Here is a 57,671-nt window from a genome sequence, read left to right as displayed (position 1 = left end):
ATGAATTCTTCCTTCAAAGTTACGATTGCCAGACAAAACTGCAGCAACAGTTAAGTTTTTGTTTTTTATATCATCCTCTATATCCTTATTAAGTGGACCAGAATTTCCAATGCAAGTTGTGCAGCCATATCCAACTAGATTAAAACCCAAAGCATTTAGATCTACCTGCAATCCAGACTTTTCTAAATATTCTGTCACAACTTGTGACCCTGGAGCAAGAGAAGTTTTAACCCAAGGCTTTGATTTTAATCCAAGTTTAATTGCATTACGAGCTACAAGACCTGCAGCAATCATCACACTTGGATTTGAGGTGTTAGTGCAGCTTGTTATTGCTGCAATCACTACGCTGCCACTCTGGAGCTGATCGCCATAGATAGGTTCCAACGGAGGTCTGTTTGTCTCATTAATAGGAAAAGATGTAGAAAAAGATTCCGCTACTTCTGAAAGGAAAATCTTATCCTGTGGTCTTTTAGGACCAGCCATCACTGGCTTTACGCTTGATAAATCAAGCTCTAGTGTGTCAAAAAATGCTAACTCATTACTGCTACGCCACAATCCCTGCTCTTTTGAATAGACTTCAACTAATTTGATCAGCTCTTCTGGTCGCCCTGTTAAATGTAAATAATCGAGTGTTTTCTGATCAATTGGAAAAAACCCACAAGTTGCACCATACTCTGGGGCCATGTTAGCTATAGTGGCCCTGTCTGCTAGAGATAAATAATCTAAACCATCACCATAAAATTCTACAAATTTACCAACAACACCTTTTGTTCTTAGGATACTGGTAACCGTCAGCACTAAATCAGTCGCAGTTACTCCTTCCGGTAGTCTGCCAATTAATTTAAATCCAACTACTTCTGGAATCACCATACTAATTGGTTGACCAAGCATCACAGACTCAGCTTCTATGCCTCCAACACCCCAACCAAGGACTGATAACCCGTTAATCATTGTAGTGTGACTGTCAGTACCAACTAAAGTGTCAGGATATATGACCCCATCATTATTACACACAACTTGCGCTAAATACTCAAGGTTTACTTGATGGCAAATTCCAGTACCTGGTGGTACTACTCTAAAATTTGTGAAGGACGACTCTCCCCACTTTAAAAATTGATATCTCTCCAAATTTCTTTTTACTTCTAGCTCAACATTTTTACTGAATGCGGAAGTGCTTCCATAACTATCTACTTGAACAGAGTGATCGATCACAAGATCAACAGTTACAGATGGATTTATTTTGCTTGGGTTACCTCCGTTTTTCTTCACATAATTACGCATTGAAGCTAAGTCAACGACAGCGGGAACTCCTGTGAAATCCTGCATCAAAACCCTTGCTGGTTTGTAGCTAATTTCGTGATTAATGTGTTTCTTGACGCAATTTGCTAATATCTTTATGTCATCTAATTTAACGCTTACTCCATCTTCGTTGCGCAATAAATTTTCAAGCACAACCTTCAGCGAGCAGGGCAATTTAGTTGTATCTATTCCTAAAAATTCACTAGCACTACTTAGGCTAAAATAGTTGTATGACTTCCCGTCAATGTTTAAAGTCTTCTTTGCATTTAAAGAATTGTTCATCCTGTATTAGTTAAAATTGGAATTACTAACGCTACTTTTTTGTTGTTGACTTTGCTGCTGATACATAGTTTCAAAATCTATAGGATCTAGCATAAGTGGAGGAAACCCACCACTACTTGTAGTTCTTGCAATTACTTCTCTTGCAAAAGGAAAAAGAAAAGTAGGCCCGCCAATAAACAAAGCTTGTCTTACTTCCTCTTTACTCAACTCTTTCAAATTTTCTATTGAAAAAATACCACAATACTTTATCTCACAAATGAAAGCTATACCATTTTTTATATCTTCATCTTTTACCGTCGCTTTGACTTCTATATGCAAAGTAATTTCATGAAAAGGTTTTTCTTCATTTATTCCTTCTTTGCTTTCCGTTCCTTCTAATTTTGCTGAATTAATATTAACCGTTACATTAATATCGGGAGCTTTACTAGAAGGAAGGAATGGCGAATTTGGATTCTCAAACGAAAGATCTTTGACATACTGACCATGAATTTTCATTTTGTGTTGTAACATTTCTTACTTCTCCTTTAATTAAGTTGAGATATTTAATACTTTCTTATATAATATATTCATTTATAAACGAATAGCAAACCTAACTATAGGCTAATATGCAAAACATATTTTTATCAATAATTAATAATATTTAGATACTTTATATACCAAGGGGTTAAGTTACCATGATAGAGCTTGTAATATATGCTTTACTAGCGGCGTTTATTTTTTCACGCTTATACAATTCTTTAGGAAGATCAGCCAGTCTCAACCTAAAAAAGCTAACAGTTGTATTGGATGCAAGTCAAAGTAAAGAGGATGTGGTAGAAAATATCGAAGATTATATTTATAGCAACGACAAAAGTTCAATAGAAGCTACTTATAAACAAATATTACAAAAAAACAGAGAGTTCTCTATTTCCAATTTTATAGAAGGTTCAAGCATAGCTTTTGAATTAATAATTAAATATTTTAACCAAGGGAATTTACCTCAATTAAAATCCCTTCTGGACAAAGATTTGTATAACAGCTTTGTGGATAAGATTAAGCATCGTAAAGAGATACACGAGTCTATAATTGTTTCTATCGTTTCACAAAAGATCTTAGAAATAAAGCTAGTAAAAAACGTAATATTTATTGCAGTATATTTCCTTTCAGAGCAAATTAACTTCGTTAAGAATAATGAAGGAGATATCATATCAGGTAGTATGTCTACTATTAACAAAGTTGAGGATGTATGGCAATTCAAAAAAAATATTAATTCATCAGATCCAACCTGGTTGCTTGTTTCCATTAACTACAAGAAGGCAAGTACCGATAAAAATTTAACAGCAAATGACAAGTAAGATTAGTTACACCGATGGAAAGTAGGCTACGAGAAATAGTACTTGATACTGAAACTACAGGTCTTGACACTGAGTCTGGCCATCGAATTATCGAGATAGGATGTGTAGAACTAATTAATCGTGTTCCAACAGGTAAAACATTTCATCGATATCTTAATCCAGAAAGAGATGTACCTTACCACTCATTTAAGATTCATGGTATTAGTGAGGAGTTTTTAGAGGATAAACCACTATTTTCAGATGTTGCATTTGAATTTCTCGACTTCATATCTAATGACATTTTGGTGATTCATAATGCTGAATTCGATGTTAAGTTCCTTAATATGGAGTTAGGCAAGTTAAATGCTAGGTTAATTTCCTCAGATAGAGTGCTAGATACATTGCCGCTTGCAAGAAAAAAGTTTGTAGGATCACCTGCTTCTTTAAATGCATTATGTAAACGTTTTGACATATCGCTGGAAGGTAGAGAGTTGCACGGAGCATTAGTTGATGCTCAATTGCTTGCAAAGGTCTACGTTGAGCTTACAGGAGGATTGCAAACCTTTTTGTTTAATAGTAAATGTGATCAGGACAATAGCTCTACGTTTATTCAGCATAAAGTGCGAAATTTAGCTCGCAGAGAACATTCACCAAGCAGCGAAGAAATTGATGAGCATAAGAAATTGTTAGATAAAATTAACAATCCACTTTGGAAGGAATATGTTGAATCAATCAGCTAATCAAGATATGATTTAATTTTATTGGAAACGCTTTAATGGTAAAATTCATAAGGTTATTGTCTGGTTTATTAATAATAGTAGCAGCTGTCTTCTTAGGTTATTGTTATTTTACCAAGCAAGGCATATTTGTTTCACAAAATACAGAAATTAAAATAGGTGGGGATTTTTCTTTGATTAATCAAGACGGACAAACAGTACGCAGTAGTGATTTTAAAAATAAGTATATGATGATTTTTTTCGGATTTTCCTCATGCAAAAGAATTTGCCCTATGAACCTCGGAATAATTTCAGAAACACTTGCAAAGTTAGATAAGAAAACTGACAATAAGATACAAACATTTTTTATCACAGTTGATCCTGAGCGCGATAATATAGAAAGGCTTAAAGAATTTCAGCAGCAATTTGACCATAGAATACAAATGCTAACTGGTGAAAGACAAAAAATAGATGAAGTAGTTGCAAAGTATAAAGTATATGCAAACAAAGTAGGTGGAGAAGAGGAAATTAACCATTCTTCAATAATATACCTTATCGGCCCTGAAGGAAAATATGTCACACACTTTGTAGCTGATTTAAATTCAGATGAAAGTCAATCTGATAAGATTCTGGCTGAGATAAAAAAATATGTAAGCTGAACTAAAGAGCTTAGCTTACTTTAAATTTATGCTAACGGCTGTTTTGATTAAACTAAGTCGTTTTTTTAATTTTTTCTAGGATCAACTCAGCAGCTTTTTGTTCAGCAATTTTCTTACTAGGAGCGCATGCAGAAACTTTGTCATAACTCTCTATGCAAACTGATATAGTAAATTCAGGATTGTGTGCTGGTCCAGTTTGTTTTACAAGCTCATACTTTGGTAAAGGTAATTTATTTCTCTGAGTCCATTCTTGCAGTGAAGTTTTAGGATCTTGAGGAGGATCGAGGATGTCTTTAGCTAGCTTTTCCCAATGTTGGATAATAAATTTTTCAACACTCTCAAGTCCACCGTCAATATAAATTGCACCTATTAGTGCCTCAAGCGAATTTTCTAAATTTTTTAAGTTACATTTCCCTCCGTTGCAACGTTCACTATTATTCATTATGATAAAGTTACCTAACTCTATTTCTTTAGCAACATTAGCAATGGTACTGCCACAAACTAGATCCGTTTTTCTTTTTGCCAATGCTCCTTCTTTTTCTTCAGGAAACATTTTAAACAGCATAGCAGATACAACCATGTTCAAAATACTATCGCCCAAAAACTCTAGCCTTTCGTAGCTTACGATCTGGTCTTCGCTATTCCTTTTATTTACGCTTGGATGGGTTAATGCCTCTTCTAATATTGCATGATCTGTAAATTTATAATTAATAACTTTAGATATTATATCGTTCAAAACTTTCATGTTCATCATTCAAAAGAAAAGCACTCCCTATCATACCTTTACACTAAAAAGTTAGCTCTACTTTACTAAAACAATATCAATAACTTCCAAAATTAATGTATACAACCCACTGCTTCAGTAATGTTACTAAATCCATCTCTTTTTACCAATTCTGCAAGCTCCAGATTGATTTTGTTCACAACTTGATGCCCCTGATATACGAGAGCAGTGTACAGTTGTACTAAAGAGGCTCCTGCCTTTATTTTTTCATATGCGTCAATACCACTTGAAACTCCCCCACATCCTATCAATAGAATCCTGCTCTTAGTAAGCTTGTACATATCACTCAATAACTCGGTTGAAAGTTGAAACAATGGTCTGCCGCTCAACCCACCACTCTCATTATAGTAAGAATCTCGACTTATCGTAGTGTTGCTTACTATTAAGCCGTCAATTTTATATTCTAGTGTAAGCTCAGCGATATTTTCTTTTGTTTGCTGATCTATATCTGGAGAAATTTTTAATATTATCGGTATGGATTCAGAGCTATCGATTGATTTCCGGGTTAGAGTGATAGATTTCAACAATTTGGATAATTCTTGTTTATTGTGCAAATCGCGCAAGTTAGGTGTGTTTGGGGATGAGATGTTCAGTACTATATAATTGCTCTTTCCATATACTATCTTTATTAAGTCAACATAATCGCTGATTTGGTCCTTTGATGTACTGTTTCTTCCTATATTTATACCAAAAATACAATCACCAAGTTTAGTTTTACTTATCTGTTTAAGAAAATAGTCTACTCCTTTATTATTAAATCCCAATCTATTAATTATTCCTTCATCTTTAATTAATCGAAAAATTCTCGGTTTTTTGTTTCCATATTGGGGATGTTTAGTTACAGTACCAGCCTCAATAAATCCAAAACCAAATGAGAGCATCGGCTTTACAACTTCCGCATTTTTATCAAAACCTGCAGCAAGACCTACAGGATTCCTAATTTTATTACCAAAAAAGTTTACATTTAAAGACTTAGGTAGTTCTATAGGTTTCCTACAGGGCATCTTTTTTAACGCCGTTATTACCAAGGAGTGAGCGATTTCAGGCGGCAGTAAAAACAATAAATTACGTAATATCATTTTGTAAAACACTTTGCTTATTTTTAGTTTATTTTTTACCATGCAACAAGAATAACTTAGAAAGCTTGAGGTTTATCAAAATAGTAAGTATATAGTTTCTATGAGTAGTAAAAACTAATTTTTCTGAAGGGAAACCAGAACTTGATCAGTATTTTTATCTACTAATTCGAGGTAGCCAAATTTGTTAATTTGAGATTTTATTAGTATAGGAATCTTATTTCGATTTAAATAAAATCCCTGTTTTGATTGTTTATTAATCCGCAACCTTACATCCCCATTTTTCCAAGCAAGCATCTTATTTATTCCAGATTTTTCTTTACAATTATCTTCATTTACAAATCCTAAGTATTCATCTTCTGAAGAAGATTATAATGCACCCATTTGTCTAGACCATTTTTTTCAAAGTGATCCGATTTTTAAAATGAATATGTTGATAAATACGTCGACACACATTTAAAGTATTTATCAATATATTCATTTACTGTTTATGATAATAAAGATCAGCAGGAACTTTATAATGTAGAGTCTGATGTCGCCTTCTATAGTTATACCAAGCAACAAAATCATTTATTATAAGATTTAAATCTCTGATACTATTTGGTCTATAATAATATATAGCTTCTTGCTTTAAAGTTCTCCATAAGCGCTCAACAAATATATTGTCGAAGCAACGTCCTTTATGGTCCATACTGATTTTAATATTAGCACGCTCTAATTCCATAATAAAGTTGTAGCTAGTAAACTGCACCCCCTGATCACTATTAAAAATCTCAGGTTTACCTTGTTTTAGAGCTTCTTTGAGAGTATAAAGGCAAAATCCAGCATCGAGATATGGTGATAATGAATGAGCAATAATATAGCGACTATACAAGTCCATTATTGCCACAAAATAGATAAACTTACCTTCTACCATAATATATGTTATATCAGTAGCCCATACCTGATTAACTCTACAAATAATCAAATCTTTGAGTAAATAAGGATATATTTTATGCTTTTTTTCTTTAATACTTGTATTACATCTTTTTCTACAATACAGCCCACTAATCTTCATTTTTTTCATAATTCTTAAGATTTTTTTGTGATTGACTACTACTCCACTCGCTATGATTTCAGCAGTAATTTTACGATATCCATAACGGCAATCAGAAGCCAAATATACTTCTTGAATCAAATTTGCTACTTCACTTTCGTTATTAATTATAGGCCTATAATATAGGCTAGATCTGCAAATCCCCAATAAATCAGCCTGTTTCCTAATTGACAGATCAGAATCTTTTTCTATAAACCTTACTCTATCTTTTTTGCTTATTTCAGTAATTTTTTTTTCAAATAGCTATTTTCCACTGTCAATTCTCCTATTACTTTATGTAAACTTTCTATTTCTTGCGCTAAGATTCTTTGTTTTCTCGCACTTTCACTTTCTTCAACAAATAGGTCTTTTAACCTTGCCAATACTCTATCACGCCAATCATATAGATTTGTTGATGGTATTTTATATTCACTACATATCTCAGCTGTGCTTTTTTGATTTTTTATTGCTTCCAAAGCTATCTTTGCTTTTAACTCTGGTTCATATTTTTTTGTTGCCATACTTTTACCCCTTTACCTTCCTACTCGGATCAACCATTTTTTTTTGGTCTAGTTTATGGGGTGCATTATAAGCTGTAGCATGTATGAAGGTTTTTCGCATATTATTTGAACAATTTTTGCATGATTGTAAAAAAGAATTACCTCCTGAAAAACACATGTTGCTTAGCATAACTGAAATAGAAAAACGCCTAAATCTTGATCCAAAAGCAGACCCAGAACATCACATCAGAAAACCACTAAACACAATCCAAAGAACAATAAAAACCACCTTAGCTAAAAAGTTAGGATTAAACATCGAACGTAATGATGTGATTCAAACAGTTGGTTGGCCTGGATCATCGCGTAAAGATTATGGCTACCGTATTAACCCTTTCACTGTGCTGATAAAAGTAGTTCGTTAACTGTGTTGAAGAGAAGTAAAAGATGTTACAATGGAAAAAGTAAAATTTGTGACAAGGCTTGTGATCAAGTTTTAAAGAAGCGTTCTTTGGTTGGTATTTTACCCTAAAGTCACATCTAGCTTTAAAATACAGTTTTTGCCTTATCTAAAAAAAATACAAATTCTCAATTACGTAAAAGCCTAAATTTCTTTTGCTTTCTTCAATCTTTTCTACTCTGTTCGTTTGCCGACTTTTGTGTTTGAAGCACATCTACATTCAATGCCCCTATACTAATATATACCGACCACTTTTTCCGGGAGTTTCTGAAAAAAAGTTAAAATAATTTTAAGACAGCTAAGAAATTAAAAAGAGCATTATGTCTTTTACAACAGAAATCTTCGCTATTTGAGTCCTTTCCATTTTGGAAACAACTTTTTACTTGAGCTGAAAAGAGATTACATGAGTTTTTGGTAAAAACATACAAAACCTATCTAAATCATCAATAACGCTATAATAGCCCTCTAAAGACGTTTTAAAGAATGGTATTGTAGTAGAGAGATTATTTTGGCTCCATTCCCTTCTTGTAAAGCTAAAGATACTAATGTTAGCAAACTCTATAAACTTAAGAATAACTGTAGAAACTATTATTTTTTAAAGTCAGAAAAAACATCACTTACAATTCAACAATTCTCCAAAATCAATTATGTTTGAAAAGTAATCACTATCTATAACATCATCACTTACATCATTGACGTGGATAAGGACTGGACGACATGAAAAGCCTTTTGGACGATTTAGTGTATCTATTTTCTTTTGTACCTCTTGTATTATTGAATGACCAATTTTATCTTTTGAAAATTTGATCTCGCAAATGTAGAGAGTGTTAAACTTCGTTTGAATCATATAATCAATTTGACAACCTGCACTATTACGCGTTCTTTTCTGAAAAAATGGATTCTCGCTTATTATTCCATCAATTCCTAAGATATTATGTATACTCTTTCTATTGTTCAGCACCAAATTTTCAAATTGAAGCCCAATAATTGTATACCACTCTGGTAAGAACCCTATAGAATAGGTGTCACGACTAATTTTTCCTAGATCTTTTTCGATATATTTTAGATAAAACCTTAAATAATTATCTTGAAGTCTGTATCTCCTGAGTCGTGAATCAGTACCAGTTTTTATACTCCAAGTATGATCCTTTGCTATAAAACCAGCAAGCTCAAGTTCATATAGATACTCAGAAATGCGTCCATGTCTTACGATATTTAAAGTAGCACAAATTTCTTCTTGTTCTTTAGCTCCAGTAGAAAGAGCTCTGACTATTTGCTTATAAAAAGCAGTTTTTCGCATGAATAAATCTGAGAATATTTGATTAAATTCTTCAACTAAAAACCCACCTTTTGTAAAACAAAGCCTTTTAATATTTTCTTCAGCGCTATGTTTAAAATTTACCTCCTCTAAATACTTTGGAATTCCGCCAGTTACTGCAAGCACCTTAAACTTTTCATATGCTGAAATATTTTTTGGCCAAAATTCGTTGCAATCAGAAAGTGATAATTCTCCGAGTGTTAAAGTTAACGATATTCTTCCTACGAAGCCAGTACTACTAAGTATATTTTTCTCGATCCATGATGAAGCTGATCCACAAACAACAAAAATTAGCTTGTTATTATTTTTTAGCTGCGTATCCCAAAAATTTTTTATTTTGCCTAAAAAGGTTGGATCTTTTGAGCCCATCCAAGAAATTTCATCAAACAGCAATAATGTTTTTCCTGATAGTAGACGTTCACCAACTGCCCATAGTAAATCGCTCCAGTCATCATACCTAGCAAAAGATGTATTAAATTGTCTAGCAACTTGTCTAGAAAATTCATTAAGTTGGTAGGACATTGTAGTATGCTTTTCTGGTGGCAAACCTATAAAGGAGTAATATTGTTCAAAATACTTACCAAACTCTTGAATTAAACGACTTTTTCCTATACGACGCCTTCCTTTGACTACTACAAAAGATGCAGTATTTTTTTCTGTAAGCTCCAGTAGTTGTTTTAACTCAGTTTGCCTACCAATAAATGATGGAGACATAAAATACGAAATATAAATCCTTGTCTCCGTTATACTAGATAAAATTGGAGACGTAAATAAATAAATTTAGATCTTTGTCTCCATTTTAAGGGGCAATCAAGTTTTACGAGCTTCTGTTTCTTCTTCTATGGCAGTAACTTCAAACTTTTTTCCTTGAGCTACCTCTACAATTTGCTAATTTCATTCTGAGAGTTTTGCAATTAATTGCTCAGAGGTTTGCGATAAAAATTGTTGTATTCCCATAATAGTTTCCATAACCCCTTATACTCACCATAAGTTGTTCAATCTTTTTTGAAAAATTTTCTTTGCAAAGTGTAAAAAATGTGTTAAACTTACTAGTTAGTTTACTAAAGATGCCTTTTATTTGCGTTTTAGAGGGCATTATAAGCGTTCTTTAGTGTGGCTAGTAAGTGTTTACACCCTAAAGTTACAGATAGCTTTAAAATGCAGCTTTTGCGTATCCGTTCAGAGGTGTGGCTTAAGAGACAATAGATAGAAGGTTTTAAAATGGATTTAACTTTTTTTGTCTCCAAGTGAGATACAGCGAAATTATCCGCTCAAGGAATCTATTCCCTCGCTCTGACTGTGCAAAATATGAATTCTTACGATAGTATAATGCACCCCATAAACTAGACCAAAAAAAAATGGTTGATCCGAGTAGGAAGGTAAAGGGGTAAAAGTATGGCAACAAAAAAATATGAACCAGAGTTAAAAGCAAAGATAGCTTTGGAAGCAATAAAAAATCAAAAAAGCACAGCTGAGATATGTAGTGAATATAAAATACCATCAACAAATCTATATGATTGGCGTGATAGAGTATTGGCAAGGTTAAAAGACCTATTTGTTGAAGAAAGTGAAAGTGCGAGAAAACAAAGAATCTTAGCGCAAGAAATAGAAAGTTTACATAAAGTAATAGGAGAATTGACAGTGGAAAATAGCTATTTGAAAAAAAAATTACTGAAATAAGCAAAAAAGATAGAGTAAGGTTTATAGAAAAAGATTCTGATCTGTCAATTAGGAAACAGGCTGATTTATTGGGGATTTGCAGATCTAGCCTATATTATAGGCCTATAATTAATAACGAAAGTGAAGTAGCAAATTTGATTCAAGAAGTATATTTGGCTTCTGATTGCCGTTATGGATATCGTAAAATTACTGCTGAAATCATAGCGAGTGGAGTAGTAGTCAATCACAAAAAAATCTTAAGAATTATGAAAAAAATGAAGATTAGTGGGCTGTATTGTAGAAAAAGATGTAATACAAGTATTAAAGAAAAAAAGCATAAAATATATCCTTATTTACTCAAAGATTTGATTATTTGTAGAGTTAATCAGGTATGGGCTACTGATATAACATATATTATGGTAGAAGGTAAGTTTATCTATTTTGTGGCAATAATGGACTTGTATAGTCGCTATATTATTGCTCATTCATTATCACCATATCTCGATGCTGGATTTTGCCTTTATACTCTCAAAGAAGCTCTAAAACAAGGTAAACCTGAGATTTTTAATAGTGATCAGGGGGTGCAGTTTACTAGCTACAACTTTATTATGGAATTAGAGCGTGCTAATATTAAAATCAGTATGGACCATAAAGGACGTTGCTTCGACAATATATTTGTTGAGCGCTTATGGAGAACTTTAAAGCAAGAAGCTATATATTATTATAGACCAAATATAGTGTTTTCTAAAATAAATGATAGTGCACTAACATACAAACTCGCAGCTTTTAGGGGGTAATCTCGTAATGAAAATTTATCATTCATTTTCGAAACTACTATAGTATCAGAGATTTAAATCTTATAATAAATGATTTTGTTGCTTGGTATAACTATAGAAGGCGACATCAGACTCTACATTATAAAGTTCCTGCTGATCTTTATTATCATAAACAGTAAATGAATATATTGATAAATACTTTAAATGTGTGTCGACGTATTTATCAACATATTCATTTTAAAAATCGGATCACTTTGAAAAAAATGGTCTAGACAAATGGGTGCATTATAGGATCATGTTCAAACACTATATTTCTTATTAGCCTTTTTTTGGTGGATTGATCTTCAAGTTTACCAACAAGCTGTATTTCCTGTGGAATCACCGTATCGCCTTTTCTGCCAGCAATTAAGACAGGGCATTTTGTATTCTCTACAACTTTTTGTGGATTAAAATCTAATCCACAGCGCCCGAACCAACGATTCAAGAGCATTAATGGAAGCCATTTAACTAAACTATGAGGAGAATCTCTGACTGCATCCTTAAGTGAACTATAAGAATTGCTGTGAATTAGTGTTAAATGAATACCCTGATCTTCAAATCTTTTTAAAACTTCTGCTGCAACTCCTCCTCCAAGAGAATTAGTATCCAAAATTATATCGTTTGGATGCACACCTTTTACAAGTAACATGTTTACCATTGCCATTCCAGCTTGAACCAACTTTTCACCGTTTGTTAGAAAATTATATAGTGCTATAATCTTCTTTTTCTCAAAAAGAAACTCTATAATATCCTCCATATCTTTTTCCAACTTTTGATCACAAGCTTCTACATCTATTTCCTGATCTTCACCTATAAGTTCTTTTTTATAACACTTGATCCACTCAGGACTGACTTCATTTTCCAAAAAGCTTTTAATTCTATGTATAACAAACCTTTTCTTAACAAAATCAAAAAATACCGATAAGCAAAGTATAATAACACATATGGTAGCCAAAATTGGTAGCACTACTGATGCAAAAGCTAACTCTATAAGCACCTTTTTTGATTTTTGATTCTGGTATGCCAAGTATAACGATATAATAGAAGCAGTGGATAATATAGCAGAACATAACCATAATGATAATATTATCCTATTGAATTTTCTTTCTTCATCATTCAATTCTTTTTGAAAGAATTCTGGATTAATAATTCTAGAAAAATAAGGATAGTCAAAATAATGCTTAACTAACTTACTTTCTTGCTCCTTAGGTGCATCTTTACCAAGAGCATTAACCTTGATACACTGAAGTACTCCAAAAAAGTTTATCACGTGTTTTGCAGTTTCTTCTGGCTTGATATTACCAATGGTATGATAAATAACTTTCATTTTTTTGTTAATAAATATTAACTTATTTTAACATAAAGATCAAAAAAACAAGAGAATGTAAATATGAATAACCAGTATGATGGAAAGCTTATAAGAAGTTTCTTATGATTCCTTTTAAGCGAGTTTTGAATTTTTGAAACGTCATGACATTGTTGATACGCCTGTCAAGAAATGAGAGAGTATCCACAAAATCTTCTGAGTAATCATTGATAAAAAAAAGTATCGTACTTAAGTACACTCCAGCTAATATTGCCCTTTTTGTATAATAATTAAAATCTGTTGATTGATCGTAAATACCGTACCAAATTGTGCTCACAGTTTTGTACAAGAGTTTACTAGAAAAGTATGTATTTTGGGGTAATATGGAGAATGATAAAACATTTTTTAAACACTCTCTGTAATTTGGTAACTTAGCGTAGTTTGAAAGGCGTATTTGAATAGCTAACTTTACCCGCTCTCGCACTTTCATATCTTCTAAATTGGAATTTCTTAGTTCAGCTTCCATTGAGCTATTTAAGTTTTCTGCTATGTACTCCAAAGCACTATATATTCCATTTTGAAATTTACAAAAACTATTGGCTAAGTTAAGGTTCGTGCATACTTTTAATAAGGTTGCATCACTTATTCCTTCAAATGGGATAACCTTAATCAGTTCATCTACTATTAACTTTTGCTCCATACAACATTATACTAAACACTACATGTAATTGTACCTGAGATTTTCAAACATTCTGCAAAATGCTTCACCGCGTTCTTCAAAATTTTTCCACTGATCAAAAGAAGAACATGCAGGAGAAAGTAATATCGCTACTTCTTCTTTGCTATTTATGGCCTCTTCAAAAGCCAGTTTAAATGCGTTTTCTAGATTATAGCACTTCATATAATCTATTTTGTTCTCCATAATGTTTGCAAAAACTTCAGTTGATTCTCCAATAAGAAAAGCTTTTCTAATCTTGGTGAAATGCTTGCTTAATGATTCTATTCCGCCTTTTTTGCTTTTTCCGCCAACAATCCAATATATGTTTTTATAAGATAAAATTGCCTTTTCGGTCGATTCTGCATTGGTTGCTTTGCTATCGTTGATAAAAAGTACATTATGTATTTTGCCAAGGAATTCATTTCTGTGTCTTAGCCCTGGAAAGGATTTGATTTCATTGACAATAGTGTTGCTATCTACTCCAAGTAACTTACACACGGTGTGCGCAGCTACTATATTTTCTACATTGGATACTAGGTTTACTTTCATATCACTCATTGATAAGTTGTGATTCTCTAGTTTTAGCGAGATCTCCTGAATCTCAGCACTCCTTTTGTCATCCAAGTAGCTGACACTGGGATCCAGATAATTTCGATCTATACCAGTAATCTGTTCACTATAATCAAGCAAATTGTTATCTGCCAATGATATTAGATCTCTTGCACTACCCTCTATCATCTGAGTAGTTGGCAATGGTTTTTCTTTTCTGGTCATGCGCTGGAATGACACCAGGGAATATGTTACTGAAATTGGAATTTTGTTCCCAGTGAATTTATTGAATACATCAGCGGTAATTTTGTTATCACATCCTATCACGGCAATCTTGCTACCATTTATCAATTTTAATTTAGTTGCTATGTAGTTATTCATACTTCTATGTCTATCTATGTGGTCTGGTGTGATGTTGAGCAATACAGAAATGTCTACATTAATTTTATTTATTAGCTCCAATTGAAAAGAGGAGAATTCAATTACATAAATTTCTGCGTCTCTTTCTAGATCCAAAATAGGCACACCTAAATTCCCGCCAATAGCTACTTTTTTGCCTGTGGATTTTAATATGTGCCCTATTAATGACGTGGTGGTTGATTTGCCATTTGTTCCAGTGATGCCTACAACCTTCTGGCTTGTAGTTTTAGTTTCAAGAAATAGCTCAATGTCTGATTTTATTTTGCAGTTAAAGTTTCTTGCAAGTTTTACTATCCAATGTGGCTCTGTTGGCACTCCAGGGCTCAAAATTAGTGTGCTTATCTCATGCCAATTATACTCATTGGGATGAGTAAAGTTACACTCTTTATATATCTTTTTTGCATTTGCTATTTGCTCTTTATTATCATCCCATGCATATATTTTTGCACTGCTTTTTGTTAGGGCATTAATGACAGACAAACCAGTTTTACCAAGGCCGAAAACCGCAACACTTTGATTTTTGTATTTGTTTAGTTGCACTTCTAGATAACTTATGCGAACCATTTTATAAAGATATAATACAAATTATAATGACTTCTTCCATAGTTTTTGGCAGCGCTTAACTTTATTGTCACAACCTTAGCCAACAGAAAATTCCTTGACAGATTTTGCCAACTCCCTTACTCTTACAATAAGAGTATTTATTCTTGTTTTTGATCTGCGCAGATTCAATGACAAAATTCAGTAAAAAACTCAGATATTTATTGGCAAATTACATAAAATTATAGCGGCTGCATGTCTTTTTATTTTTTCTACATTCAGCCAAATCGCGCTTGTTAGCACATTATCAATTTACATTATTAAAACTCGCTATACGGGGATTCTTTTGTCTTTTTTAAATTAGTTAATGTCTTAATATTTGTAACTAAAAGAGCAGCGCGTGGCTCACAGCTGTACGAACATTGTGATTTGGGCTAAAAAGAGGGTGTCATGCGAGTAGCCCCTTAGGCGTCATCCCAATGCGTGACACTGGAATTCAGAAATTTTTGAGCACAAAAGAGGCCATCTTATGGTAAGTTTTTGTTGGTAAGAAAGGCTGGATCCCAGTGTCAAGCACTGGGATGACAAGAAGGAGAGTACCCTGATGATATTCCATCATGTCACTCAAGTAGCTGACACTGGAATCTAGAAAAAAAAGAACCAATATCTGGGAACTGTCATCATAAAGGAACCAACTTGAATGATAAAAGGAAGGAATATCGGAGTAGTGTGCTAGACTTTATACCTCTTGCATTCAAACTCACATAAATCATGAATTGTGCACGCTTCACACAAAGGTTTTTGTGCCTTGCAAATGTATCTACCGTGTAAAACTAGCCAATGATGAGCATAAAGTAGGTATTTTTTTGGCACTACATTTAAAAGAGACTGCTCTGTTTTAAGTACATCTTTTTCTTTCACAAGCCCAACTCTATTGCTCACTCTAAAAACGTGAGTATCAACTGCCAATGTTGGAATACCAAGCCCTGAATTTAAGAATACATTAGCGCTCTTTCTCCCAACCCCTGGTAAAGATACCAAATCATCGAAATTAGTAGGCACTTTGCTATTGTACCTCTCAATCAATATTTTACTGAGCCCGATTATATTTTTTGCTTTAGAATTATATAAACCAATACTGCTTATGCATTTTCTCAGCTCACTTTGCCCAAGATTCAACATTTTTTCTGGCGTATCAGCGATACTAAATAGCTCCTTTGTAATTTTATTAACACTTATATCGGTCGTCCGCGCTGACAGAACTATTGCAACTAATAACGTAAAATGATTGGTATAATTTAGCTCTATTTTTGGCGTAGGATTTGATTGCTTGAATTTTTCAAATATCAGTTCTACTTTTTTTGAGTCCATGCATAGAGCTAAAAGCTTATACTATACTGTTTGCTGTGCAAATTCAATTGCTCGAGGATGAGGTAGTCCTTCAGTATTAACATCAGACATATCAGTTTTTACCTCATCAAAATTCCTTTCAGCAAACTCGCTTGCCACTTCTGCAAAACATTTTCTAACAAGAGGCATGATAATTGGCATTAACAGTTTTTGTGGATCATACCGTCCTAACAGATCAGTCTCCTTTTGCACTCTATAATGCACCCCATAAACTAGACCAAAAAAAAATGGTTGATCCGAGTAGGAAGGTAAAGGGGTAAAAGTATGGCAACAAAAAAATATGAACCAGAGTTAAAAGCAAAGATAGCTTTGGAAGCAATAAAAAATCAAAAAAGCACAGCTGAGATATGTAGTGAATATAAAATACCATCAACAAATCTATATGATTGGCGTGATAGAGTATTGGCAAGGTTAAAAGACCTATTTGTTGAAGAAAGTGAAAGTGCGAGAAAACAAAGAATCTTAGCGCAAGAAATAGAAAGTTTACATAAAGTAATAGGAGAATTGACAGTGGAAAATAGCTATTTGAAAAAAAAATTACTGAAATAAGCAAAAAAGATAGAGTAAGGTTTATAGAAAAAGATTCTGATCTGTCAATTAGGAAACAGGCTGATTTATTGGGGATTTGCAGATCTAGCCTATATTATAGGCCTATAATTAATAACGAAAGTGAAGTAGCAAATTTGATTCAAGAAGTATATTTGGCTTCTGATTGCCGTTATGGATATCGTAAAATTACTGCTGAAATCATAGCGAGTGGAGTAGTAGTCAATCACAAAAAAATCTTAAGAATTATGAAAAAAATGAAGATTAGTGGGCTGTATTGTAGAAAAAGATGTAATACAAGTATTAAAGAAAAAAAGCATAAAATATATCCTTATTTACTCAAAGATTTGATTATTTGTAGAGTTAATCAGGTATGGGCTACTGATATAACATATATTATGGTAGAAGGTAAGTTTATCTATTTTGTGGCAATAATGGACTTGTATAGTCGCTATATTATTGCTCATTCATTATCACCATATCTCGATGCTGGATTTTGCCTTTATACTCTCAAAGAAGCTCTAAAACAAGGTAAACCTGAGATTTTTAATAGTGATCAGGGGGTGCAGTTTACTAGCTACAACTTTATTATGGAATTAGAGCGTGCTAATATTAAAATCAGTATGGACCATAAAGGACGTTGCTTCGACAATATATTTGTTGAGCGCTTATGGAGAACTTTAAAGCAAGAAGCTATATATTATTATAGACCAAATAGTATCAGAGATTTAAATCTTATAATAAATGATTTTGTTGCTTGGTATAACTATAGAAGGCGACATCAGACTCTACATTATAAAGTTCCTGCTGATCTTTATTATCATAAACAGTAAATGAATATATTGATAAATACTTTAAATGTGTGTCGACGTATTTATCAACATATTCATTTTAAAAATCGGATCACTTTGAAAAAAATGGTCTAGACAAATGGGTGCATTATACTCTATCTCTTGGATCCTCTTCTAGTAAATCTTTTGTGTGCTTGTCAGCATATATTTCACAGCCTTTTGAGAAAATAGGAGCTAATGCTTCAATTAATACTGCCAATAACAATAGTGGACCAAGTACAGCTCCACCAACAGTTAATCCATTAGCAATGAAATTTATTGTAACTAAATAAACAGAAAAAGCAGCTAAAGGATAGTTGATAAGAAGTTTACTGCTTAGCTCGATATAGCTCATCTTACTTATGAATTCATCAGTAGAAATTTCTGAATTGGCATACTTTTTCATATAATGACCTACTAATAAACGAGAGGCGTTATTAATAATGATATTAAGTGCTATGATCCACCATGAAAAATAGCAACCTATAGTAATTGTAGTTAATATAGCTAAAGGCAGAAAACTTATTTTTGGTACTAACATTAGAGCATTTTTGCGCTCTATAAATTTCAATGCTAATGTCTTTTTATCTTCTTCAATTAGGCTTCTCTTTTCTTTTAGAGGAGTAATATAATTGAATAATTGTATGCTTGGCTTTGCTATATATTGATATAACTCTTGCATTAACTTTGCACTTTGTACACTCTTCTGAAAATTATCTAAATTTGGATTTAGCAAAATCCTCTCTATTTGAGCCTGAAGTTCATTATAGCTTTTTAGGTCTTCTCCAAACGAACAATCATTTCTTTTTAGTATAGCAATCAACCCATCAAAATCTTTACCTACAGCTTCTTCCTCACTGATTTTTAGCTCGTTAAACAACTTTCTCCTATAGTGAAACTCTCTTGCCGTTAAACGTCCATTACTTTCAGCACCAACACTGACTTTAACACAAGGATTTCCTGACTCCAAAGGTTCAATGTACTTTTTTAGCTCTTGATAAGCTTTATAAATCTGATCAAATCTATTTTTGTCTCCACCTTTGTCAGGATGGTTTACAAGAATTAACTTCTTATGCTGCTTCTTCAAAATTGCGCTAAGCTCTTCATAATTCTTGTCTACAACTTGCTTAGCTTCTATTTCTAATATGTCGAACAGATTAGCATTATCACGAAACTCCTGATTAGTTAACTTAAAATGTTGACTCATTACTATTCCTCACATAAATATATCATATTTAGTGTTTTACGCAAACACAAAAACATTAAACAATAATCAGGAGAAAAAACCCTCTTTTCCATCATATAAATACAATTTATCCATTCTCACCACGTCAAAGCTATTTTCTTCAAGTTTGATTAGCAAGTTATTCACATCAATATTTGTAATAGCTTGCTTTTCATTATTTGCGATAAACCTGCAGGTTATTTGGTCACTTGAAGATTTTGAGCCTCCTGGCCAAATTGCAAGTCCTTTTGAGTATATTGCTATCATTTTCAGATTACTCGATTCAAATAATCTTACTATTTGATCAAAATTGTTGGATTTGTCCCAAGCAAGCGCTATATCACTACCCACTAGCTTTTTAACTTTGTAATCTTGTTCGTAATGGTCTTGTACTTTATTTATTTTACTATCCAAATCACTGCTAATTATAAGCTCAGTTAATGTTGCAGGTTTCTTTCCTAGATTATCTATAACAGCTTGTGCAAATTCTTTTGTCCCAACTTTCTGCTTGCTCTTTTTCTCCTTATATAAATCAGCAGTGTGTATTCCATCTTCTAAGGTTTTTAACCATGCATTGTAAATTAGCTTTGCAGTACTCACTTGACCGATATAGACCAACATATGCACTGCAGCATTTAAAAGACCAGAAGGATTAGCTATGTTTTTTCCTGCAATATCAGGAGCAGAGCCGTGAACCGCTTCAAACATTGCATATTCATTACCTATATTGCTACTTCCTGCAAGCCCTACAGAACCTGAGGTTTGTGCCACTATATCTGATAATATGTCGCCATATAGATTTTCAGTTACTATAACATCGAAATTCTCGGGTTCTGTGGCAACACGTGCCATTCCAATATCAACTATATAATGTTCCGCCTTTATATCCGGATATTCTTTTGCAATACGATCAAACGCTGCATGAAAAGCGCCGTCAGTCATTTTCATTATGTTGTCTTTAGTCAGGCAAGTTACTTTCTTTCTGTTATGTTTTTTCGCATATTCAAAAGCGTACCTGCATATTTTTTCTGAGCCAGATCTAGTAATAATTTTAGTGCATTGGTAAGAATCACCAGTGAGCCTATGCTCTATTCCCGTATAAACGTCTTCTTCATTTTCACGTATTACAACAACATCAAATTTATCGAATTTATTTTCTATAACAGGGTGATACGAAATGCATGGTCTAATATTTGCATACAGCCCTAAGTTCTTTCTGAGCGCAACGTTTAAGCTTTTGTGCCCTTTACCTTGAGGGGTTGTTGTTGGAGATTTGAGTAATATCTTTGTCCTTTCGATAGATTCCCAACCACTCGGAGAAATTCCATGAGACCATTCCTTACTATAAACACGCTCTCCTATTTCAATAATATCTATTGAGATCTCTGCTTTCGCTTCACGCAATATCGACAGCACCGCTTCCATAATTTCTGGTCCGATACCGTCACCATACGCAACTGTGATTGGTGTTGACATAACTTTCCTAATTACACATGACTTAATGTTAATTCAAATGATAGAGTGACACAAGTAGCTAATATTACCCAAATTAGTATAGTTACGGTTATTTAATAATGAACTTTTATACTGGTTATAGCATTGCAAAATATGGAAAGTGTATGGATACTAAAATAAGTTATGCAGGGATTACAAGACGTATCTTTGCATTTGCAATCGATTATATTTTAGTACAGGGAATGGGGTGTGTTATCGGATTTATCATTGGATTTACTTTAGCATATTCTCTATCACTCAATGTAACTGAAATGATTTTAGATAAAGCAGTAGCTATACAAGTAATAGGGTTGATATTGGAATTAATATTTTATGTATTTACGATAATAGAATTTGGTGGTACTCCAGGAAAATTATTGCTAAAAATATATATATAAAAGGTGCAAATACATTTACAAATGTTACTCTAAAACAGGTAATAATAAGAGGCTTTTTTAGAAACTATTCTTGGATTATTTTTCTTCCATTTTGGCTGCTGTCTTATTATTACCTTGAACATTCTCAATTTGACTATATTGCCTTATGTTGTCTCTTGTGTCCTGTTGTAATATTAATTTTACTTTTTGTATTAGCAATATTTGATAAACGCAAACAAACGTTTTATGATAAGATTGCAAAAACAGTAGTAATAGAATATAAACCTAGTTGATGTTTTTCTTTAGTTGTTACCACCAAGGGTGTTATTCCAGCGCGTGACCCACATCTGTACGAACATTGCAATTAGCAGGTAATTTGCATAATAGAGGGTGTCATTCCAGTGCTTGACACTGGAATCCAGTTTTCCATATAATCTTCATCGAAAACATTGTAACCACTTTCTATGCTAGTGTGCTTTCATCAACCTGGATCCCAGTGTCAGCTACTTTCATGACAAGAAAAGAAGCACTGGTTTCACATGAATCTGAACAGATATCATGTTTTTCTTTAGTTTACTGCTTGCAAAGTGACTTTTTTCGTTTCTGCATGAGCTAAATTAACTACCAATATCATACCTGAAGAACCCACCTGACCATTCTAGAAAATTTAATGCTGAGTACACTTTACTTTTAGCTTCTTCCACAGTGTTTCCTTCTCCTACTATATTTAGTACCCTTCCGCCATCGGAAATCCAATTACCATTTTCATCTAGCTTAGTACCAGCATGAAATACTAGCACTCCAGGAATGTTTTCAATTTTATCCAATCCTTTAATTACCTCTCCTTTTTGATAATCACCAGGATAGCCTTTACTTGCAACGACTACACAAACTGTAGTTTTGTGATTAAACTCCACCATTTTTGTATTTAACTTGCCTTCTGCAACTGACAACATCAACTTTAGCAAATCACAATTTGGATCAAGTCTAGGTAACATAGATTGTATTTCCGGATCCCCAAACCTAACATTATACTCAAGAAGCTTTGGACTATCTTTGCAAATCATTAAACCAGCAAAGAGTACTCCTTTATAGGATGTTCCCATGTTAGTCAGTGCTTGAATTGTAGGATATATTATTTTTTGGATAATTTTTTGCTCCATCTCCTTACTTATAATCGAAGGTGATGAGTATGACCCCATGCCTCCAGTATTTTGTCCCTCATTATTTTCACCAACTCTCTTGTAATCTTTTGCACACCCAAGGGTTACTACCTTCAACCCATCAATAAGAGCAAAAAAACTTACTTCCTCTCCAATTAAAAACTCTTCTATGATTATTTCTTCACCTGACTCACCAAGATTTTTCTCCACTAGCATTGAATCTATTGCTGAAAAAGCCTCATTTTCTGTGTGGCATATTATGACACCTTTCCCTGCTGCAATTCCATTTGCTTTAATTACAAGCGGCAATTTTATTTTATTACTACGGACAAAATTTTTAGCTAACCTTTCATCAATAAAACGTTCATACTTGGCGGTCGGTATACCATATTGTTTACATAGTTCCTTCGTAAAAGACTTTGATGCCTCAAGTTTTGCAGCTGCTTGACTTGGAGCAAAAACGTTTATCCCCTCCGCAGTTAAATCATCAGCAAGTCCATTAATTATCGGTTGCTCTGGACCAATAATTACTAGCTCTATATTTTCTTTCTTGCAAAATTGTGTAACATCCACTGAATCTTGAATATTTATATTCACAAGAACTCCAAAATTCTCCATGGCCGGGCGACCAGGAGTAACATATAACTTAGTCAAGATAGGAGACTTCTTTAGAGCCCAAAGTAAAGCATGCTCACGCCCACCAGAACCTATAACCAAAACCTTCATCTTTATTTCCTCGCTTTTCTATATATGTCAAAATTATTGTTTGCTTATAACAGTATCATTACTCATGTATCTTTGCAACACGTTTGGTATTGTAACTGACCCATCGGAATTTTGATAATTCTCCATTATGGCAACAATTGTTCTTCCTATGGCTAAAGCTGAGCCGTTTAAAGTGTGAACGTATTTTTTTGTTTTTCTGTCATTTTCTAAGAAGTATTTAGTGTTCATTCTTCTTGCCTGGAACGTACCGCAATTTGAGCAGCTTGATATTTCTCTATATTTATTTTGCTCAGGTAACCATACCTCTATGTCATAAGTCTTTTGTGCAGCAAAACCCATATCGCCACTGCAAAGTAGCATTACTCTGTACGGTAATTCTAGTTTTTTTAATATCTCTTCGGCAACACTAGTCATACGTTCAAGCTCGTCTTTTGACTGGTCTTCAGTTGTGATGCTTACCAACTCCACTTTACCAAATTGGTGTTGCCTTATCATACCTCTTGTATCTCGTCCTGCACTGCCAGCTTCTTTACGAAAACATTCTGAATATGCAGTAAAACGAATAGGCAGTTCTTTTTCTTCTATTATTTTGTCAGCAACTAAATTTGTTAAAACTACTTCACTTGTGGGAATTAATCTTAATTTATCGGTAGTTAAATATGAGTCATCAGAAAATTTTGGTAGCTGACCAACGTTATACATCGCCTCGTTTTTCACCAGGGCTGGGTGATACACCTCAGTATAGGCAAATTCATTAACATGTGTTTCCAGCATAAAATTTATTAATGCTCGTCCAAGCTTAGCTAACTGTCCTTTTAATATTGTAAACCTTGATCCAGAAATTTTTGCTGCTTGTTCAAAATCCATCAAGCCTAACCTTTCTCCGAGTTCATAATGAAATTTTGGTGTAAAATCAAATTTTCTTCTCTCTCCATATTTTCTGATTTCTACGTTAGAGCTCTCATCTTCACCTATTGACACGTTTTGTGCAGAGATATTTGGTAAGTTAGATAAGATATTCATTAAGTTATCTTTCTCCGTTTGCTCTTTTAAGCTGATTGCTTCTATCTCATTTGTTATGTTTCTTGACACTTCTACCTCATTTTCACAGGAGCTTTTGTTCATTTTAAGCCTCTTTATTTCTTCCGTGATCTCATTGCGTTGCTTATTTAAAGCTTGCAATTTAGTAGTCAGTGATCTTTTTTTATGGTCAATCTCTAATATTTCTTCTGTAGTAAATTCTTTCACCCCTCTGCTTTTTATTGCTTTTTCAAATCCTTCAGGGTTTTTGCGTATATGTTCTATATCATGCATATGTTGTGCTATTACTAACATCATTACTGTACTTCAAAAGCTTTTAATGCTCAATATTTTTACATATAAATGCTAATATTGATTTTACCTTCATAATTTGCTAGAATTAGTTAACGTAGTATTCATAAAATATAACATGTTGGGCATCCGAGAAAAGTACAATACATTTAAAGAGAGTACTCACTTCACTAAACTTAAGGCTAGTGGAAGATTTGCTGTCTACGCTTTTTGTATATATTTGGCGACTACATTTACCATTGGCTGTTTGGGATTGATAATGGGATCTTTCCTCTTAACCTTACCACTTGCTATGCTCATCTCCAACCCTATAGTTTGGATTTTAATGGGAATAGTGCTTACAGCAACATACAAGATGGTTATTGAACCTTTATTTTACTTGGTAAAAGATTATGTTGATGAAAAAGGAACTGTAAAGGAAGAAAAGAGTCCAAAAGAGCAAAAATTCACAAGAAGTAAATCACTGGATAGTGGACTAGATACTATATCAAGACAAACAAATGATTCGGATAAGAGGGTACGTAGAAATTCCTATTCTCCATCTACAGATAGTGGTATTGTACCAGGAAGTGAACCTGCCTCAAGTAAAAATAGTCGTAGAAATTCTAATGCTTCAGGAGATAGTGGTTTGGGTGGCAAGGAGTTTCATGAAGATTTACAAACTCTTATGCATCAGACAAATAGAGAAAATTACTATTACTGGCTACAAGAACATGATATTTCTCATATTGCAAGAGCTGTATATAACTATTCAGAAAATTCAAGTGGCAATGTACTTTTTTGTATTCCTGGTGATGTGAGTACTTTAAACTCAAAACTGAAAGAGTATAAAATAGAACAAGGGAACACAAAAAAAATCTTTGCCTCGATTATTAATTTAGGAGGAAATCATTGGGTAACACTGATAGTCACATGTAATGGTAACAGACAATTTAGAGCTTATTATTGTGACTCATTTGGTAATAAATTACCAAATGAGGTTGAAGGAAAGGTAAAAGACGATATAAGTCTTGCTAATGAGATTGCTGAGAAGTGTCTAGTACCCTTAAGTAATGAGGTGGGAAGTTTAATACGGGAAAGAGAAAATAATCCAGATAATGCTAGCCTTAAAGAGAAAAAAGATGATGTTGAAAAAACATTAGGTCATGCAAGAGAAGATAGAAATAAGTTAGTTAGTAAGCCAATTGATACTAGTTATATAGTGGGCATATTGCAGGAAACCTTAGAGATAGGAAATGATAGCATAAAGAGTTCTGCGGTTGATCAGCAAAAAGATGGCTGTAATTGTGGAGTATTTGCTTTAGAAAATGCTCATAGGATTACGGAAATGCTCAACGAGGATAAATCATTTGATGAAATTGACAGAGAGTTATCAAAGTACAAGCCTAAGCCAGAAGAATTGCAAGAAAAAAGAAGAGAGTTCGCAAAAGCACTTATGGAGGATGAAGAGTGGAAAGAATCCATTGCTGAAGGTGGAATTTTACATGATGCTCTACAGCAGCTTAGTCTTGAAGATAGTAAGAAAGAGGAAACACAACCTGCCACAAGTTCATCTCTGCAAGATGCTATAATAATGCCTTATAACAGTGTCAAAAATACATTTTTTAGCAACTAGAAAGCCTGTGTCTCTCCAAGTAGGAAATCTAACTATTGATTCTCCAGTTATTTTAGCGCCAATGTCTGGAGTGACTGACTATCCATTTAGGAGTATTGTAAAGAAACTTGGTGCAAGTTTGCTAGTCTCAGAAATGATTGCAAGCAGAGCTATGATCATGCAAACTCGCCAGAGCATGCAAAAAGCAAAAGTCGATGAACTAACCGCTGTACAACTTGCTGGTTGTGAGCCTGATGTTATGGCGGAAGCTGCAAAGTTAAATGAGGGCATGGGTGCAAAAATCATAGATATAAATTTTGGTTGTCCAGTTAAAAAAGTTGTAAACGGTTACGCAGGGTCAGCACTTATGCGTGATGAAAAAAAGGCTGCTGAGATAATAGAAGCTGTAGTCAAGGCAGTGAGTGTGCCAGTTACAGTAAAAATGCGTACTGGATGGAATGACGAAAATCGTAATGCTCCGCGCTTGGCAAAAATTGCAGAAGATTTGGGAGCAAAGATGATTACTGTACATGGAAGGACAAGGGCACAGCTTTATAATGGTCAAGCAGATTGGAAATTCGTTAGAAATGTTAAAGAGCAGGTAAAAATTCCAGTTATAGTAAATGGAGATATTAAGAGTTTGAATGATGTTCAAAGTGCACTTAAAGAATCTGGGGCAGATGGAGTAATGATAGGTCGTGGTGCTTACGGCAAACCTTGGCTGATTAATCAAGCAATAAACTTTTTGAGTGGAAATAAAGTTTCTGAGCCAACAGCCTCAGAGAGATTAAGCATAATACTCAAGCATTATGACAGTATTCTTGAGTACTATGGAAGCGACATAGGAATAAAGATGGCCCGCAAACACATAGGTTGGTACAGTAGCGGGCTTCAAAACTCATCTGAATTTCGTGTAAGAGTAAATAACATAATAGACAGCACAGAGGTGAAAGAAAATATAGTTGATTTTTTTAGTTAAAAACAGATTAAACATACTACCTCATTAGCTATATTCAACTTGACTGATCATAGTGCGATGCCACCACACTCTCTTCTTCATCAGAATGTAATTGATAACTATTATCACTCAGCAATTTTTCGTCATAAGTCTCAATATCAAAATATTTTTCATATTTATCTATATTTTCACAAAGCGAAAATGCTTTCACCTTATTCATAATCAGACCCGTACCAGCAGGAATTAACCTTCCTACTATAACATTTTCTTTTAACCCACTCAAAGGATCACTCTTTCCGCAAAATGCTGCTTCCGTAAGTACTTTTGTTGTTTCTTGGAAAGAGGCAGCAGAAATAAAGGAATTAGTTTCAAGGCTTGCTCTAGTAATTCCCTGCAGAATAGGAAGATAATGAGCAGGTCGTTTTCCAGAGTTATTCATAGCATCATTTTCTCTATCAATTTCCAGCCTGTCGATATTTTCTCCAATTAAGTACATAGTATCACCAGGATCGGTAATTTCTACTTTTTGTAGCATTTGCTTTAAGATCACTTCTAAATGCTTGTTATCTATGCGCACACCTTGCAATCTATAAACTTGCTGTATTTCAGAAATCACATAGTGTGCTAACGCTTCTAACCCAAGCACACGTAAAATATCATGAAGATCAGGATCGCCATCCATCAATAAACCACCTTTACGCACAAAATCACCTTCATTGACTATTACATGCTTACTTCTTGATACTAAATACTCAACTGGAGAAGCTTGCTCATCTACAGGTTTAATTACTATACTACGTTTTCCTCTACGATCTTTTTCAGAGAACGTTACATAACCGTCTATTTCACTAACGATAGCATGCTCTTTAGGACGACGTGCTTCAAATAACTCTATCACCCTTGGTAAACCACCAGTAATATCACGAGTTTTAACTGACTCTCTTGGCGTTCTTGTGATAACATCACCTGCATGAACCTTTTGGCCATCCTGTACATTAAGCACTGCACCAACTGGTATAAAGTAACATGCTTCCACACCACTTGAAAGTGTTATTACTTTTTCATTATCATCAAGCAGTGCAATACGAGGACGTAAATTAGCTACACCAGAGTGCAATTTCCAATCTTTTACTACTCTATTTGATATTCCTGTAGATTCATCCATCACTTCAGTGATCGAAATTCCATCTTTTAAATCCTGGTAAGATATTGTACCACTCTTTTCCGTAATAATAGGTAGTGTATACGGATCCCATTCCGCAACTTTATCACCAATTTTTACTAACTCACCTTCATTTACATAAAGTTTAGCACCATAAGGCACACTGTGCTTCAATTTTTCACTACCAAGGCTATCAATTAAGATGACTTCACAGGAACGGCTTATAACAACTTTATTTCCGTTTTTATCTATAATTATATTACTGTTGTTTAATTTTATTCTAGCGTTAATAGAAGCTATAATATTTGAGGATTCAATACCTCTAGTCATTACTCCACCTATATGGAAAGTACGCATCGTTAACTGAGTACCTGGCTCTCCAACAGATTGAGCAGCGATAACACCAACTGCTTCACCTATTGAAACAATTTTACCAGTTGCAAGGTCTCTTCCATAACACAAAGAACACACACCAGGACTTATTTCACAAGTTAAAGGCGATCTAATTTTTATAGCATCAAGACCTGCAATGTTGATTTGCTTTACTTTATCTTCATCAATTAATTCCCCTGCTTTTAATAATAACTCTTTGGTTACTGGGTTATATATATCATTTGCAGCTGTTCTACCCAGTACAACACTCTCTAGAGATGCAACTATAGTACTCCCTTCAACTATAGCTCTTACAATAAGGCCATTTTTCGTTTTACAGTCATGTTTTATAACTATGCAATTTTGAGATACATCAACCAAGCGACGAGTTAAGTATCCAGAGTTTGCAGTTTTAAGTGCAGTATCAGCTAAACCTTTACGCGCTCCGTGAGTAGAATTAAAGTATTCAAATACATTCAATCCTTCGCGAAAATTAGAAATTATAGGTGTTTCTATAATTTCACCAGAAGGTTTGGTCATTAACCCTCGCATTCCTGCTAACTGCTTCATCTGGGAAGTAGAACCTCTTGCACCGGAGCTAACCATCATATATATTGAATTGTACTTACTATTTTCATCATACACAGATATCGCTTTTAACATATCATTCGCTATTATATCTGTGCACTTAGACCACTCATCTATAACTTTATTATACCTTTCACTTTTAGTGATTAGCCCGTCTTGATACTGTGCAGAGAATTTCTTAATTTCACCCCTTGTATAGTTAACGTGTGTAGCTTTAGTTTCAGGTATGACCATATCGCAACGACTAAAAGAAGTACCAGAAAATGTAGCATACTCAAAGCCAAGTGTCATCAATTTATCAGAAAATATCACTGTAGCACTTTGACCGCAGCTACGATATACTAAATCAACTATACTAGTTATTTCCTTAACTGTTAATACCTGATTTATTAAATCGAAGCTTAGATTCTCATGTTTAGGAAAAATCTGCCATAATATTAAACGTCCAGGAGTTGTACAAATAGTTTTATACTGAATGTTTCCATCGCTATTGATGTATTCCATTTTGTACTTTATACGAGAATGAATATGTAGAGTACCGTTGTTTAAGGAATGCTCAACTTCACAAAAAGCACAAAAAAGTAGTAAATCATCCTCCTTAAGTTGCTGTAAAGTTAGGTAGTATATACCAAGCACTATATCTTTACTAGGAACTATAATCGGTCTTCCATTAGAAGGACTTAAAACGTTATTAATTGACATCATCAACACTCTAGCTTCAAGTTGAGCTTCCAATGAAATTGGCACATGTACTGCCATTTGATCACCATCAAAGTCAGCGTTAAATGCTGTACAAACAAGTGGATGAAGCTGTATTGCTTTACCTTCAATAAGGACTGGCTCAAAAGCCTGAATACCAAGCCTGTGTAGCGTAGGCGCTCTATTTAGCAAAACAGGATGCTCTTTTATTACTGCTTCAAGCATATCCCAGACTTCTGGCTTTTCTGCTCTTATTAACTTGCTAGCATATTTTATAGTTGGAGCCATTCCATATATTTTAAGTCTTGAGTAAACAAAAGGTTTGAATAACTCAAGAGCCATTCTTTTCGGTAATCCACACTGATTTAGTTTCAAAGTTGGACCAACAACTATTACAGAACGTCCAGAGTAGTCTACCCTTTTTCCTAAAAGATTCTGACGGAAACGACCTTGCTTTCCTTTCAGCATATCGCTAATAGATTTTTTATATCCAGTAGCGCCAGCTTTATTTACCAGAGCATTACGACGACTATTATCAAAAAGAGAATCAACTGCCTCTTGTAACATTCTTTTCTCATTACGAATCATAATCTCAGGAGGATTTAAACTTAATAATTTTCTCAATCTATTATTCCTATTAATAATAGTTCTATAATGATGATTTAAATCAGAAACTGCAGGTCGACCACTTTCAAGCGATACCAAGGGACGCAAATCAGGTGGTAAAATAGGTATAGCTGTAAGTATCATCCACTCAGGTCTGTTTCCAGACTTGATAAAATTTTCAACAATACGTAATCTCTTTATAATTTTCTTTCTTCTTATTTCAGAAGCAACAGATTCTAACTCCTGTCTTAAATTCTTCCTAATTTCATGTAAATCAAGGCGTGTTAGCAATTCTCTTATAGCTTCAACACCTTGCATAGCTATAAAGCTATCGACCCCATAGCTATCTTTAGCTTCATTATAAGCTTTCTCACTAATAATTTCACCTTTTTCAAAAGAGGAAACAAGAGGATCTATTACAACATAATTATCACTATATAAAATACTTTCGATATCTCTAAGAGACATATCTAATAATGCTCCAATTCTTGAAGGAAGTGACTTCAAAAACCATATATGAGCAACAGGAGATGCAAGCTCTATATGACCCATTCTTTCTCTTCTTACTTTAGAAGATGTAACTTCTACTCCACATTTTTCGCATATACGGCCCCTATGTCTTCTTTTTTTGTACTTTCCACATAAACATTCATCATCATTGACAGGACCAAAAATTTTAGGACAAAATAATCCACCTTTCTCAACTTTGAATGTACGGTAGTTTGCAGTTGAAACATCTGTTATCTCTCCATAAGACATACGTTTAATACTTTCAGGGCTAGCAATGGAAATGCTAACCTCATTAAAAGATTGTGCGATATTAGTGTGAGATATATCTTCAATTACTATGTCATTTTGCTTCAAATCCACATTAAAACACAAGGAACGCAACTCTTTTATCATGACATTAAAGGATTCAGGAATTCCACATTCAAAGTTACTGTCACCTTTTATTACCGATTCATAAATCTTAACCCTGCCATTAATGTCATCAGACTTCACAGTTAACATTTCCTGCAAAGTGTAAGCAGCACCGTAGGCTTGCAATGCCCAACATTCCATTTCACCAAAACGCTGACCACCAAAATGAGACTTTCCTCCAAGAGGTTGTTGAGTAACCAAACTATAAGGTCCTACTGAACGCGCATGAATTTTACCATCTACTAAGTGATGCAACTTAAGCATGTACATGTAACCAACTGTAACTTTGCGATCAAACTTCTCACCCGAACAACCATCATATAATACAACTTGCCCAGAGTTATCCAATCCAGCAAGTTCAAATAGCTTTACTATTTGTTCATCTTTTGGACCTTCAAATACAGGTGCAGTAACAGGAATGCCATCACGCAACTTATACGCAAATTCAATGAGGTGATTATCATTAATATCGCGAATGTTATTACAAATAGATAAATTACTGCCACAACTATAAACCTCAATCAGGAAGTGACGTAAACTACTGTGTGCATCTTTACAAGAGTTGAAATAATTCTCTACTAATGTAGTCAATTCATTATTTAATTCATCCTTATTAGGCGTATCTAAAATAGAAGCCGTTATTTCATCATCATTAATATCCTCAAATTTTTTATTATCAAGATATAATGCTGCAAATTTTTCAAAATCATCATCACTGAGAGATCTAATTGCCTCACAAAAAGCACGTTTGATTTTATTGATCTCATCAAGAATATTGCCTACTTTTTCTCCTAATTTTTTACAAGCCCAACCTACATGCGTTTCCAATATTTGACCTACATTCATTCGCGAAGGAACGCCAAGAGGGTTAAGAATAATATCAATAGGAGTACCATCTTCTAAATAAGGCATATCTTCTACTGGAACAACTCGAGAAATCACACCTTTATTTCCATGTCTACCAGCCATTTTATCCCCTGGCTGCAAACTATGTTTTACAGCAATAAAAACTTTTACTGACATCGACACACCTTGAGGCAGATCATAACCTTCATGCAATTTTTCTACTTTTCGCTTAAAGTTTGTTATTGCATGTGATACTTTTTCATCAAAATCTTTTTTTAAGCTCTCAACTTGCTTAGAAATAGATTGGTTTTTCAATCCTATATCCCACCATCCCTCACGTTCAATAAAATTAATACTTTCTCGATCTTGAGAGCCAGAATTAATAAGAATTTTTCTTAATTCATCATAGAAATATTGATTAATAACATTGATTATATGGTCTCGTTCTTTCTCAAAGTCGTTTGCCTCTTTTTGCTTAATAAGAAACGCCCTTTCGTTTTCTTCTTCCCCTCTGCGTGTAAAGACCTGCACATCAATCACTATCCCTTCAATATCTGGAGATGTATATAAAGAGGAATCCACACAATCGAATGACTTTTCACCAAAAATTGTCATTAACAATTTTGTCTCAGGAGGCAATGAAAGAGAATGCTTAGGTGTAACTTTCCCCACCAAAATATAACCTGGACCAACTCTTGTACCAACCTTTACTATACCACTATCATCCAAGTGATAAAGATTTTCTTCATTAACACCGGGTATGGCACGAGTTATTTTTTCCGACCCTAAAGGAGTGTCATGTACAACACATTCAAATTCTTCTATATGAATAGAAGTAAATAGATCTTTTTTAACAACTTCACTAGAAATAATGATTGAGTCTTCAAAATTATAACCTTGCCAAGACATAAAAGCGACTAGCAAGTTTTGGCCAAGTGCCAATTCACCGTTATTAATAGCAGGACCATCAGCTATCACATCACCTTCCTTAACACAATCACCTACATGCACCAGTGGTTTCTGGTTAATACAAGTATTATGGTTAGAACGCTGAAATTTTCTTAGATGATAAATATCTACATCCAAGTAGTTAATTCCTCCTTTGTCAAAAGCACGTATAACTATAGAGTTACTATCTGAGCTGTCAACTATGCCACCACGTTTTGCTAAAACTACAGCACCAGAGCCAGAAGCTACGAAAGACTCCATGCCAGTAGCAACCAAAGGAGCAGTAGGCTTCAATAAAGGTACAGCTTGACGCTGCATATTTGAACCCATTAACGCTCTATTAGCATCATCATTTTCTAAAAATGGAATTAAAGAAGCAGCAACCGATATTACCTGCTTAGGAGATAAATCAATGTAACTTACTTGATTACTATTTACCATTACAAAGGTACCAGCATACCTACAGTATAACATATCATCAACAAAGCAGTTGTTCTCATCAAGCTTTGCGCTGGTATCGGCTATATAATATAAACCTTCATCTATAGCAGACAGATACTCAATTTGATCAGTAACAACCTTATTAACTACTTTCCTATAAGGACTTTCAATGAACCCATATTTATTAATACGAGCGTATATAGCTAAGCTGTTAATTAAGCCTATATTCTGCCCCTCAGGAGTTTCAATAGGGCAAATTCTTCCGTAATGAGTTGGATGAACATCACGCACTTCAAATCCCGCCCTCTCTCTTGTTAAACCACCAGGACCTAAAGCTGACAACCTTCTTTTATGTGTTATTTCAGATAATGGATTAGTCTGATCCATAAATTGAGATAATTGGGAAGAGTTGAAAAAATCTCTTAAGACATTGGTTAACACTTTTGGATTTATAAAATCAGATGGAGAGACTTTATCTAAACTAGAAGTAGACATAGAATCAACTACTGCCCGTCCCAATTTTAATAATCCAGTTCTAAATTGATTTTCTATAAACTCTCCAACTGAACGGACTCTTCTATTTGCTAAATGATCAATATCATCTACAGATCCTTGACCATCACGTAACAATACTATTTTTCTTATAATTTCAATAATGTCTTCATGTGTTAAAGTAGTTAAATTTTCCTCATAATTTAACCCAAGGCAAGAGTTAAGTTTCAATCTACCAATGTTAGACAAATCATAATATTCCGGACTGAAGAAAAGATTACGAAAAAACTCCTCTACTATCTTTAAAACAGGAACTTCACCTGGACGCAAAACCTTATATATTTCATATAGAGCGTTCTCATAAGACATGTTTTCATCTAAGAAAAGTGTGTTTAATATGTAAGGTCCAACAGAAACATTATCTATGTTCAACACTGATATTTTATCTATAGATAATAATTCAAGCTTTTTTATATCCTCTAATTTTATAGATTCACCAGCAGATAAGATTTTTGTAGAACTAGCACTATCTATTAAATCTTCTGCAAGAAATAAACCACATATAGAATCATAAGGAATTAGATACTCTTTCAACCCGTTATCATATAGATTTTTAGCTAATTTTGAAGTAATACGAACATTAGCTTTAAGTAACACATTACCTTCAACATTCTTTAAATCAAAAGGAAGCCTCACTCCCTTGAATTTATCAGGGAAAAAAGGTACTTTCCAGCCACTTTTATGTTTTATATACTCTATTTTTTCATAAAATTTATTAAGTATGTCATTATTTGATAAGCCTAAAGCCTTTAATAAAACTGATATTGGCAACTTTCTCTTTCTATCAATACGAAAATACAAATGATCTTTAACATCAAACTCAATATCAAGCCAAGAACCTCTATAAGGAATAACTCTAGCAGAATAGATCAATTTGCCAGAATTGTAAGTTTTTCCCTTATCACTATCAAAAAACACTCCAGGAGATCTATGCATTTGTGAAACGATAACTTTCTCTACGCCATTGATGATGAAAGTACCTTTATCAGTCATCATAGGCAGTTCACAAAAGCGAACCTCCTGCTCTTCAGCAGATTTTATAACAGTTGCAAGCTTAGAATGATCATCATATTCTTTAATCTCTTGATATTTTTCAAGAGAAACACCATCCTGCATAATAACAAGACGTATAGAAGCAATAACCTGAGCAGAAAAAGTTATACCACGTTTTATACATTCAGATTCACTATACTTAAGATCATCTACCCTACAATTCAAAAATTCGATAGTAGCCCTATGCAAAGGATCAGATATTGGAAAAATTGTATGAAAGATAGCTTCAAGTCTTTCATTACTCTCATTATTAGGAGTAAAGGAATTATATGACCCCTTTTGGACTTTAACCAAATCCAACAAAGAATCTTTTAAATCAATCGACCTGGAATAAGAAACTCTAGGAACAAAAGGACTAGAAGCACACATATAAGAAGAATCAACCATTAAAATACCTTCACTAATTAAAAGAGCTATATCAACATAAAATTAATATACTAACATTTTATTCAAGCTCAACTTTAGTTGCTCCTGCTTCAATAAGTTTTTGCTTTATTTTTTCTGCTTCGTCTTTAGAAACATTAGCAGTCAAATCTTTGGGTAAAGACTCAACTAATTCTTTCGCTTCTTTTAAATTCAATGTAGAATTAACTTCTCTAATAGCTTTAATCACTCCTATTTTTTTGCTTGCATCAATCTCTTTGATTACAACTTTATATTCAGCTTTTTCTTGAGCAACAGGAGCAGTAGCATTATCACTAATAGGCACCCCAGCACCAACAGCTCCACCAAGAAAAGAACCACTAGGCAACCCTATTTTTTCTTCTAGAACCTTTACAAGTTCAGAAGCCTCTAATAGATTTAAAGATAATATTTTATCAACCAAATCACTTGTTACATTATTCATACTTACCACCTTATTTAACAACAAATTTATTTTTTAGAACTACAGTAATCCAAAACTCTCATAAGCCTCATAGAAGATGAATTAATAGACAATGCTAACCTAGCAGGAATATCATAAGATATTAAACGCATAATTTTAACACGCAATTCATCCAAAGAGGGAAGCTTAGCCAATTTGTTAACATCTTCCACTGTTAACAATTCATTTATATGAGCCGCACAAATCACAGACATTTTTTCTTTGTTAGCATTAATAAAATCAACTATTAACTTTGCAGCTTCTACTATAGCGCTAGAGTATATAATAGCAACAGAACCAGAAAATTTATCTGATAAATAAGAAAATTTACCAGTCCTTTCCAAAGCCAAGCAAGCTAGAGTATTTTTAACTACTAACATCCCACCCATTACAGATTTTAGACTATTCCTAAGAATTAATGAATTGCTAACATTCATAGACTTGAAATTTACCAATATTAAGAAATCATTATTTACAAACACATTCATTATGTTTTGTATAAATTCATCCTTATCTTTACGCTTCACAACTTCGCTCCCTTAAATTATATCTTCTACTTTGTTTATTTTATGAGCTTTACCCATAGTTGAATTTAAAAAAACGCTTTTAAAGTAAACTCCTTTCACAGAAGCAGGTTTATTGTCTCTAATTACTTTAAGAAAGGCTTTTAAATTTTCCAGCAAATCATCAATATCAAATTTAATACTTCCTAATTTACCATGAATAACCCCATTTTTATCCGTCCTGAATTTTATTTGACCAGACTTAATGGTTTTAGTAGCTTCCGCAATGTTAGAAGTCACAGTACCAAATTTAGGGTTAGGCATCAGCCCTTTAGCACCCAATACTTTTGCAATAGGAGTGATTTTTGCCATGAAATCAGGAGTAGTGATGCACCAATCAACATTCAACTTTCTACCTTTTTTTATCTCTTCAACTAAATCTTCTCCTCCTGTAATATCAGCACCAGCTTTTTCAGCTTCTAATAAATGTTTATCTTGAGCAAAAACAGCTACTTTAATATTCTTCCCGATACCTTTAGGCAAAACTACTGTACCACGCACCTGCTCTTCAGATTTACGTGAATCTACACCTAAATTGACTGCGATATCAACTGATTCATTAAATTTTGCTGAAGCAGACTCAACAATCTTCTCCAAACACTGCTTAGAATTATCATTATATGTACTCATTTACCTAACCTTCCACAACTTCTATACCCATAGATTTTGCAGTGCCTATAACCATCTTCACTGCTGAATCTTCATTATCCACTTTCATATCAACCATCTTACACTTTGCCACTTTAATGATAGCAGACATAGATAATTTAGCCACTAATTCTTTACCAGAATTACCAGAACCTTTACTTAATTTAGCTTCCTGCTTAAGCAAATAAGCCACAGGCGGACCGCTGACAGTAAAATCATGAGAGCGATCATCCTTTATGGAAATTCTCACTGTTACTAAATCACCTACTTTATAACTAGCGTTAGCAGCGCTAGTAGCTTTATTAAAAGCTTCACAAAATTTAGGAACAGGTATACCACGCGGGCCAAGTACTGAAGCAATTTTCGGTCCTGGAACTGCTTTCCCAGCTTCCATAAGTAAGTTAATCTTAGCAACTATATTACTCATAATTAATCCTCTATTTTCTCTACTTGAGCCAAATCAAGCTCTATTATTGTTGGCTTACCTAAGATTGATACTTCAACATTAATAATTTTTTTCTCGTCATTTACCATATCTACCTTACCAGTAAAATTTTGAAAAAGACCATCATTAATTTTTACTTTTTCACCTTTCTCATAACCATAACTCAACTTTTTCGTTTCTTGAGCATTGTAAAGCGCACTACACATTGAGCGAATCTCATTATCCTCAATCACCTTTGGAACATTACCATTTTTCAAAAATCCATAAACCTTAAGAGATTTTGGTATATTATTAATAAAATTTAATACCTCATCGCATAAATTCATGTATAAAAAGACATAACCAGGAAAGGACTTCCTTCGTTTAGCATTTTTTTTAGATTTTAAATCCATCTCACTTAATTCTTCACAAGGAATAAAAACCCTATTAAAATAATTATTAATATTCAATCTCATAGAATTTTCTAATATATATTGGCGCACTTTCTCTTCATAATTAGAGGCAACTCTTAAAATGTACCACTTATATCTATTAAATTCCTTACGTTTTAAAATTACCTCATCATCTGAAATCATCTCAAAATTACCAGACTCATCACCACAAAACCCAGTCATTTGATTCAAAATATTTTTGCTTTCATCACACAGATGCATACATATATATACTTCACATAACTCTTTTATATCAGATTTTACATCACATACTGTCTGATAAGGAACAAACACCTCCTTAAAGTAAACAGTATTGGTTGCCAACTCGCATATATCCTTCTCATACCCGTAATCGACTTTAATGATATACCATTTATACTTATATTCCATAAATAATTCCAAATAAAGTCTTAATTACGTAAAGAGACATAAAATCTACGAAGCAAAAGAAAATCGAAAAGCATAATATAACAATTATTACAGTAAACAAAGATGACAATACCTGCTGTTTCTTTATCCAAGCAATTCTCCTTATTTCTTGCTTTATATCGCAAAAAAAAACATACAGGTTTTTTAACATTTCTACCATAACATTAATGCAGGAGCGATAGGAATTGAACCTACAACCTCTGGTTTTGGAGACCAGCGCTCTACCAATTGAGCTACACTCCTATAATTCAAATTTACTCTAAAATCTCCGAAACAACGCCAGAACCAACAGTTCTACCACCTTCCCTTATCGCAAAACGCAATCCTTTATCCATTGCTATTGGTACTTGCAATTCCACTTCTATACTTACATTATCCCCTGGCATTACCATCTCCTTTCCATCTAGCAATTTTATGCTCCCAGTTACATCCGTTGTCCTTAAATAAAACTGTGGCTGATAATTTCCAAAAAATGGTGTATGCCTTCCTCCTTCTTCTTTCTTCAATATATACACCTCCGCATTAAATTTCTTATGCGGGGTTATTGTCCCTGGTTTTGCCAATACTTGCCCTCTCTCCACTTCTTCTCTCTTTGTTCCTCTTAGTAGTATTCCTACATTGAGTCCTGCACTTCCCTTATCTAGCAACTTCTTAAACATCTCAACACCAGTACATATCGTCTTTTGCGTCGCTTTCAGACCTATTATCTCTATCTCATCCCCTGCCTTTATCTCCCCCTTCTCTATTCTTCCTGTTACTACCGTTCCTCGGCCCGATATTGAAAATACATCTTCTATTGGCAACAAAAACGGCAAATCTACAGGCCTTGGAGGTACTGCCACATACTCATCTAACTTCTCCATCAATTTATCTATTGATTTCTTTCCATACTCACTACCATCATCCTCTAATGCTTTTAACGCAGACCCAACTATCACAGGCACTTCATCACCTGGAAATCCATACTTACTCAGCAACTCTCTCACTTCCATTTCCACCAAATCTATCATATCAGCATCAGCAACATCAGCTTTGTTTATATATACCACGATATATCCAACACCCACTTGTTTTGCCAGCAATATATGCTCTCTCGTTTGTGGCATCGGCCCATCAACCCCTGACACTACCAATATTGCTGCATCCATCTGTGCTGCACCTACTATCATATTCTTTACATAATCAGCATGTCCAGGGCAATCAACGTGTGCATAGTGTCTCTTTTCTGTTTGATATTCAACATGCGCTGTTGCTATTGTTATCCCTCTCTTTCTTTCTTCTGGCGCTTTATCTATCTGATCATATGCTACAAAATTACCATAATGCTTTGTTATCGCCGCTGTTAACGTTGTCTTCCCATGATCCACATGTCCTATCGTTCCCACGTTTACATGCGGCTTTCCAAATGCTTCTACTATCGCTGTCATAATTACTAACCTTTAATTATACTTTAACTTTAACTCATCAACCACATATTGTGGCACTTGTTCATAACAAGAAAAATGCATACTATACTGAGCTCTTCCCTGAGATATAGAACGCAAAACATTTATATAACCAAACATATTTGCAAGAGGAACCGAAGCAGTAATTATTTTGCTATTATTACCTAAATCCAGCATATCAACAACACTGCCTCTTCTACTATTTATATCACCCATAACATCACCCATATATTCTTCAGGAGTAATGATTTCCACTTTCATTATAGGTTCTAGCATTTTTGGACCAGCTTTATTTGCCATTTCCTTAAAAGCACCTTTAGCAGCAAGTTCAAAAGCCAAAGGACTAGAATCAACATCATGAAAAGCACCATCAAGAAGAGTAGCCTTAAAATCAATCAATGGAAAGCCAGAAATTATACCACCTTCTTTTATCAACTCTAAGCCATTTTGCACTCCAGGTATATACTCTTTTGGAATAGCACCGCCTACAATTTTACTTTCAAACTGAAAGCCAGAACCAGGCTCAAGAGGTTCGAATTTTATTTTAACTTTAGCAAACTGACCAGCACCACCTGATTGTTTTTTATGAGTGTAATCAATTTCAACAGATTTAGTGATAGTTTCACGATATGCAACTTGAGGCGCACCAACGTTAGCTTCAACATTAAACTCGCGCTTCATTCTATCAATAATAATCTCAAGATGCAGCTCACCCATACCTTTCAATATAGTCTGCCCACTCTCCGCATTTACTGACATCCTCAAAGAAGGATCTTCTGCAACTAATCTATTCAAAGCAACACCTAATTTTTCCTGATCTGAGGTAGTTTTCGGTTCTATAGCAGTTTCAATAACAGGATCAGGAAATTCCATACGCTCTAATAGTATAGGAAAATCAGATGAACATAAAGTATCACCAGTAATTGTTTTCTTTAATCCAACTAAGGCAACTATATCACCAACTTTAGCTTCGTTTATATCTTCTCTGTTATTTGCATGCATAAGTAACATTCTACCAATTCCTTCAGTCTCATTCTTTCCAGCATTTAACACAGCAGATTTAGATTTTAACTTACCGGAATAAATACGAATAAACGTCAAGCTACCTACAAATTTATCCGTCATCACTTTAAACGCAAGAGCAACGAATTTCTCTTTTTCTGAAGGTTTGATCTCAATTTTCTTTTCTGAATCTTTAGGATCAGTTCCAATAATTACATCAACATCAATAGGAGAGGGTAAAAAATCAACCACACCATCTAAAAGTGATTGCACGCCTTTGTTTTTAAAAGCTGACCCACATAATACAGGGACAAATTTTCCTTTAATGGTCCCTCTTCTCACACACTTTTTCAATAAATCAGTTGGCAGATCGTTAGATTCAAAGTAAATATTTATCGCCTCATCATCCATTTCAGCTGCAGCATCTAATAAAAGATTTCGATACTCTTGAGCCTTATCAAGCAAATCAGAAGGAATATCTTCATAAGAAAATTTAGCGCCTAATGTTTCTTCTTGCCATATAATAGCTTTCATAGAAATAAGATCGATTATGCCTTTAAAATCTTTCTCACTTCCTATTGGCAACTGAATAACTAAAGGTGATGCGCCAAGCTTCGTTTTTATCATATCGACACATCGATAAAAATTTGCCCCTATTCTATCCATTTTATTAACAAAGCAGATACGAGGAACGGTATATTTATCAGCTTGACGCCAAACCGTCTCAGACTGAGGCTCAACTCCAGCAACTCCATCAAATACAGCAACTGCACCATCCAAAACCCTCAAAGATCTCTCAACCTCAATAGTGAAATCAACATGACCAGGAGTATCTATTATATTAATCCTATGATCATTCCAAAAACATGTTGTTGCAGCAGAGGTAATTGTAATGCCACGCTCCTTCTCTTGCTCCATCCAATCCATAGAAGCCGCACCATCGTGCACTTCACCAATCCTATTTTGTTTACCAGTATAAAATAAAATACGCTCTGTTGTGGTGGTCTTGCCAGCATCTATATGAGCCATTATTCCTATATTTCTATACCTAGATATTAAAACTTCCATACCACAATCAATCAGCTAATATTAAAAACGAAGATGAGAAAATGCCTTATTAGCTTCAGCCATTTTATACTTTTCTTCACACATCTTAAATGCACCACCACATTTATTATAAGCATCTAATATTTCAGACTGCAAACAATAAACAGTAGTTCTACCACTCTTTTTTCGAGCAGCAGAAGTTGCTCTAGCAATCCACCTTAATGCCAAAGAAATTGCTCTATCTTGACGAATTTCAACAGGTACTTGATAAGTTGTACCACCAATACGTCGAGAACGCACTTCTATAGAAGGAGTAACATTTTCTACTGCTGTTTCAAAAATTGATAAGGCATCTTTGCCTATTTTCTTTTCAGCTAAGGACAAAGCACTATAAGCAATCTTTTCTGCAATAGATTTTTTACCACATTTCATAATTATATTAATAAAACGCATAACCAAGACACTACCATAACGAGAGTCAGGGCTTGTTCTTTTTTTTGCTTTATTACGACGTGCCATAAATTTTAACCAGATTTCTTTACACCATATTTTGAACGAGCTTTCTTTCGATTTTGCACACCACGTAGATCAAGAGCACCTCTTATTATGTGATAACGTACACCCGGCAAATCCTTAACTCGCCCGCCACGTATTAAAACAACGGAATGCTCTTGTAAATTATGACCTTCGCCAGGTATATAAGCCGTCACTTCACCGTATCCACTAATCTTTACTCTAGCTACCTTACGTAGTGCTGAATTAGGCTTTCTAGGAGTTGTAGTATATACCTTAGTGCAAACACCCCTTCTTTGAGGATTGCATTTTCCCAAAGCTGGCACCTTCTTCTTGCGAGTTAACCCTGATCTACCCTTACATATTAATTGACTTATCGTAGGCATATACTGTAAATTTAAAACTCTGAAAATAACTAAGTCTTAGTTATAAAATAATAAACCTCAATAGTCAATATAAAAATAAACATTACTACTCTAAATAATCTCAGCCTAATTGCTTTGAAAGCTACTGATAATTATATGCTAAAGCGCATATTGGTTTTAATATTAAGAAATTATCACTTGCTGTAGTCGAATTAATATAGATATGGAACAAGTAATATACTGTGATGGCTATCAAAGAATATGCAGAAAATAATCCTTATAATAGAGCCAAGAGTTTCTAACATTAATGCAAAAATACTAACCGAATTACCAGTAAAGCCAGATGATTTTTACAATCCTACTCTTGACACTTAGATTTAATGCAGCTACCCTAAGTTCAAAATTCTATACTCAATTTTGCTGTTCTTGCATACAAGGAACACGTTTTTAGAATAATGAAAACAATCAGCGCTTTAATTAAAGAAGGGTCAAAGCTACTATCATCACATAGAATTGAATCACCACATTTGGATTGTGAAATCATCATGCAATACGTACTTGGAGTAGAAAGATCATTCACAATCATGAATCACACCAATCAGGTACCAAGAAACAAAGAGCTTCTATTCTGGAAATTAACAAAAAAAAGAGCAGAAAGATATCCAATATCGCAAATAATAGGTAATCGTGAATTCTGGAGTAAAAATTTTATAGTTAACCAACATGTTCTAGATCCAAGACCAGATAGTGAGACAGTAATTTCAACAGTGTTAAAATATTACCAAAATAAGAAGCAAAAAATAAAAATTGCAGATTTTGGCACAGGCACAGGCTGTTTGTTGATCTCCATACTTAGTGAGTATGAATATGCTATTGGAGTTGGTTTTGAAAAAAGTCTGGAAGCATACAAAATTACCTGCCAGAACACAAAGAAACATAATCTTCTCAACAGAGCTAAAATATTTCCAAATTCGTGGACAGAATGTAGAGATTTATTTGATCTCATAATAAGCAATCCTCCATATATTAAAAGAAGTAAGTTAAAAAATCTGCAAGCTGAAGTGCAAAAAGAGCCAAGAATTGCTCTTGATGGTGGTATCGATGGATTGAGCTGTTACCTGAGTATTTTTCCAATATTGAAAAAGTGCCTTAAAAAAGATGGGTTTGCGATACTGGAAATAGGCGAAGATCAAAGCAATATTGACAAAATAATACCCTTATATGGACTGGCTTTTCAGGAATACGTATACGACTTGGCTGGAATGAAAAGATGCATTGTTGTAAAGCAAGATAAAGAACATGACTAGTGGAACGCTAGCTTTCTAAGAACCTGTTCATAATCTCAAGAAAGGCATAAAGTAAGAAATAGAGTGTATAAATTAGGATATATGAGGAGTGTATACCCAAGTGACATAAGTCGAGAGAAGTTTGAGATTATTTCACCAGATCTGGAGTCTTGTGGAAAAAACAAAACCAAAAAAACTTGATTTGTATGATATATTTTGCGGAGTGTTGTACGCCCTAAAAAGTGTTTATCAGTGGAGGATGCTACCAAAAGAGTTTCCCAAAACGGCGCAATTGTTATGATTATTTCAAAAATGGAGTGAAAAAGTAAAAGGAAATAAAAAAAAGTATTTTGGAGTGCATGTTAAAAAAAATAGTTAGTGTGGTCCGACAAAACAATGTTTGGAAAGAAAAAACCAGCTTTTGCATAATTGACGCTCAGAGTGTAAAGAACGCAGACACTGATGAAGAAAAAGGCTATGACGCTGGTAAAAAAATCTCAGGAATAAAACGCCATATCGCACAAGATATAGATGTTTGCTATTTATTCTTAAGATTATTTAAATAGCATTTTACTTTTTTAGTATGTAGAGATTTTCTAGAAATTATTCTATTGAATTCTATGATATTATTTTTTGTAGCATTGTTATACATACCATAAGAGTGAACTGACGAAATTTGTAAAGTAGCTTTATGGCTTAGCTACATGATACTAACACTCAAGTAAATTTTCATCAATGGCGCAATTTGCTATGTCTATATCTCACATAACTTACAACTTGCTTTACTCCTTTTACTTTTCTTGCAATTGCTATTACAGCTTTTAATTCTGCCTTATTTTGAGCTATGCCCATCAAATAAACGACTCTATCAACTGTATTAACACTATAATTAATTGATTTAATATTTCTTTTTCCCAAAAGCCTTGTGCTTATCTCTGCTGTTATCATACCATCTACAGTAACATCTAGCATAGAAGCCATTTTAATTGGTGTGACTCTTATTTCATTTATCACTTCTTTAATCTCTTTTTGCTGCCAAGCTATTTTCTCTGCTGTGAGTTGCTTTTCATGATTATCAACATTTCCAATGAGTAATACTCTTCCTTCACTCACTTTAACTTTTATAGATGAGAACAGTCCGTGTTTTAAGAGTCCCTTATTGATTCTTATTACTATAGTTGTATCATCAATAATGTTTCCCAAGGATTTATCTTGCATTGTTATTGATGTAGCCGCTGCAGTTGCTGTTACCACTATACCACTTACAAGAGCCGTACAGCCACTCTGTGTAATCAGAAAAATTGCGAGTAAGAAGCTTGCTATTAATCTCATTATTAATTTCCAGAGTTTAGAGCCTTAATTAAAGAATATTAATAAGCTTTTTTTATTGTGTAAATACTATAAATTGAATAAGCCTTGAATATTTCTAAGACAGTACTTATCTTAATAGTGTTAGTTAAAGTAATTCAGGCTTAGATTCATAGTGGAGTTAACCAGTATTATAAGTTCAGTCTGTGGTACTAAGATCTAATCTTTAAATTGTATAAGATGACAGAAGTGGTTATCTATAAGTTAATGAAGGGCTCTTGCGGATATGGCGAAATTGGTAGACGTGCCAGGTTTAGGTCCTGGTGAGCTTGCTCGTGGGGGTTCAAGTCCCTCTATCCGCACTTAAAGTCATGTAACTCAGGTTTTAAGAGAAAATTTATAATCACTAAGTACACTTTTGTTTGTATAAGAACCTGTTCTTAAGGATTGTATTTAACTTAAATTCTGGTAAAGTGGCTTTATTAAAACATAAATAAAATATTGATAACAGGTTGTAATGTCTAGTAATATACCTCAAAATGCAGTCGAAGCAGATACATTAAGTAATATATATACCTATAAGGAACTTAGTGTAGATAAACTAAAGTATGAGTATGAAATCACAGTTAGTAGTGATTATATAGAACAAAAGATAAACTCTAGATTACAAGAAATAGCGAAGAATGCAAAATTGCCTGGATTTAGATCAGGAAAGATCCCTTACGATCTTGTTGTTACAAATTATAAAAACGAAGCTTTGGAATATGTGATAAACGATACGATTGACTATTGCTCAAGTGATTTAATGAAAAAAATCGAAGTTAAGTCTCACATCCATCCTAAGGTTGATATTATGTCATTACCAAACCTGGATAAAAAGGATGAAAAAGGCGACTTTCTGTACAAATTATCTTTTGAATCGATGCCAAAAGTGCCAGTGATAGATCTTGATAAAATAAATTTGAAGAAAGTTAAGGCAAAAATCAAAGAGGGAGACATAAAAGAATTTATTGATTCTATAAAAACAAAATTTCCTAACTTTGTCTCTGTTGATGATGTTTCTTATCAAGCAAAAAACGAGGATAAACTGATAATTGACTTTGAAGGGCGAATTAGAAATAAGCTCTTTCAAGGTGGAAGTGGCAAAAACTTTACTGTTAATTTAGGATCTGGAACATTTATAAATGGTTTTGAAGATCAATTAATTGGCATGAAAAAAGGGGAAACAAAAAGCTTTAAGTTGAGATTTCCTGAAGATTACCAGGTAATTTCCCTTGCGGGGCAGGAGGCTGCTTTTTCTGTTCGAGTCAATGATATTCAGATTGCCAAAGATTTGCAAAGTGATAATGAAATAGCTAGGGGAATTGGTTTTGAAGATCATTCTTCGCTAATAAATCATGTAAAAGAAGTAATTGATAATCAGTGTAAAAAAATGGGAGATCTCTTAATTAAGAAAGAGCTATTTGATTGTTTGGATGCTAGTTATAGTTTTGATTTGCCTATAGAAGTAGTAAAACAGGAACAGCAGAGAGTGGAAAGAGAGTTGAATGCTAAAGGTGATTCTTGTAAAGAAGCTGAAAGACGTGTAAAGCTTGCAATGCTATTTATGGAGTTCAGTAAAGAATATGAAATATCATTAACTCAAAATGATATTATGAACGTTATTGTAAATCAATATGTCAGTAAAGATGTATCATTTGACAGAGTATTTAAACATTTTAAATCAGATGGACAATTTCAGGAATTAGTTAGAGGGCAAGCGCTTGAGTATAAAGTGACAGATTATATGATAGAAAAAGTTAGTAAAGAAGAACAGATTGTTTCTGTGAAAGAATTAAAGGAATTATTTGATAATATTTGATAGGAAAAGGTATGACTCTTATACCAATTGTAGTTGAACAAACTAGTCGCGGTGAGCGGGCTTATGACATATATTCAAGGCTAGTAAAAGAAAGAATAATTTTCGTAACTGGCCCTATTGAAGACAACATGGCCAGCGTAATAGTAGCACAGCTTTTATTTTTAGAATCGGAAAATCCCGATAAAGACATTTGTATGTATATTAACTCACCAGGTGGTGTTGTAACTGCTGGTTTGTCGATCTACGATACAATGCAGTATATAAATCCAGACGTTTCAACTTTGTGTATAGGTCAAGCTGCATCTATGGGTTCTTTGTTGCTTACAGCTGGTGCGGAGGGTAAACGTTACTCGCTACCTCATTCAAGAATTATGATACATCAGCCATCTGGTGGTTATCAAGGTCAAGCAACTGACATAGAGATACATGCTAATGAAATTTTGCGAGTTAAGAAAAAACTAAATCAAATTTATGAAAAACATACTGGAAATTCACTAAAGAAAATTGAAGGAATGATGGAAAGAGATAAATTCATGGATCCTGAAGAAGCAATGAAAATTGGCTTAATTGACAGAGTAATAGCTGAGCGTAAAGATATGAAGATTGAAAATATTAAAGTTAAACAAAAGGTAGTTTAATGGATAACAATAATGATTTACACTACTGTTCTTTTTGTAACAAGGCACAAAACGAAGTAGATAAATTGATTACTAACTCTTCAGATGGTTTAAAGGTGTTCATTTGTAATGAATGCATAGAGTTATCCCATAAAGCAATAAGTCAAAAGAAAGAGAGAGCTTTTAATTCAGATCATATATCTGATATGAAGCTATTACTAAAGAAACCTGAAGATATAAAAAATTTTCTTAGTAAGCATGTTGTAGGTCAGGAACATGCGCAACACGTTTTATCTGTGGCTATGTATAACCATTGTCAATCCATGGTGCAACTTCATTCTATAAGTGATATTGAAATTGAGAAGTCAAATATAATGCTTATTGGCCCTACTGGTTCTGGTAAGACTTTGCTAGCAAAAACACTTGCTAAAGTTTCAGATGTGCCATTTGCTATGGCCGATGCGACAACTTTGACTGAGGCAGGTTATGTAGGTGATGATGTAGAAAGCGTGTTGTCACGTCTATTACAAGCTGCAAATTATGATGTTGCAAAGGCACAGCATGGTATAGTGTTTATCGATGAAATAGACAAGATCACAAGAAAGTCTGAAAGCGCTTCAATAACCCGTGATGTTTCAGGTGAAGGGGTCCAACAAGCTCTACTAAAAATCATGGAAGGTACGGTTGCTTATGTTCCTCCACAAGGAGGGCGAAAACACCCGCAACAAGAGTTTATACAAGTAGACACTAGTAACATACTATTTATTTGTGGAGGAGCTTTTGAAGGCCTAAATAAAATTATTGAGGCAAGAAAAAAGGGAACATCAGTTGGCTTTGGAGCAGATATAAGTCAGTCTAAAGCACAAAAGAAAAAAAATGCTTTACGCGATGCTCAACCTGAGGACTTAATCAAATTCGGTTTGATACCCGAATTTGTAGGACGGGTTCCAATAACTGCTGTTCTAGATGAGCTGGATCACGAGGATTTAATACATGTGTTGACAGAGCCAAGAAATGCGCTAGTAAAACAATATAAAGCATTGCTTGCATTTAGTAAAGTAAACCTTGAGTTTTCAGATGAAGCAATATCAGCTATTGCTAAAAAAGCTATAAGCTATAAAACAGGTGCAAGGATGTTACGTGCTATCTTAGAGTCACTTTTACTTGATGTTATGTATATATCCGGCAACGGAGGTTTTGAAGGTAGCACTATAACGGTTACTAAGAAAATGGTAGAATTAGGCAAAGCGACGATTAATCATAATAATAAGGGTAGTGTTATAACGGTTAATGATTAATTTGAGGCATATATTATGAGTATTGGACGTGCTGTAAACTTTAATTCTACTGTATTACCAGTATTACCTCTAAGAGATGTAGTAATTTTTCCAAATATAATGTTGCCTTTATTCGTAGGTAGAGAAAAATCTGTTCATGCACTAGAGTATGCAATAAGTAGCAGTAGTCACCAAAACGAGATTTTTCTCATAGCACAAAAAGATGGTTCTATTGATAATCCAGAGCCAGAGAATCTTTATGAAGTAGGCGTGTTAGCAAACATTATACAACCATTAATAAAACTGCCTGACAATGCAGTAAAAGTCATGATTCATGGGGTAAGAAGGGGAAGAGTTATAGAATATATTAGCTCTCACACTTTGTTACAGGCCAGAGTAGCGTTAGATGGTCATTATGAGTATGGAGAAAATGAAGATAATATTGATTTAGAAGCTTTAAGGCGTTCTGTTATAGATGCATTCGACAATTGGTGTAAACTAAGCAAGAAAAGTCGACCCGAGATTATTATTGACCCCATTGATCAAGTTAAAGAGGTTAATCAAATTGTAGATATGATAGCTTCGCACTTAAATATAAAGGTATCAGATAAGCAAAACATACTTGAAGTTTATAACCCAAAAGAGCGTTTAAAAAAAGTTTTTGCTCTTATTGAGAGAGAAATAAGTATTTTGAGTGCACAAAACCGCTTGTATAAGACAATTAAATCACAGGTTGAAAGTACTCAAAAAGTTTACTACCTTAATGAGCAATTAAAAGCTATACAGAAAGAATTAGGTGAGTTTGAAAATGGAGATGAAGGGAATATACTCAATGAATTTGAAAAAAAGATAAATGAAACAAAGCTTTCTGAGGAAGCAAAAAAGAAAGCCATAACTGACTTAAAGAGATATAAGAAAATGAATCCCATTTCTCCTGAAGCAACAGTTATATCTAGTTACTTGCATTGGTTGCTTGATTTGCCATGGGGAAAGTACAAAGATGCAAAAATTAACTTAAATGCGGCTAAAAAAATCTTAGATGAAAATCATTATGGCATAGAGAAAGTAAAAGATAGAATAATAGAATTTTTAGCAGTATTAAAGAGAGTAAAAGAGATAAAGGGTCCTATACTTTGCTTAGTTGGACCACCTGGTGTTGGTAAAACTTCTTTAGCTAAGTCTATGGCAAAAGCAGTAGGAAGAGATTTTGTTCGCATATCTCTTGGTGGTATACGTGATGAGTCTGAAATACGAGGACACAGAAAAACTTATATTGGCTCAATGCCTGGTAAAATCATTCAACACATGAAAAAAGCTAATTCATGCAACCCGCTTTTTCTGCTTGATGAAATAGATAAGATGGGTTCTGATTCGCGTGGTGATCCTGCATCTGCATTACTTGAGGTTTTGGATACTGAGCACAATAAACACTTTACGGATCATTACTTGGAAGTTGAATTTGATCTTTCAAGTGTAATGTTTGTAGCTACGGCAAACAGCTTAAATTTGCCACATCCTTTGCGTGATAGGATGGAAATTATACAATTATCTGGATATAGCGAAGATGAGAAGATCAGTATTGCTACGCATCACCTTATTCCAAAATTAAAAAAAGAGCATGGTTTGCATCAGAAGGAGTGGAAAATAACTAATGAAGCATTATACGAGTTGATACGTTTATATACACGTGAGAGCGGCGTGCGAAGCATGGAAAGGGAACTTGCAAAGCTCATGAGAAAAGCAGTTAAAGCAATATTAACTGATAAAAATAAGAAAATATCCGTAGAGGTTGGTAATTTACAAGATTACCTAGGGGTACGTAAGTATACCTTTGGCATTGCAGAAAATGAGAGTTTGGTAGGGGTAGTAACTGGTCTCGCCTATACTGAAACAGGTGGTGATATTTTAATGATAGAGTCAGTCCTAATTCCGGGCAAGGGGGAAATAAAATACACAGGAAAGCTTGGAGAGGTTATGCAAGAGTCTATAAAAGCTGCGTATAGTTATGTGCGATCAAATTGTTTATTTTTCGGTATAAAACCCGAAAAATTTCAAAATAATGATATACATTTGCATGTACCTGAGGGTGCTGTGCCAAAAGATGGTCCCTCTGCTGGCAGTGCAGTATGTACATCTATTGTTTCTCTTATGACAAATATACCAGTTAACAAAAGTGTTGCTATGACAGGTGAAGTAACATTGCGTGGTAGAGTGTTGGCTATTGGGGGTTTGAGAGAAAAATTGCTTGCTGCGCTAAGAGGATCAATCAAAACTGTGATTATACCAAGTGAAAATGAGAAAGATATGCAAGAGATTCCTGCAAATATAAAAGAAGAAATCAATGTAATTTTTGCTGAGAATATTGATGAAGTTATAAAAGTTGCTTTGATGCACCCTATTACTTCAATTGATGATAATAACGAAATTAGTGTGTCTAGCTCCATAGAAAATAAGGATAATACCTTCCCTTCATCAGAAACATTAAAGCACTAAATTGAAAAGGTTTATGCAATTTTCGTTTCTTTTTTTTAACCTCAAAGCTCTGATTTGAATATATAAATTACAAGTAACATATATGGCAATTTCATAAGTTCATTTTTCAAGCATATATTGCAATATCTCACTAGCAATTGCAACATCTTGGCGTGGAGTTTTACCATGTTCTATAAACACTGAGATTGCATAGCGCGGATCATGGTAGGGGCCATAAGCGATAAACAATTTATGACTTTCACCTTTAGAGTTTATCTCTGGTGTACCGGTTTTGCCAGCAATTTGTATACTGCCTAGTCCTTTTCTATAGTTAGAATTCACCACGTCAAACATAGCTTTTCGAACCACACTAAGATGCTCATGATTCACATCAATATCAAGAAAGTCTTGCCCTGATTTACTCATCTCAATGTGGGGAATTACCTCCTTTCCTGTTGCAACCCTCGCTGCAAGAACCGCAAGCTGTAATGGCGTTGTAAGTAAATACCCTTGTCCTATAACTAAGTTAATGGTATCACCTAAATACCACTCTGAATATAGCTTGCGTGCACGCCAATTCATGTCAGGCAACAATCCCGGAGCTTCTTCCTTAAACATTCCAATTAATGGTCCACTTCCTATACCAAATTTGCTAGCCATTTCTAGTAGAGAATCTACATTTATTTTTTTTCCTATATTATAAAAGTAAGTGTTGCATGAGAAGGCCATTGCTTCGTTTAAAGATACATATCCATGGACTTTGCTTTTTAGGCAACGAAATTTTCGTTCACCTATTTTCATATAGCCCCTACACGAGAACTTTTCTTCTGGTGTTATTATTCCATCTTTTAAACCCGCAAGCGCATCTATTATTTTAAATATTGAACCAGGTGGAATTTGATATGATAATGCACGGTTTACAAGCGGTAACGAAGGAATATTTAAACTTTCCCAAGTTTCATTTGATAATCTGCTAGTGAAAAGATTATTATCGTAAGAAGGTGAGTTATACAATGCTAAAATTTCTCCGTTATTTACATCAATTACCACTGTGGAACCTTGGTGGTCTTTAAATATCTCTGCGATTTTTTTCTGTAAATCAACATCAATTGTCAGCTGTACATCTTGTCCGTCTTGTTGAGGTATGCTAGACAACTCTCTCATGATACGCTTCTTAGAATTTATTTCCTGCTCAGACTTGCCTGTCCTGCCTTTTAATATATCATCATATGTATATTCAATGCCACTAACCCCTGCTTCGTTTATGCCTTGCTGTCTTTTCGTGTATCCGATTATATGAGAACATATCGAACCAAATGGGTAGTAACGTTTATAAAGAGCAGTTATTCTTCTTTCTGATGATTTTATCGCATCAGGTTTAATTTCCGATAACATCTGCAAGTCAACTTCCCTAGTAAAGTTTTTTTGCCCATCAAACAAAACAATATACGAAATTTTGTTTACTGCGAGTTCAACGCTATTCCTATCCAAAATCCTGCCTCGTTTAGGCACAATAGTAACAACTTTTATCCTATTATTATTGGATAGCACTTCATATTTTTGTCTATCTCGTACTTGTAAAGTATACAACCTATAACTAAAAATAGCAGAAATAGTAAGCTGAATACCACCTAATATGAATGACCTACGGTTGAAGACCTTGTTTTTTGTCCACATAGAATTCCTTTAGAACGCACTCCTTCTCCTTTTATTGGCATATTTCTAGCTTTCACCACATCACAAATCCTCTTTTCCCAATCACTTAAGGTAACAAGCTCATAACCCGATTTTTTTATTATTTCAATAATCTGAGGTAAAGCTTCAACTGTATTTGATTTGTTATCGTGATCATGGAACAATATAATCGCTCCATTATGTACATTGCTTAAAACTCTTTCAACCAAAATCTCTGATTTATCACCTTGCCAATCCAGAGAATCGACTGTCCATAATATGGAATACATATTTAATCGATTAGTATTTTCGATCAAATTATCGTTATGACATCCATATGGTGGGCGAAACCATTTTACATTCTGTTCTGTTGCATTTTTAATTGCCACATTTGTCTTTTCCAGTTCTTGCAATTGCTCCTCACTTGAAAGTGATGTCAACTTCCTATGCGACCAAGAATGATTACCTAATTCATGACCTGCTTGATGGATCTTTTCTACTATTTTAGATGTTTTTTTATTTATGCGTTCACCAAGCAAAAAAAATGTCGCTTTTGTTTTATTGCTCTCCAGAATATTAATAATATCTCCCGATCTATTATAAGATGGACCATCATCAAACGTAAGCGCAACGAACTTATCGTTGTTATTCAATAATTTCTTTATATTACTTAAATTTTTATATGATAGATCCAAATCACAATTGAGCCCACGATACGGTAAGTTAAAGTTACAATCACTACAGAAAACTGCGCTTGAATATAGCAAAAGAAAAGCGATTATTCTTATAAACATATATAATCAGCAAAGTGATAGAGTACTACACTTTTTTGCTAAATTAAACCACTTTTAACAGCTACTGTTTACTTCGTTACTTTGTCAATATATTATATTAATAACTTTATATAATATAGTATGATTGCAAATATAAATACCGTTGCACTTCAGGGAACCAGCACAGTAAATGTTAATGCACAAATTCACATGGCAAATGGTATTCCAGCTTTTAATATTGTTGGACTGCCGGATAAAACTGTTGCAGAATCCAGAGAGCGTATCAGAGCAGCGTTAAATTCAATCAATCTTCTGTTACCTCCAAAAAGAATCACAGTTAATCTTTCCCCTGCGGATTTGCTTAAAGAAGGTAGTCATTATGACTTAGCTATTGCTGTTGGATTACTTGTTGTAATGAATGTGATACCAGTTGAAAAAGTTCAGTCTTATATAATTATGGGCGAGCTTGCACTAGACAGCAGAGTCATACCAATCTCAGGAGTACTTCCAACAGCAATCAATGCAAAACAGGCAAATAAAGGAGTAATTTGCCCAAGGGGAAATGGAGTAGAAGCTTCATGGGTAAAGAATGTTTCTATTCTAGCTATAGAGAAATTAACCGATATTATCAGACATTTTAAGGGTGAGCAGTTAATTCAGCCGGTAACTTTTAACTATAGCGCTGCACCCAAAGAAAAAAATTCAGTTCCAGATATAAAGGATATTAAAGGTCAAGTTGTTGCAAAAAGAGCAGCTGAAATTGCAGCAGCAGGTGGACACAATATGCTTCTTGTTGGACCTCCTGGTACTGGAAAGTCAATGCTTGCTAAGCGATTTATAGGGCTATTACCCGATTTGACTGAACAAGAGATGATTGATGTTAATATCATCTCTAGCATAACAAAAGCCGGTAACGAAACATTTAAAGTAACTCGTCCCTTTCGTGAACCTCATCACTCATGCTCGATGTCAGCGATGATAGGAGGAGGAAAAAATGCAAAGCCTGGGGAAATTACCATGGCTCACAATGGTGTGTTATTTCTTGACGAGCTACCTGAATTTCCAAGGCTTGTGCTTGATTCTCTACGCCAACCACTTGAAGATAGAAAAGTCACTATCGCAAGGGCAAATGCTCACATTACCTTATCCAGCTAATTTTCAACTTATAGCTGCAATGAATCCCTGCAGGTGCGGTTACTTAGGTGATGCAAGTAGATCGTGCAACAAAGCTCCAAAATGCGGCACAGATTATAGAAATAAAATATCAGGACCTTTGCTTGATAGAATAGACATATGCATTGAAATGCCAAACGTTAGTATACTCTCTCCTGAAATTTCTTCAGAAGGAGAAAGCACTGAAAATATTAGAAAAAGAGTGATAGCAGCGAGGAAAATTCAAGCTGAGCGTTATAGTAAATTGAATATTTATTGTAATGCAGAAGTAAGTGGTGAAGCATTAACTAAGCCAGACGAGGAAGGATTAGAATTACTAAAATACGTACTGAAAGAAAATTACATTTCCAATCGAGGCTACATACGCATATTAAGAGTTGCAAGAACCATTGCAGATCTTGCGAAAAGTGAGGAAATAAAAAGAGCACATATTGCAGAAGCACTAAATTACAGAATAAGAATGTATAAATAAGTTAATTTACTTGACAGGAAACTTTTTTTTGCCATATACTACCCTTAGTGAAATTTTAATATTTTTGGAGTAGAGTTATGCCGACAGTAGAAACAATGAAAGGTAAAGTTAAAGAAGTTTATAATCAGGGTTATGGTTTTGTAACAAAACACCCGTATAAAACAGCTGCTACTTTTGTAGCAATTGCAGCAGTAGCCTCGCTTACAGCTGCTTATCTCTTAAGCCCAGCTTATGCAACTTTTGTTGGTAAAGTTGGAACAAAAGCTGCAACACTTGTTAGTCCTGCTATTACTGCAATGTCTGCATTTGCAGTTGCTCATCCACTTGTTGCTAGTTTGGTAGTTCTTGCTGCAGTAGCAGCTTTAATAACTGCACCTGTGTATGCATATATGAACAGTAGTAAGGCAAATCAAATTGAGGAAGCAGGTAAATTGCTTAATGGTGAAGAACCAGGAACCCAATTAGACGAGATCAGACAAGTACTTGGGGTACAAAAAGGAACTGCGAAAAGCTAGTAGCAGTTTTCAATAAAAAGGGATAGAAGCCTATCCCTTTTTTACAATTTTTTTTTTGCATCTTAAGCAGTATGATCTGAAAATCTATAATCATTACATCTATTAATGTTAAGAATAAGTAAATCTTGTTTACTATTTGTATATATCAAAACGAAAAATGTTTGCATATTGTTAAAAAAGCAGTAACTTGTTATCAAGTGAATTCACTAATATTTGAGTAATTTGAATGTCAATTGACCTTAGTCTACCAGAGTTACCTATATTACACCCAAGAATTACCGTTGTGGGAGTGGGTGGTGCTGGTGGAAATGCTGTAAACAACATGATCCAATCCAATTTGCAAGGGGTAAATTTTGTTGTAGCAAATACCGATGCTCAAGCGTTAGAGAAGTCGTTATGTGATAAAAAAATTCAACTTGGTATTAACTTAACTAAGGGCCTTGGTGCTGGTGCTTTGCCTGATGTTGGTAAAGGTGCAGCAGAAGAATCAATTGATGAGATTATGGAGCATATAAAAGATAGCCATATGCTCTTTATCACAGCAGGTATGGGTGGTGGTACTGGAACAGGTGCTGCACCGGTAATTGCAAAAGCAGCAAGAGAAGCAAGAGCGGTAGTTAAAGATAAAGGAGCAAAAGAAAAAAAGATACTGACTGTTGGAGTTGTAACTAAGCCGTTCGGTTTTGAAGGTGTGCGACGTATGCGCATTGCAGAGCTTGGACTTGAAGAGTTGCAAAAATACGTAGATACACTTATTGTCATTCCCAATCAAAATTTATTTAGAATTGCTAACGAGAAAACTACATTTGCTGACGCATTTCAACTCGCCGATAATGTTCTGCATATTGGCATAAGAGGAGTAACTGATTTGATGATCATGCCAGGACTGATTAATCTTGATTTTGCTGATATAGAAACAGTAATGAGTGAGATGGGTAAAGCAATGATTGGTACTGGAGAGGCAGAAGGAGAAGATAGGGCAATTAGTGCTGCAGAGGCTGCGATATCTAATCCATTACTTGATAATGTATCAATGAAAGGTGCACAAGGAATATTGATTAATATTACTGGTGGTGGAGATATGACTTTATTTGAAGTTGATGCTGCAGCCAATAGAGTACGTGAAGAAGTGGATGAAAATGCAAATATAATATTTGGTGC

41 protein-coding genes, 2 tRNA genes and 8 pseudogenes (2 of these 51 only partly in view) are annotated in these 57,671 nt (G+C 34.2%); 20 read left to right on the top strand and 31 right to left on the bottom strand.

Features of this window, described 5'->3' with window-relative positions; genetic code table 11:
• Positions 1–1,581, bottom strand: the 5' portion of a protein-coding gene (gene acnA, locus OOK99_RS05105) for an aconitate hydratase AcnA (RefSeq protein WP_264719605.1). 1,059 nt of this gene lie to the left of the window's left edge; only the first 1,581 of its 2,640 coding nucleotides appear in the window; it begins with the start codon at positions 1,579–1,581; the stop codon falls past the left edge of the window.
• 6 nt (positions 1,582–1,587) lie between these two features.
• The gene (secB, locus tag OOK99_RS05100) at positions 1,588–2,091 is read right to left on the bottom strand and encodes a protein-export chaperone SecB (protein ID WP_264719604.1); all 504 of its coding nucleotides are present in this window, start codon (positions 2,089–2,091) and stop codon (positions 1,588–1,590) included.
• A gap of 164 nt (positions 2,092–2,255) precedes the next feature.
• Between secB and OOK99_RS05095 the strand changes: the two genes are divergently transcribed.
• From OOK99_RS05095 to OOK99_RS05085, 3 genes are read left to right on the top strand one after another with little or no spacing between them, the layout of a single operon-like run.
• Positions 2,256–2,915 carry a Tim44/TimA family putative adaptor protein gene (locus tag OOK99_RS05095; RefSeq protein ID WP_010404363.1) on the top strand — a complete coding sequence of 220 codons (660 nt, stop codon included), beginning with the start codon at positions 2,256–2,258 and terminating at the stop codon, positions 2,913–2,915.
• 14 nt (positions 2,916–2,929) lie between these two features.
• Positions 2,930–3,634 (top strand): DNA polymerase III subunit epsilon, encoded by a 705-nt coding sequence (gene dnaQ / locus OOK99_RS05090; protein ID WP_264719603.1) that lies wholly within the window; start codon positions 2,930–2,932, stop codon positions 3,632–3,634.
• Between the two features lie 35 nt (positions 3,635–3,669).
• On the top strand, positions 3,670–4,269 hold the full coding sequence (locus OOK99_RS05085) for an SCO family protein (protein WP_264336827.1): 600 nt from the start codon (positions 3,670–3,672) through the stop codon (positions 4,267–4,269).
• A gap of 52 nt (positions 4,270–4,321) precedes the next feature.
• Here OOK99_RS05085 and rnc read toward each other — a convergent pair whose 3' ends face one another.
• The 3 genes from rnc to OOK99_RS05070 all read right to left on the bottom strand — a co-directional run bounded on the left by rnc (position 4,322) and on the right by OOK99_RS05070 (position 7,725).
• Entirely contained in the window at positions 4,322–5,014 is a 693-nt protein-coding gene (gene rnc / locus OOK99_RS05080; protein WP_026092689.1) for a ribonuclease III, read from the bottom strand.
• Positions 5,015–5,106: 92 nt separating this feature from the next.
• Positions 5,107–6,174 (bottom strand): quinone-dependent dihydroorotate dehydrogenase, encoded by a 1,068-nt coding sequence (locus OOK99_RS05075; RefSeq protein ID WP_264719601.1) that lies wholly within the window; start codon positions 6,172–6,174, stop codon positions 5,107–5,109.
• Positions 6,175–6,610: 436 nt separating this feature from the next.
• Positions 6,611–7,725 (bottom strand): IS3-like element ISWpi17 family transposase gene (locus tag OOK99_RS05070; RefSeq protein WP_214303219.1). Its coding sequence is split into 2 segments (ribosomal slippage): positions 6,611–7,452 and positions 7,452–7,725, totalling 1,116 coding nucleotides; the frame shifts between segments, so codons are not numbered across the junction.
• Positions 7,726–7,808: 83 nt separating this feature from the next.
• Here OOK99_RS05070 and OOK99_RS05065 point away from each other — a divergent pair.
• Positions 7,809–8,126 (top strand): hypothetical protein, encoded by a 318-nt coding sequence (locus tag OOK99_RS05065; RefSeq protein WP_264719600.1) that lies wholly within the window; start codon positions 7,809–7,811, stop codon positions 8,124–8,126.
• 648 nt (positions 8,127–8,774) lie between these two features.
• Here the strand turns inward: OOK99_RS05065 and OOK99_RS05060 are convergent.
• Complete coding sequence (locus OOK99_RS05060) at positions 8,775–10,193, bottom strand: AAA family ATPase (RefSeq protein ID WP_264719599.1); 1,419 nt, start codon at positions 10,191–10,193, stop codon at positions 8,775–8,777.
• A 681-nt stretch (positions 10,194–10,874) separates the two neighbouring features.
• Here OOK99_RS05060 and OOK99_RS05055 point away from each other — a divergent pair.
• Both OOK99_RS05055 and OOK99_RS05050 read left to right on the top strand, forming a co-directional pair.
• Positions 10,875–11,872: pseudogene (locus OOK99_RS05055) on the top strand (IS3 family transposase); the annotation flags it as partial.
• Between the two features lie 104 nt (positions 11,873–11,976).
• Positions 11,977–12,093, top strand: a pseudogene (locus OOK99_RS05050) (IS3 family transposase); the annotation flags it as partial.
• A gap of 110 nt (positions 12,094–12,203) precedes the next feature.
• Here the strand turns inward: OOK99_RS05050 and OOK99_RS05045 are convergent.
• From OOK99_RS05045 to OOK99_RS05025, 5 genes and pseudogenes are all read right to left on the bottom strand, one after another.
• A pseudogene (locus OOK99_RS05045) lies at positions 12,204–13,280 on the bottom strand (alpha/beta hydrolase family protein); the annotation flags it as partial.
• Positions 13,281–13,368: 88 nt separating this feature from the next.
• Positions 13,369–13,959 (bottom strand): COQ9 family protein, encoded by a 591-nt coding sequence (locus OOK99_RS05040; RefSeq protein WP_264719595.1) that lies wholly within the window; start codon positions 13,957–13,959, stop codon positions 13,369–13,371.
• Between the two features lie 18 nt (positions 13,960–13,977).
• A complete protein-coding gene (locus OOK99_RS05035) occupies positions 13,978–15,510 on the bottom strand; it encodes a Mur ligase family protein (RefSeq protein WP_264719593.1) in 1,533 nt (510 codons plus the stop codon).
• A gap of 708 nt (positions 15,511–16,218) precedes the next feature.
• Entirely contained in the window at positions 16,219–16,857 is a 639-nt protein-coding gene (gene nth / locus OOK99_RS05030) for an endonuclease III (RefSeq protein ID WP_264719592.1), read from the bottom strand.
• A 21-nt stretch (positions 16,858–16,878) separates the two neighbouring features.
• Positions 16,879–17,091 (bottom strand): annotated as a pseudogene (locus OOK99_RS05025) (molecular chaperone DnaJ); the annotation flags it as partial.
• 69 nt (positions 17,092–17,160) lie between these two features.
• Here OOK99_RS05025 and OOK99_RS05020 point away from each other — a divergent pair.
• A protein-coding gene (locus OOK99_RS05020) for an IS3-like element ISWpi17 family transposase (RefSeq protein WP_214303219.1) occupies positions 17,161–18,275 on the top strand; the annotation gives its coding sequence in 2 pieces (ribosomal slippage) (positions 17,161–17,434 and positions 17,434–18,275; 1,116 coding nt in all).
• A gap of 109 nt (positions 18,276–18,384) precedes the next feature.
• On the opposite strand, the pseudogene OOK99_RS05015 reads toward OOK99_RS05020, so the two are convergent.
• Positions 18,385–19,479: pseudogene (locus tag OOK99_RS05015) on the bottom strand (molecular chaperone DnaJ); the annotation flags it as partial.
• 66 nt (positions 19,480–19,545) lie between these two features.
• Complete coding sequence (icd, locus tag OOK99_RS05010; RefSeq protein ID WP_264719588.1) at positions 19,546–20,973, bottom strand: isocitrate dehydrogenase; 1,428 nt, start codon at positions 20,971–20,973, stop codon at positions 19,546–19,548.
• Positions 20,974–21,116: 143 nt separating this feature from the next.
• Between icd and OOK99_RS05005 the strand changes: the two genes are divergently transcribed.
• Positions 21,117–21,389 carry an RDD family protein gene (locus OOK99_RS05005; protein WP_264719587.1) on the top strand — a complete coding sequence of 91 codons (273 nt, stop codon included), beginning with the start codon at positions 21,117–21,119 and terminating at the stop codon, positions 21,387–21,389.
• Positions 21,390–21,735: 346 nt separating this feature from the next.
• Here OOK99_RS05005 and OOK99_RS07180 read toward each other — a convergent pair.
• From OOK99_RS07180 to serS, 3 genes and pseudogenes are all read right to left on the bottom strand, one after another.
• Positions 21,736–21,801 (bottom strand): annotated as a pseudogene (locus OOK99_RS07180) (WPE palindromic element domain-containing protein); the annotation flags it as partial.
• A 184-nt stretch (positions 21,802–21,985) separates the two neighbouring features.
• On the bottom strand, positions 21,986–23,257 hold the full coding sequence (purD, locus tag OOK99_RS05000) for a phosphoribosylamine--glycine ligase (RefSeq protein ID WP_213864009.1): 1,272 nt from the start codon (positions 23,255–23,257) through the stop codon (positions 21,986–21,988).
• A gap of 33 nt (positions 23,258–23,290) precedes the next feature.
• Complete coding sequence (serS, locus tag OOK99_RS04995) at positions 23,291–24,571, bottom strand: serine--tRNA ligase (RefSeq protein ID WP_264720244.1); 1,281 nt, start codon at positions 24,569–24,571, stop codon at positions 23,291–23,293.
• Positions 24,572–24,707: 136 nt separating this feature from the next.
• Between serS and OOK99_RS04990 the strand changes: the two genes are divergently transcribed.
• Positions 24,708–26,204 carry a hypothetical protein gene (locus OOK99_RS04990; protein ID WP_406719371.1) on the top strand — a complete coding sequence of 499 codons (1,497 nt, stop codon included), beginning with the start codon at positions 24,708–24,710 and terminating at the stop codon, positions 26,202–26,204.
• Positions 26,205–26,211: 7 nt separating this feature from the next.
• A complete protein-coding gene (dusB, locus tag OOK99_RS04985) occupies positions 26,212–27,162 on the top strand; it encodes a tRNA dihydrouridine synthase DusB (protein ID WP_264719583.1) in 951 nt (316 codons plus the stop codon).
• Positions 27,163–27,196: 34 nt separating this feature from the next.
• On the opposite strand, the gene OOK99_RS04980 is transcribed toward dusB, so the two are convergent.
• The 12 genes from OOK99_RS04980 to rpsL all read right to left on the bottom strand — a co-directional run bounded on the left by OOK99_RS04980 (position 27,197) and on the right by rpsL (position 43,103).
• A complete protein-coding gene (locus OOK99_RS04980; protein ID WP_264719582.1) occupies positions 27,197–35,716 on the bottom strand; it encodes a DNA-directed RNA polymerase subunit beta/beta' in 8,520 nt (2,839 codons plus the stop codon).
• A gap of 58 nt (positions 35,717–35,774) precedes the next feature.
• Entirely contained in the window at positions 35,775–36,176 is a 402-nt protein-coding gene (rplL, locus tag OOK99_RS04975) for a 50S ribosomal protein L7/L12 (RefSeq protein ID WP_264719581.1), read from the bottom strand.
• Between the two features lie 26 nt (positions 36,177–36,202).
• Entirely contained in the window at positions 36,203–36,721 is a 519-nt protein-coding gene (rplJ, locus tag OOK99_RS04970) for a 50S ribosomal protein L10 (RefSeq protein ID WP_006014692.1), read from the bottom strand.
• Between the two features lie 12 nt (positions 36,722–36,733).
• Positions 36,734–37,387, bottom strand: coding sequence for a 50S ribosomal protein L1 (gene rplA, locus OOK99_RS04965; RefSeq protein ID WP_213864005.1), 654 nt, complete (start codon positions 37,385–37,387; stop codon positions 36,734–36,736).
• 4 nt (positions 37,388–37,391) lie between these two features.
• Positions 37,392–37,832: a 50S ribosomal protein L11 gene (locus OOK99_RS04960; RefSeq protein WP_143689749.1), complete on the bottom strand. Its 441-nt coding sequence runs from the start codon at positions 37,830–37,832 to the stop codon at positions 37,392–37,394.
• A 2-nt stretch (positions 37,833–37,834) separates the two neighbouring features.
• Positions 37,835–38,671 carry a transcription termination/antitermination protein NusG gene (gene nusG / locus OOK99_RS04955; RefSeq protein ID WP_264719580.1) on the bottom strand — a complete coding sequence of 279 codons (837 nt, stop codon included), beginning with the start codon at positions 38,669–38,671 and terminating at the stop codon, positions 37,835–37,837.
• Entirely contained in the window at positions 38,661–38,861 is a 201-nt protein-coding gene (secE, locus tag OOK99_RS04950; protein WP_241653945.1) for a preprotein translocase subunit SecE, read from the bottom strand. Before secE ends, nusG begins: the two co-directional genes overlap by 11 nt.
• Positions 38,862–38,880: 19 nt before the next feature.
• Positions 38,881–38,953 (bottom strand) — tRNA-Trp (locus tag OOK99_RS04945).
• Positions 38,954–38,964: 11 nt separating this feature from the next.
• On the bottom strand, positions 38,965–40,137 hold the full coding sequence (gene tuf, locus OOK99_RS04940) for an elongation factor Tu (protein ID WP_264719577.1): 1,173 nt from the start codon (positions 40,135–40,137) through the stop codon (positions 38,965–38,967).
• Positions 40,138–40,149: 12 nt separating this feature from the next.
• Positions 40,150–42,225: an elongation factor G gene (gene fusA, locus OOK99_RS04935; protein WP_264336205.1), complete on the bottom strand. Its 2,076-nt coding sequence runs from the start codon at positions 42,223–42,225 to the stop codon at positions 40,150–40,152.
• 21 nt (positions 42,226–42,246) lie between these two features.
• Entirely contained in the window at positions 42,247–42,723 is a 477-nt protein-coding gene (gene rpsG, locus OOK99_RS04930; RefSeq protein WP_264336204.1) for a 30S ribosomal protein S7, read from the bottom strand.
• 5 nt (positions 42,724–42,728) lie between these two features.
• Entirely contained in the window at positions 42,729–43,103 is a 375-nt protein-coding gene (gene rpsL / locus OOK99_RS04925; RefSeq protein WP_264336203.1) for a 30S ribosomal protein S12, read from the bottom strand.
• Positions 43,104–43,537: 434 nt separating this feature from the next.
• Here rpsL and prmC point away from each other — a divergent pair, with 434 nt between their 5' ends.
• Entirely contained in the window at positions 43,538–44,389 is an 852-nt protein-coding gene (gene prmC / locus OOK99_RS04920) for a peptide chain release factor N(5)-glutamine methyltransferase (RefSeq protein WP_019236648.1), read from the top strand.
• An 81-nt stretch (positions 44,390–44,470) separates the two neighbouring features.
• Positions 44,471–44,895 (top strand): annotated as a pseudogene (locus OOK99_RS04915) (transposase); the annotation flags it as partial.
• 205 nt (positions 44,896–45,100) lie between these two features.
• Here the strand turns inward: OOK99_RS04915 and OOK99_RS04910 are convergent.
• Entirely contained in the window at positions 45,101–45,700 is a 600-nt protein-coding gene (locus OOK99_RS04910) for a BON domain-containing protein (protein WP_108784706.1), read from the bottom strand.
• 256 nt (positions 45,701–45,956) lie between these two features.
• On the opposite strand from OOK99_RS04910, the gene OOK99_RS04905 reads away from it, so the two are divergent.
• The 5 genes from OOK99_RS04905 (at position 45,957) to lon (ending at position 51,924) form a co-directional block, all read left to right on the top strand.
• Positions 45,957–46,038, top strand: a tRNA-Leu gene (locus OOK99_RS04905).
• Positions 46,039–46,193: 155 nt separating this feature from the next.
• Positions 46,194–47,537 carry a trigger factor gene (tig, locus tag OOK99_RS04900; protein ID WP_264719574.1) on the top strand — a complete coding sequence of 448 codons (1,344 nt, stop codon included), beginning with the start codon at positions 46,194–46,196 and terminating at the stop codon, positions 47,535–47,537.
• An 11-nt stretch (positions 47,538–47,548) separates the two neighbouring features.
• On the top strand, positions 47,549–48,175 hold the full coding sequence (gene clpP / locus OOK99_RS04895) for an ATP-dependent Clp endopeptidase proteolytic subunit ClpP (RefSeq protein WP_108784694.1): 627 nt from the start codon (positions 47,549–47,551) through the stop codon (positions 48,173–48,175).
• A complete protein-coding gene (clpX, locus tag OOK99_RS04890) occupies positions 48,175–49,452 on the top strand; it encodes an ATP-dependent Clp protease ATP-binding subunit ClpX (protein WP_010406852.1) in 1,278 nt (425 codons plus the stop codon). Before clpP ends, clpX begins: the two co-directional genes overlap by 1 nt.
• Before the next feature lie 15 nt (positions 49,453–49,467).
• Positions 49,468–51,924 (top strand): endopeptidase La, encoded by a 2,457-nt coding sequence (gene lon / locus OOK99_RS04885; protein ID WP_264719573.1) that lies wholly within the window; start codon positions 49,468–49,470, stop codon positions 51,922–51,924.
• Between the two features lie 99 nt (positions 51,925–52,023).
• Here lon and OOK99_RS04880 read toward each other — a convergent pair whose 3' ends face one another.
• Both OOK99_RS04880 and OOK99_RS04875 read right to left on the bottom strand, forming a co-directional pair.
• A complete protein-coding gene (locus tag OOK99_RS04880) occupies positions 52,024–53,580 on the bottom strand; it encodes a penicillin-binding transpeptidase domain-containing protein (protein WP_139686890.1) in 1,557 nt (518 codons plus the stop codon).
• Positions 53,535–54,371 carry a polysaccharide deacetylase family protein gene (locus tag OOK99_RS04875; RefSeq protein ID WP_264719572.1) on the bottom strand — a complete coding sequence of 279 codons (837 nt, stop codon included), beginning with the start codon at positions 54,369–54,371 and terminating at the stop codon, positions 53,535–53,537. Before OOK99_RS04875 ends, OOK99_RS04880 begins: the two co-directional genes overlap by 46 nt.
• A gap of 120 nt (positions 54,372–54,491) precedes the next feature.
• On the opposite strand from OOK99_RS04875, the pseudogene OOK99_RS04870 reads away from it, so the two are divergent.
• The 3 genes and pseudogenes from OOK99_RS04870 to ftsZ all read left to right on the top strand — a co-directional run.
• A pseudogene (locus tag OOK99_RS04870) lies at positions 54,492–55,995 on the top strand (YifB family Mg chelatase-like AAA ATPase).
• Between the two features lie 77 nt (positions 55,996–56,072).
• Positions 56,073–56,510 (top strand): hypothetical protein, encoded by a 438-nt coding sequence (locus OOK99_RS04865; protein WP_264719570.1) that lies wholly within the window; start codon positions 56,073–56,075, stop codon positions 56,508–56,510.
• 226 nt (positions 56,511–56,736) lie between these two features.
• Positions 56,737–57,671, top strand: partial view of a cell division protein FtsZ gene (gene ftsZ / locus OOK99_RS04860; protein WP_264330441.1) — the 5' portion only. It continues 250 nt past the right edge of the window; 935 of the gene's 1,185 nt are visible here — the first part of the coding sequence; its start codon is at positions 56,737–56,739; the stop codon falls past the right edge of the window.

The organism is Wolbachia endosymbiont (group B) of Eucosma cana (genome assembly GCF_947250645.1).
Taxonomy (GTDB): Bacteria; Pseudomonadota; Alphaproteobacteria; order Rickettsiales; family Anaplasmataceae; genus Wolbachia.
Note: the sequence above shows the minus strand (reverse complement) of the source record. Positions and strands in the feature narration are given on the sequence as shown.

What these genes read in the sequence shown, in the direction of transcription:
- secB (WP_264719604.1), bottom strand. Translation starts at nt 2,091, where the DNA reads ATGTTACAACACAAAATGAAAATTCATGGTCAGTATGTCAAAGATCTT.
- rpsG (WP_264336204.1), bottom strand. Translation starts at nt 42,723, where the DNA reads ATGGCACGTCGTAATAAAGCAAAAAAAAGAACAAGCCCTGACTCTCGT.
- OOK99_RS04910 (WP_108784706.1), bottom strand. Translation starts at nt 45,700, where the DNA reads ATGAGATTAATAGCAAGCTTCTTACTCGCAATTTTTCTGATTACACAG.
- OOK99_RS04880 (WP_139686890.1), bottom strand. Translation starts at nt 53,580, where the DNA reads ATGTGGACAAAAAACAAGGTCTTCAACCGTAGGTCATTCATATTAGGT.
- OOK99_RS04960 (WP_143689749.1), bottom strand. Translation starts at nt 37,832, where the DNA reads ATGAGTAATATAGTTGCTAAGATTAACTTACTTATGGAAGCTGGGAAA.
- OOK99_RS04865 (WP_264719570.1), top strand. Translation starts at nt 56,073, where the DNA reads ATGCCGACAGTAGAAACAATGAAAGGTAAAGTTAAAGAAGTTTATAAT.
- OOK99_RS05035 (WP_264719593.1), bottom strand. Translation starts at nt 15,510, where the DNA reads ATGGTTCGCATAAGTTATCTAGAAGTGCAACTAAACAAATACAAAAAT.
- OOK99_RS05085 (WP_264336827.1), top strand. Translation starts at nt 3,670, where the DNA reads ATGGTAAAATTCATAAGGTTATTGTCTGGTTTATTAATAATAGTAGCA.
- OOK99_RS05075 (WP_264719601.1), bottom strand. Translation starts at nt 6,174, where the DNA reads ATGGTAAAAAATAAACTAAAAATAAGCAAAGTGTTTTACAAAATGATA.
- OOK99_RS04990 (WP_406719371.1), top strand. Translation starts at nt 24,708, where the DNA reads ATGTTGGGCATCCGAGAAAAGTACAATACATTTAAAGAGAGTACTCAC.
- rplL (WP_264719581.1), bottom strand. Translation starts at nt 36,176, where the DNA reads ATGAATAATGTAACAAGTGATTTGGTTGATAAAATATTATCTTTAAAT.
- purD (WP_213864009.1), bottom strand. Translation starts at nt 23,257, where the DNA reads ATGAAGGTTTTGGTTATAGGTTCTGGTGGGCGTGAGCATGCTTTACTT.
- clpX (WP_010406852.1), top strand. Translation starts at nt 48,175, where the DNA reads ATGGATAACAATAATGATTTACACTACTGTTCTTTTTGTAACAAGGCA.
- prmC (WP_019236648.1), top strand. Translation starts at nt 43,538, where the DNA reads ATGAAAACAATCAGCGCTTTAATTAAAGAAGGGTCAAAGCTACTATCA.
- fusA (WP_264336205.1), bottom strand. Translation starts at nt 42,225, where the DNA reads ATGGAAGTTTTAATATCTAGGTATAGAAATATAGGAATAATGGCTCAT.
- OOK99_RS04980 (WP_264719582.1), bottom strand. Translation starts at nt 35,716, where the DNA reads ATGGTTGATTCTTCTTATATGTGTGCTTCTAGTCCTTTTGTTCCTAGA.
- tuf (WP_264719577.1), bottom strand. Translation starts at nt 40,137, where the DNA reads ATGACAGCGATAGTAGAAGCATTTGGAAAGCCGCATGTAAACGTGGGA.
- rplA (WP_213864005.1), bottom strand. Translation starts at nt 37,387, where the DNA reads ATGAGTACATATAATGATAATTCTAAGCAGTGTTTGGAGAAGATTGTT.
- lon (WP_264719573.1), top strand. Translation starts at nt 49,468, where the DNA reads ATGAGTATTGGACGTGCTGTAAACTTTAATTCTACTGTATTACCAGTA.
- OOK99_RS05060 (WP_264719599.1), bottom strand. Translation starts at nt 10,193, where the DNA reads ATGTCTCCATCATTTATTGGTAGGCAAACTGAGTTAAAACAACTACTG.
- serS (WP_264720244.1), bottom strand. Translation starts at nt 24,571, where the DNA reads ATGCATGATATAGAACATATACGCAAAAACCCTGAAGGATTTGAAAAA.
- clpP (WP_108784694.1), top strand. Translation starts at nt 47,549, where the DNA reads ATGACTCTTATACCAATTGTAGTTGAACAAACTAGTCGCGGTGAGCGG.
- secE (WP_241653945.1), bottom strand. Translation starts at nt 38,861, where the DNA reads ATGTTAAAAAACCTGTATGTTTTTTTTTGCGATATAAAGCAAGAAATA.
- rnc (WP_026092689.1), bottom strand. Translation starts at nt 5,014, where the DNA reads ATGAAAGTTTTGAACGATATAATATCTAAAGTTATTAATTATAAATTT.
- icd (WP_264719588.1), bottom strand. Translation starts at nt 20,973, where the DNA reads ATGTCAACACCAATCACAGTTGCGTATGGTGACGGTATCGGACCAGAA.
- nusG (WP_264719580.1), bottom strand. Translation starts at nt 38,671, where the DNA reads ATGGAATATAAGTATAAATGGTATATCATTAAAGTCGATTACGGGTAT.
- OOK99_RS05065 (WP_264719600.1), top strand. Translation starts at nt 7,809, where the DNA reads ATGAAGGTTTTTCGCATATTATTTGAACAATTTTTGCATGATTGTAAA.
- OOK99_RS05040 (WP_264719595.1), bottom strand. Translation starts at nt 13,959, where the DNA reads ATGGAGCAAAAGTTAATAGTAGATGAACTGATTAAGGTTATCCCATTT.
- dnaQ (WP_264719603.1), top strand. Translation starts at nt 2,930, where the DNA reads ATGGAAAGTAGGCTACGAGAAATAGTACTTGATACTGAAACTACAGGT.
- nth (WP_264719592.1), bottom strand. Translation starts at nt 16,857, where the DNA reads ATGGACTCAAAAAAAGTAGAACTGATATTTGAAAAATTCAAGCAATCA.
- OOK99_RS04875 (WP_264719572.1), bottom strand. Translation starts at nt 54,371, where the DNA reads ATGTTTATAAGAATAATCGCTTTTCTTTTGCTATATTCAAGCGCAGTT.
- rpsL (WP_264336203.1), bottom strand. Translation starts at nt 43,103, where the DNA reads ATGCCTACGATAAGTCAATTAATATGTAAGGGTAGATCAGGGTTAACT.
- OOK99_RS05005 (WP_264719587.1), top strand. Translation starts at nt 21,117, where the DNA reads ATGGATACTAAAATAAGTTATGCAGGGATTACAAGACGTATCTTTGCA.
- OOK99_RS05095 (WP_010404363.1), top strand. Translation starts at nt 2,256, where the DNA reads ATGATAGAGCTTGTAATATATGCTTTACTAGCGGCGTTTATTTTTTCA.
- tig (WP_264719574.1), top strand. Translation starts at nt 46,194, where the DNA reads ATGTCTAGTAATATACCTCAAAATGCAGTCGAAGCAGATACATTAAGT.